The organism is Methanofollis formosanus (assembly GCF_019633745.1).
GTDB classification, from domain to species: domain Archaea; phylum Halobacteriota; class Methanomicrobia; order Methanomicrobiales; family Methanofollaceae; genus Methanofollis; species Methanofollis formosanus.
This window is the reverse complement of sequence record NZ_CP037968.1, coordinates 1,108,406-1,166,076: the sequence shown is the minus strand read 5'-3', so window position 1 is coordinate 1,166,076 and position 57,671 is coordinate 1,108,406. Positions and strand designations below refer to the sequence as shown.

Annotated in this window: 45 protein-coding genes (2 of these 45 running past the window's edge); 21 read left to right on the top strand and 24 right to left on the bottom strand. The window is 62.9% G+C overall.

The window, feature by feature from the left end; translation table 11 throughout:
- A protein-coding gene (gene tsaA / locus E2N92_RS05230; protein ID WP_343222865.1) for a tRNA (N6-threonylcarbamoyladenosine(37)-N6)-methyltransferase TrmO crosses the window boundary here: on the top strand, window positions 1-163 show its end. Its footprint begins 248 nt before the window's first position; 163 of the gene's 411 nt are visible here — the last part of the coding sequence; the start codon falls outside the window, past its left edge; the stop codon is at window positions 161-163.
- A gap of 55 nt (window positions 164-218) precedes the next feature.
- Window positions 219-1,346, top strand: a complete 1,128-nt coding sequence (locus E2N92_RS05225; RefSeq protein ID WP_220682635.1) for an MFS transporter — start codon at window positions 219-221, stop codon at window positions 1,344-1,346.
- Here the strand turns inward: E2N92_RS05225 and E2N92_RS05220 are convergent.
- On the bottom strand, window positions 1,315-3,117 hold the full coding sequence (locus tag E2N92_RS05220; protein WP_220682634.1) for an aldehyde ferredoxin oxidoreductase family protein: 1,803 nt from the start codon (window positions 3,115-3,117) through the stop codon (window positions 1,315-1,317). The genes E2N92_RS05225 and E2N92_RS05220 overlap by 32 nt on opposite strands.
- 194 nt (window positions 3,118-3,311) lie before the next feature.
- Here E2N92_RS05220 and E2N92_RS05215 point away from each other — a divergent pair, with 194 nt between their 5' ends.
- From E2N92_RS05215 to E2N92_RS05205, 3 genes are all read left to right on the top strand, one after another.
- Window positions 3,312-4,193 carry an Mrp/NBP35 family ATP-binding protein gene (locus tag E2N92_RS05215; protein ID WP_220682633.1) on the top strand — a complete coding sequence of 294 codons (882 nt, stop codon included), beginning with the start codon at window positions 3,312-3,314 and terminating at the stop codon, window positions 4,191-4,193.
- Window positions 4,194-4,505 (top strand): hypothetical protein, encoded by a 312-nt coding sequence (locus E2N92_RS05210; RefSeq protein WP_220682632.1) that lies wholly within the window; start codon window positions 4,194-4,196, stop codon window positions 4,503-4,505.
- 1,003 nt (window positions 4,506-5,508) lie between these two features.
- Window positions 5,509-6,753: a Glu/Leu/Phe/Val family dehydrogenase gene (locus E2N92_RS05205; protein ID WP_220682631.1), complete on the top strand. Its 1,245-nt coding sequence runs from the start codon at window positions 5,509-5,511 to the stop codon at window positions 6,751-6,753.
- Between the two features lie 395 nt (window positions 6,754-7,148).
- Here the strand turns inward: E2N92_RS05205 and E2N92_RS05200 are convergent, their stop codons facing one another.
- From E2N92_RS05200 to glnA, 6 genes are all read right to left on the bottom strand, one after another.
- Window positions 7,149-8,357 (bottom strand): glycosyltransferase, encoded by a 1,209-nt coding sequence (locus E2N92_RS05200; protein ID WP_220682630.1) that lies wholly within the window; start codon window positions 8,355-8,357, stop codon window positions 7,149-7,151.
- A gap of 53 nt (window positions 8,358-8,410) precedes the next feature.
- Window positions 8,411-10,594, bottom strand: a complete 2,184-nt coding sequence (locus tag E2N92_RS05195; RefSeq protein WP_281425803.1) for a bifunctional alpha,alpha-trehalose-phosphate synthase (UDP-forming)/trehalose-phosphatase — start codon at window positions 10,592-10,594, stop codon at window positions 8,411-8,413.
- A gap of 153 nt (window positions 10,595-10,747) precedes the next feature.
- Window positions 10,748-11,491 (bottom strand): hypothetical protein, encoded by a 744-nt coding sequence (locus E2N92_RS05190; RefSeq protein ID WP_220682629.1) that lies wholly within the window; start codon window positions 11,489-11,491, stop codon window positions 10,748-10,750.
- A 266-nt stretch (window positions 11,492-11,757) separates the two neighbouring features.
- Window positions 11,758-15,021, bottom strand: a complete 3,264-nt coding sequence (locus E2N92_RS05185) for a lectin like domain-containing protein (protein WP_220682628.1) — start codon at window positions 15,019-15,021, stop codon at window positions 11,758-11,760.
- 17 nt (window positions 15,022-15,038) lie between these two features.
- Window positions 15,039-20,408 carry a PKD domain-containing protein gene (locus tag E2N92_RS05180; RefSeq protein ID WP_220682627.1) on the bottom strand — a complete coding sequence of 1,790 codons (5,370 nt, stop codon included), beginning with the start codon at window positions 20,406-20,408 and terminating at the stop codon, window positions 15,039-15,041.
- Window positions 20,409-20,677: 269 nt separating this feature from the next.
- Window positions 20,678-22,006: a type I glutamate--ammonia ligase gene (gene glnA / locus E2N92_RS05175; RefSeq protein WP_220682626.1), complete on the bottom strand. Its 1,329-nt coding sequence runs from the start codon at window positions 22,004-22,006 to the stop codon at window positions 20,678-20,680.
- Between the two features lie 93 nt (window positions 22,007-22,099).
- Between glnA and E2N92_RS05170 the strand changes: the two genes are divergently transcribed.
- From E2N92_RS05170 to E2N92_RS05155, 4 genes are read left to right on the top strand one after another with little or no spacing between them, the layout of a single operon-like run.
- Window positions 22,100-23,149, top strand: coding sequence for a class II glutamine amidotransferase (locus E2N92_RS05170; protein WP_220682625.1), 1,050 nt, complete (start codon window positions 22,100-22,102; stop codon window positions 23,147-23,149).
- Window positions 23,149-24,660 carry a glutamate synthase-related protein gene (locus E2N92_RS05165; protein ID WP_220682624.1) on the top strand — a complete coding sequence of 504 codons (1,512 nt, stop codon included), beginning with the start codon at window positions 23,149-23,151 and terminating at the stop codon, window positions 24,658-24,660. Before E2N92_RS05170 ends, E2N92_RS05165 begins: the two co-directional genes overlap by 1 nt.
- A 2-nt stretch (window positions 24,661-24,662) precedes the next feature.
- Complete coding sequence (locus E2N92_RS05160; RefSeq protein ID WP_220682623.1) at window positions 24,663-25,400, top strand: GltB/FmdC/FwdC-like GXGXG domain-containing protein; 738 nt, start codon at window positions 24,663-24,665, stop codon at window positions 25,398-25,400.
- A gap of 5 nt (window positions 25,401-25,405) precedes the next feature.
- Window positions 25,406-26,419 carry a Coenzyme F420 hydrogenase/dehydrogenase, beta subunit C-terminal domain gene (locus E2N92_RS05155; protein ID WP_220682622.1) on the top strand — a complete coding sequence of 338 codons (1,014 nt, stop codon included), beginning with the start codon at window positions 25,406-25,408 and terminating at the stop codon, window positions 26,417-26,419.
- Window positions 26,420-26,992: 573 nt separating this feature from the next.
- Here the strand turns inward: E2N92_RS05155 and E2N92_RS05150 are convergent.
- On the bottom strand, window positions 26,993-27,262 hold the full coding sequence (locus E2N92_RS05150; RefSeq protein ID WP_220682621.1) for a zinc ribbon domain-containing protein: 270 nt from the start codon (window positions 27,260-27,262) through the stop codon (window positions 26,993-26,995).
- A 269-nt stretch (window positions 27,263-27,531) separates the two neighbouring features.
- Here E2N92_RS05150 and E2N92_RS05145 point away from each other — a divergent pair, with 269 nt between their 5' ends.
- Together E2N92_RS05145 and E2N92_RS05140 are read left to right on the top strand one after the other, a co-directional pair.
- Window positions 27,532-28,893 (top strand): ammonium transporter, encoded by a 1,362-nt coding sequence (locus E2N92_RS05145; protein WP_220682620.1) that lies wholly within the window; start codon window positions 27,532-27,534, stop codon window positions 28,891-28,893.
- Window positions 28,890-29,228 carry a P-II family nitrogen regulator gene (locus E2N92_RS05140; protein WP_220682619.1) on the top strand — a complete coding sequence of 113 codons (339 nt, stop codon included), beginning with the start codon at window positions 28,890-28,892 and terminating at the stop codon, window positions 29,226-29,228. Before E2N92_RS05145 ends, E2N92_RS05140 begins: the two co-directional genes overlap by 4 nt.
- Before the next feature lie 508 nt (window positions 29,229-29,736).
- Here E2N92_RS05140 and cca read toward each other — a convergent pair.
- Window positions 29,737-31,107: a CCA tRNA nucleotidyltransferase gene (gene cca / locus E2N92_RS05135; RefSeq protein WP_220682618.1), complete on the bottom strand. Its 1,371-nt coding sequence runs from the start codon at window positions 31,105-31,107 to the stop codon at window positions 29,737-29,739.
- Entirely contained in the window at window positions 31,097-31,666 is a 570-nt protein-coding gene (gene thpR / locus E2N92_RS05130; RefSeq protein WP_220682617.1) for an RNA 2',3'-cyclic phosphodiesterase, read from the bottom strand. The genes cca and thpR overlap by 11 nt, the downstream gene beginning before the upstream one ends.
- Before the next feature lie 149 nt (window positions 31,667-31,815).
- Between thpR and E2N92_RS05125 the strand changes: the two genes are divergently transcribed.
- The 4 genes from E2N92_RS05125 to E2N92_RS05110 all read left to right on the top strand — a co-directional run bounded on the left by E2N92_RS05125 (window position 31,816) and on the right by E2N92_RS05110 (window position 37,419).
- On the top strand, window positions 31,816-32,085 hold the full coding sequence (locus E2N92_RS05125) for a glutaredoxin family protein (RefSeq protein WP_220682616.1): 270 nt from the start codon (window positions 31,816-31,818) through the stop codon (window positions 32,083-32,085).
- Window positions 32,086-32,087: 2 nt separating this feature from the next.
- Window positions 32,088-34,247: an anaerobic ribonucleoside-triphosphate reductase gene (gene nrdD / locus E2N92_RS05120; RefSeq protein ID WP_220682615.1), complete on the top strand. Its 2,160-nt coding sequence runs from the start codon at window positions 32,088-32,090 to the stop codon at window positions 34,245-34,247.
- Between the two features lie 3 nt (window positions 34,248-34,250).
- Window positions 34,251-35,282 (top strand): DUF1786 domain-containing protein, encoded by a 1,032-nt coding sequence (locus E2N92_RS05115; protein WP_220682614.1) that lies wholly within the window; start codon window positions 34,251-34,253, stop codon window positions 35,280-35,282.
- Window positions 35,283-36,642: 1,360 nt separating this feature from the next.
- Window positions 36,643-37,419: a response regulator gene (locus E2N92_RS05110; protein ID WP_220682613.1), complete on the top strand. Its 777-nt coding sequence runs from the start codon at window positions 36,643-36,645 to the stop codon at window positions 37,417-37,419.
- Here the strand turns inward: E2N92_RS05110 and E2N92_RS05105 are convergent.
- From E2N92_RS05105 to E2N92_RS05085, 5 genes are all read right to left on the bottom strand, one after another.
- The gene (locus E2N92_RS05105) at window positions 37,385-37,933 is read right to left on the bottom strand and encodes a hypothetical protein (protein ID WP_220682612.1); all 549 of its coding nucleotides are present in this window, start codon (window positions 37,931-37,933) and stop codon (window positions 37,385-37,387) included. The genes E2N92_RS05110 and E2N92_RS05105 overlap by 35 nt on opposite strands.
- A gap of 31 nt (window positions 37,934-37,964) precedes the next feature.
- Window positions 37,965-39,377, bottom strand: coding sequence for a hypothetical protein (locus tag E2N92_RS05100; RefSeq protein ID WP_220682611.1), 1,413 nt, complete (start codon window positions 39,375-39,377; stop codon window positions 37,965-37,967).
- Complete coding sequence (locus E2N92_RS05095) at window positions 39,374-42,547, bottom strand: tubulin-like doman-containing protein (RefSeq protein ID WP_220682610.1); 3,174 nt, start codon at window positions 42,545-42,547, stop codon at window positions 39,374-39,376. The genes E2N92_RS05100 and E2N92_RS05095 overlap by 4 nt, the downstream gene beginning before the upstream one ends.
- Complete coding sequence (locus E2N92_RS05090; RefSeq protein ID WP_220682609.1) at window positions 42,544-43,305, bottom strand: hypothetical protein; 762 nt, start codon at window positions 43,303-43,305, stop codon at window positions 42,544-42,546. Before E2N92_RS05090 ends, E2N92_RS05095 begins: the two co-directional genes overlap by 4 nt.
- A 230-nt stretch (window positions 43,306-43,535) precedes the next feature.
- A complete protein-coding gene (locus E2N92_RS05085; protein WP_220682608.1) occupies window positions 43,536-44,546 on the bottom strand; it encodes a phosphatase PAP2 family protein in 1,011 nt (336 codons plus the stop codon).
- Between the two features lie 395 nt (window positions 44,547-44,941).
- On the opposite strand from E2N92_RS05085, the gene E2N92_RS05080 reads away from it, so the two are divergent.
- Genes E2N92_RS05080 through E2N92_RS05070 form a run of 3 tightly spaced genes read left to right on the top strand, consistent with a single transcriptional unit; the run spans window position 44,942 to window position 48,117 of the window.
- On the top strand, window positions 44,942-46,204 hold the full coding sequence (locus E2N92_RS05080) for a COG1361 S-layer family protein (protein WP_220682607.1): 1,263 nt from the start codon (window positions 44,942-44,944) through the stop codon (window positions 46,202-46,204).
- Between the two features lie 5 nt (window positions 46,205-46,209).
- Window positions 46,210-47,406 carry an ABC transporter permease gene (locus E2N92_RS05075; RefSeq protein WP_220682606.1) on the top strand — a complete coding sequence of 399 codons (1,197 nt, stop codon included), beginning with the start codon at window positions 46,210-46,212 and terminating at the stop codon, window positions 47,404-47,406.
- Window positions 47,407-47,409: 3 nt separating this feature from the next.
- Complete coding sequence (locus E2N92_RS05070; protein WP_220682605.1) at window positions 47,410-48,117, top strand: ABC transporter ATP-binding protein; 708 nt, start codon at window positions 47,410-47,412, stop codon at window positions 48,115-48,117.
- Window positions 48,118-48,237: 120 nt separating this feature from the next.
- On the opposite strand, the gene E2N92_RS05065 is transcribed toward E2N92_RS05070, so the two are convergent.
- On the bottom strand, window positions 48,238-48,603 hold the full coding sequence (locus E2N92_RS05065) for a protease inhibitor I42 family protein (protein ID WP_220682604.1): 366 nt from the start codon (window positions 48,601-48,603) through the stop codon (window positions 48,238-48,240).
- 174 nt (window positions 48,604-48,777) lie between these two features.
- On the opposite strand from E2N92_RS05065, the gene E2N92_RS05060 reads away from it, so the two are divergent.
- From E2N92_RS05060 to E2N92_RS05050, 3 genes are all read left to right on the top strand, one after another.
- Window positions 48,778-49,956 (top strand): aminotransferase-like domain-containing protein, encoded by a 1,179-nt coding sequence (locus E2N92_RS05060; protein WP_220682949.1) that lies wholly within the window; start codon window positions 48,778-48,780, stop codon window positions 49,954-49,956.
- 274 nt (window positions 49,957-50,230) lie between these two features.
- Entirely contained in the window at window positions 50,231-51,028 is a 798-nt protein-coding gene (locus tag E2N92_RS05055) for an ATP-binding protein (protein ID WP_220682603.1), read from the top strand.
- 65 nt (window positions 51,029-51,093) lie between these two features.
- Complete coding sequence (locus E2N92_RS05050; protein ID WP_220682602.1) at window positions 51,094-52,029, top strand: DUF475 domain-containing protein; 936 nt, start codon at window positions 51,094-51,096, stop codon at window positions 52,027-52,029.
- On the opposite strand, the gene E2N92_RS05045 is transcribed toward E2N92_RS05050, so the two are convergent.
- From E2N92_RS05045 to E2N92_RS05010, 8 genes are all read right to left on the bottom strand, one after another.
- Window positions 51,989-52,519 carry a DUF6141 family protein gene (locus E2N92_RS05045; RefSeq protein ID WP_220682601.1) on the bottom strand — a complete coding sequence of 177 codons (531 nt, stop codon included), beginning with the start codon at window positions 52,517-52,519 and terminating at the stop codon, window positions 51,989-51,991. The two genes, E2N92_RS05050 and E2N92_RS05045, sit on opposite strands and share 41 nt — an antisense overlap.
- On the bottom strand, window positions 52,512-52,997 hold the full coding sequence (locus E2N92_RS05040) for a VOC family protein (protein ID WP_220682600.1): 486 nt from the start codon (window positions 52,995-52,997) through the stop codon (window positions 52,512-52,514). The genes E2N92_RS05045 and E2N92_RS05040 overlap by 8 nt, the downstream gene beginning before the upstream one ends.
- A gap of 180 nt (window positions 52,998-53,177) precedes the next feature.
- Complete coding sequence (locus E2N92_RS05035; protein ID WP_220682599.1) at window positions 53,178-53,351, bottom strand: VOC family protein; 174 nt, start codon at window positions 53,349-53,351, stop codon at window positions 53,178-53,180.
- 937 nt (window positions 53,352-54,288) lie between these two features.
- Window positions 54,289-54,939, bottom strand: a complete 651-nt coding sequence (locus tag E2N92_RS05030; protein ID WP_220682598.1) for a flavodoxin family protein — start codon at window positions 54,937-54,939, stop codon at window positions 54,289-54,291.
- Between the two features lie 57 nt (window positions 54,940-54,996).
- The gene (locus tag E2N92_RS05025) at window positions 54,997-55,449 is read right to left on the bottom strand and encodes a NusA-like transcription termination signal-binding factor (RefSeq protein WP_220682597.1); all 453 of its coding nucleotides are present in this window, start codon (window positions 55,447-55,449) and stop codon (window positions 54,997-54,999) included.
- On the bottom strand, window positions 55,450-55,740 hold the full coding sequence (locus E2N92_RS05020) for a 50S ribosomal protein L30e (RefSeq protein ID WP_220682596.1): 291 nt from the start codon (window positions 55,738-55,740) through the stop codon (window positions 55,450-55,452).
- A gap of 2 nt (window positions 55,741-55,742) precedes the next feature.
- On the bottom strand, window positions 55,743-56,900 hold the full coding sequence (gene rpoA2, locus E2N92_RS05015) for a DNA-directed RNA polymerase subunit A'' (RefSeq protein WP_425515765.1): 1,158 nt from the start codon (window positions 56,898-56,900) through the stop codon (window positions 55,743-55,745).
- Window positions 56,901-56,914: 14 nt separating this feature from the next.
- A protein-coding gene (locus E2N92_RS05010) for a DNA-directed RNA polymerase subunit A' (RefSeq protein ID WP_220682594.1) crosses the window boundary here: on the bottom strand, window positions 56,915-57,671 show its final stretch. 1,901 nt of this gene lie beyond the right edge of the window; the window shows 757 of its 2,658 coding nt (coding positions 1,902-2,658); the start codon falls outside the window, past its right edge; the stop codon is at window positions 56,915-56,917.

Genomic DNA, 57,671 nt, shown 5'->3' with positions numbered 1-57,671 from the left:
CCCGCACCGCCCCAACCCCATCGCCCTCTCGGTCGTCGACCTCCTTGAGGTCAGGGGGCGGACCCTGCGGGTGCAGGGCCTTGAAGCCCTTGACGGCAGCCCGCTCCTCGACCTCAAGCCCGATCTGCCGCTGATCGAGATCCCGAAAAAATCCGACAGGTGAGGGACAGACGGCGTTTCGTATCGATCCTCATATCCGAGCCCTTGCGATCGCCTCGGTGGCGGTCTTTGCGTCCATGGCCGGGCTCGGCGTCATCAGCCCGCTCATGCCCTACTATGCCGGGATGCTCGACGCCTCCGGTCTGCTCCTCGGCCTCATCTTTGCGGCCTTCCCCCTCGCCCGCGGGATCTTCTCGCCCTATGCCGGGGCGCTCTCCGACCGCGAAGGGCGGCGGTGGTTTGTCGTCGCCGGGCTTCTCGGGTTTGCCGTTGTCTCGGCGCTGTACCCCTTTGCGGTGACCGCCCCCGAACTCTTCTTGGTGAGGTTTCTCCACGGTGCGGCGGCCGCGGTGGTGATCACCGTCGGCATGGCGAGCATAGCCGAGGCGGCGCCGCCAGGCCGGGAAGGGACGGCGATGGGGATCTTTCACACGGCGATCTACCTGGGCATGGCCACCGGGCCGTTCATCGGCGGAGTGATCAGCGAGCACGCCGGGGTCGAGGGGGTGTTCGCCGCGATGGCCCTGGTCGCCGGTGCGGCCGCTCTCCTCGCCGTCGCTCTCCCCCCGGGGACGGCCGCCCCCGCACCGGCCCGGGCCGCAACAAAGCACTCGTTCCGCGCGATCGCCGCCGATCCGGGCATGAAAGGGCTCCTGGTCTTCAGGGGGGTCCACGCCCTCGGGCGCGGCGGGATCCTTGCCTTTGTCCCGATCTTCGCTTCGACGCTTGCGATCGGACCGAAGGGTGTCGGGATCCTCCTCTTCGTCCACATCCTGGCCATCGCCGTTCTCCAGATCCCGTCTGGCGAACGTGCGGACCGCGGCGGGATGCGGAGCCTGGTCTTTGCCGGGTCGCTTGTCTCCTCGGTGGCCCTTCTCCTCATCCCGTTCACCGACGATTTCGTCACTCTCCTCCTCGCATGCTCGGCGACAAGCCTCGGCACCGCCCTCTCCATGCCCGCGGCCGCCTCCATGGCCGTGCGGCGGGGCAGGACCTGGGGGGTGGGGGCGTCGCTCGGCGTCTTCAACACCGCCTTCTCCATCGGAATGATCGCAAGTCCCCTCATCTCGGGCGTCGTCATGGACGTCGCCGGAGTCTTCGGGGTCTTCTGGACTGCCGGCCTCCTCGGCCTCCTCGGGAGTCTCTACTTCTGGGTCATGTCGCGGGAAGCGGCGCCGCCCAGCTGATCCCGAGTTCTCTCAACTTCTCCGGGTCCGGCACCCCGTGCCGGTCCCAGCCGCGGGCCCGGTAATATTCGGAGAGCAGGGGCTCCCTTCTCCAGACCCTCCCGGCCGGTGCACCGTCGGTGAGCGGTTCTGCAAGCAGACGGGCCGGCAGGGTGTCGTCTGCACGCGTGAACCCGGCCCTGAGATTGAAGAGCCGCTGCAGGTTCCAGATCCGCTCGCCGATCACCATCAGGTCGGCGGCGTTCGTCTCCATCCCGGTCACTCCCCTGACCAGCGCCGCATATTCGTCGGCGTCGAGGGCGAAGGAGGTGAAAAGACAGATCCCGATCGAGTCGATGACGGCGGTGAGGTCCTGGAAGGCCTTCGTCCACTCCGCCTTCCCCTCGCTGGTGAAGGGGTCGAGGGCCTCGGGGAGGCCGAGCACCTCGGGCGAGATGAGGTAGGCATAGACATGGTCGCCGCCCCGCACCGAGGTGGCGTAGGCCAGGCCGTGTCCCTGAAGACCGCGGGGATCGTAGGCCGGGAGGTCCTGGCCTTTCACGCTCATCGAGAGTTCTGGGTGACCGTGCCGCCGCGTAAAGGCGGCGCTCCCCTCGGCGAGTTCGTCGCCGATCCCCTGCCGATCGCCGATCGATTCGACGAGACCGAGGATCTTCTCGCACTCACCGAACCTGATCCCGGTGTCGAGGTGCCCACGCTCGTTCATCTCCATCGCCGCCGCGATCGCCCCGCCGACCGAAATCGTGTCCAGGCCCAGTTCGTTGCAGAGGTTGTTCGCCCTGATCACCATCCCCAGGTCGTGGCACCCGATGTTGGGCCCGAAGGCCCAGACGGTCTCGTACTCCGGGCCGTCCCCTTCGACACCGTCGATCTCGGTGAGTCTCCCGCAGCAGACCATGCACGAGTAACAGCACTTTTTGTTCTTGAGATAGGTTTCGGCGAGTTCCTCTCCCGAGACCGCCCCGGCCTCCGGGTCGTAGCCGCGCTGGAAGTTCCTGGTCGGGAGGATGTTGTGCTCGTTGATGATGTTGACCAGGACTGCCGTCCCGTAGGTCGGGAGACCGATGCCGGTCACCGGGTTCTCCCGCAGTTTTGCCCTGGTGGAGGCCTTCAGTTCTTTCAACCCTTCGGGGTCGGCGACCTCGGTCTTCTGTTCGCCCCGTGCGGCGACGGCCTTGAGGTTTTTCGCTCCCATCACCGCCCCCACGCCGCCCCGCCCCGACGACCTGAAGGTCTCGTTCATCACCGAGGAGATGGGGCTCAGACGCTCTCCGGCCGGCCCGATACAGAGCACCTCGGTCGAGGGCCCGAGGGTCTCGGCCTCGATCCCACGCACCGTCTCGCTCACCCGTTTCCCCCACAACCCGGAGGCATCCCTGATCTCGGCGGCCCCGTCGTTGACCCAGAGATAGACCGGCCGCTCGGCCCGGCCGGTGACGATGATCCCGTCGAACCCTGCTCTCTTCAGTTCTTTCCCGAAGAATCCTCCTGAATTCGCACTGGTGAGCGTCCTGGTCAGGGGCGACCTGGTGACGATGTCGAAGCGCGATCCCAGCGGGACACCGCTGCCGGTCAGCGGGCCGGTGGCGATGACCAGCGGATTTTCAGGGCTGAGCGGTTCGGTCGATGCGTCGATCATCTCGGTGAGGAGCCTCACCCCAAGGCCCCGGCCACCGAGGTAGTCGCGCTTCCACTCGTCCGGATACGGACGTGCCCTGCACTTCCCCGCGGTGAGGTCGACCGCAAGGAGACGGTCGGCATACCCTTTCATACTCCCTTCCCCGTCCCTCATGGGCGTCGTCAGCAAGATAAACTTAACCTGAAACCCCTGCAAGCAGGCGGGATCGGAGGAGCGCGGGGTTTCGGTCTCTTTCCCGGGTCTGTTGCCCGGATCTAAACTATTTAAGGCCCGCGCAAACAGATACTTATAGAAGTGTTGAGAGCACACAAATTGAGGAGATAGTCATGGCAGAGAATCAATCTCAACAGGGATCTGAGTGTGACGGCAACTGCAGCACCTGCCCGAGCGCCAAGAAGGACGAGAACGGGCAGGCCACCTGCGGCCTCCCGCAGAAGGTAAAGATGAACGTGAAGCATGTGGTCCTTGTCCTCTCAGGCAAGGGTGGTGTGGGCAAGACCACGGTCTCGGTCAACCTCGCCTTCGCCCTCTCGAACCACGGCAAGAACGTCGGTCTCCTCGACCTGGATATCCACGGCCCGAATGTCCCCAAGATGGTCGGTGTCGAGGGAGAGAAGCTGATGGTCGCCGGCAACAAGATCGAGCCCGTCCATGCCACCGGCAACCTTTCGGTGGTCTCGATGGAGTTCCTCCTCCCCAACGGCGAGACCCCGGTCATCTGGCGCGGTCCGATGAAGATGACGGCGATCAAGCAGTTCCTCGAGGACGTCAACTGGGGCGACCTCGACTACCTGGTCGTCGACCTTCCGCCCGGCACCGGCGACGAGGCCCTCTCCATCATCCAGCTCGCCCCGCAGATCGAGGGTGCGGTCATCGTCACCACCCCGCAGGCGGTCTCGACGCTCGACTCAAGCAAGGCGGTCCGCTTCATTGAGAAGCTCGACCTCAAGGTTCTCGGGATCGTCGAGAACATGAGCGGTCTCATCTGTCCCGACTGCGGCAAGGAGATCGACATCTTCGGCAAGGGCGGCGGCAAGATCGCGGCCGAGGAACTCGGTGTCCCGTACCTCGGTGCGATCCCCATCGACCCTGCGATGCGCGAGGCCGGCGACGAGGGCAGGCCGTTCATCAACAGGCACAACGATTCGCCGTCCTGGAAGGCGATCGACGCCGTGATGGAGAACCTCGTCAAAGTCGTCGAGGAGTAAATGGAAAAATTTCTCCGGGTGCTCCGGGGGGCCGGGGAGCCCATGGAGATCTATACCGAGATCGCCGCGGTCCTGGCCGACATTGCGACCTTCCCTGACCGCCTCGAACCGATCGTCGCTGCGGCCTCGGCCCTCCCCGACCCGGACCTCGAGCGTCTCCGCTTTGCGCTGGTGCGTCTCCAGGTCTATGCCGACATCCACCGCTACGAGAACATCGAGCAGACGCAGTGGATGAAGTATGTCGCCCAGGTGCTGGAGCGGCTCATCTTCGGCTCCCTGATGATGGAGGCGGAGTCGGCAGCGGGTGAATAGAGCCTCAGGGTTCTTTCGTCCTCTTTTTTGATCGGTTGAATCGTTCATGAGACGTTCGGTTCGGGCGGGTCCATAGAACTCTTCGTGGGCTTTGTGGAATTCACCATGAGGTCATCCCAGAACTCTCCGGCCTTGCTCTATGACGGGAAGAAGTTTCTGAAGTACGGCGTCGTTCAAGAGATTGCTGCCGCCCCGTCGCTATCTTCGTCCCCGGGGTCCGGGGGCAGCGCCCCCGGCATCGGGTTTCGGAAGGCGTGATGATCCGATGCGCCGCCTACAATCGCAGACTCTTCACCGCCGTCTCGCGCCGGGGGGCTTTACCCCCCGGAACCCCCCACGACGGGGGGCGGCCAGCCCCCCGTCGAAGAGAACCATCAAGATGATTTCTACATAGCCGAAAAGAGAGAGCAAGCGACGAAAAATGTTCATCGCGTATGCTTGAGCCGCGGGTTCATGGTGAATTCTACAAAGCCCTGGATGGTTATCTCTGTGGGGGGTTGGCCACCCCGGGTTTCCCAGCATCGGGATTGGGACGAGGGCGGCGCCCCCCTCTTCAGATTCATCAATGGTGCCTTCCCGGTTCAATCTTCGTGCCCGGGATCCGGGGCGGCGAATGTGTGATGTCCCCTTCCCCGCCATATCGTGAAGGGGAAAATGTCGAGAGAAGCATGACCGGAGTCTCTCCCCATCCGGAAGAGCTCCTCGAACGGTTTTCATATGGTCTGCCTGAGGTGTCTTCCCGCCTCATGGTTGATTCAACAGGGCCCTATTTTCATCACCTGCGTTTCCATCTCTGCTCTCTCGCTATTCTGCACCCCTTCGGGCAAGCGCAGGTAGGAAGTTTCCTTCCTTCGGTGCTGCGGGGGTTATAATGCCTGTATATCTCCCATGAATTCAGAATCGATGGCATTTTAAACTATATCTTCAAGAAATTATTCTTAGGGCCATTCGGCATCTATAAGCCTGATTACGGTTAATCATTAGAGGGAAACTGGTGAATCCAATGACCAATGAGAACCCCTTTGAAAACGTCAAGAAGCAGATCTGCTCGTGTACCGAATTCCTCGGTATCTCCCCGAACGTCGAGGAATTCCTCAAGACCCCGATGCGGGAGATTCATGTGGCCCTCCCGGTACGGATGGACGACGGCACGGTCCGTGTCTTCCAGGGTTTCCGTGTCCAGTACAACAGCGCCCTTGGCCCCACGAAGGGCGGGATCAGGTTCCACCCCCAGGAGACCATCGACACCATCCGCTCGCTTGCAGCCCTGATGACCTGGAAGTGCGCCCTCCTCGACCTCCCGCTCGGTGGCGGCAAGGGCGGTATCATCTGCAACCCCAAGGAACTCTCCGAGGGCGAACTCGAGCGGCTGAGCCGCGCCTATATCCGGGCGATCTACAAGGACATCGGCCCTGAGTGCGACGTCCCGGCCCCCGACGTCTACACCACCCCTCAGATCATGACCTGGATGATGGACGAGTACTCGACCCTCGTCGGTCACAATGCCTGCGGTGTCATCACCGGCAAGCCGATCCTGCTCGGCGGCTCGGTGGGCAGGGGCGACGCCACCGCCCGTGGCGGCTGGTATGTCCTCAAAGAGGCGGCAAAGGACCACGGGATCGACCTCGCCCAGGCGAAGGTTGCGGTCCAGGGCTACGGGAACGCCGGCTCCTTCGCGGCGTCCATCGGCGCAGAACTCGGCTGCACGATCGTTGCGGTCAGCGACAGCCGCGGTGCGATCTACAGCGAGGAAGGCCTCGACCTCAAGAAGCTCGACGCCCACAAGGCAAAGACCGGCTCGGTCAAGGACTTCGAGGGTGCTGAGAACATCACCAACGACGACCTCCTCGCCCTGAAGGTCGACATCCTCATCCCGGCGGCGCTCGAGAACGCAATTAACGAGACGAACGCCGACAAGGTCCAGGCGACCATCGTCGGAGAGCTTGCCAACGGTCCGATCTCCCCGGAGGGCGACGCGATCCTCTTCCAGCGGGGCATCACCGTTATCCCCGACTTCCTCTGCAACTCCGGCGGCGTGACGGTCTCGTACTTCGAGATGGTCCAGAACTTCTCCCTCGACCGCTGGGAAGAGAGCGACGTCCAGGCCCGTCTCGGTCGGAAGATGACCCGTGCCTACCACGAGGTCGCCGAGATCGCACAGGGACACAGCATCTCCATGCGTCAGGCCGCCTACACCCTGGCCATGAAGCGCGTCGTCGACGCCATGAAGCTGCGCGGCTGGGTCTGAGCCGATCTCCAGCATATACAATTCACGCACTCTTTTTTTCTCGGGCTTGTAGAATTCGGCATGAGGTGAGAGGACGCCTCAAGCATACCGAATGAAAATCTTTCATAGCAGATCTTCAGGGTGATTTTCATAGTAATTCGTCATGAACCCCGGGTTCAAGCATACGCTATTGAAAATTCTTGGTGGTCTCCGGTGCATGGATCCTTGTTCCCTCTTTGAGCAGGACACCGCATGGGACCACCACTTCATTGCCGCCCCCCGGACCCCCACGACGAAGATGGGGGCAGGGCGGCAGAATCTCATGAACGACGCCGGACTTCAGAAACTTCTTCCCGTCATAGAGCAAGGTCGGAGAGTTCTGGGATGACCTCATCGTAATTCTCCGGCGTCCCCCTTCACAGGATCACATCATTCAGCACATCGAGCCAGTCCCTGAGCAACCGCGTGATCAGGAACTTCTCCCTCACCGTCCTCTTCGCGTTCTTCCCCAGGCGCCGGGCCAGACCATCGTCCTGGAGGATCTGGACCACCCGGTCGGCACAGCCTTTGATGTCCTGCGGGTCGACCAGGAACCCGTTCTCGCCGTCGGTGATCTGGAGGCCGATGCCCCCCACCGCCGAGGCGACGACCGGCCGTCCCTTCCAGAGTGCCTCGGTGACCGTGAGCCCGAAACCCTCGCGCAGCGACTTCTGCACCACGACGTCGGAGGCCCGCTGGAGGGCATTGACCAGGATGTTGTTCTCGCTGTTGATGACGATGACGTCGCCGTTGGTGCTAAGCTGCGCCGCCTTGCGTTCCACCCGCTCGAAGATCTCCTGCCCCTCCGGATCGTCGGTCGCCATGCTCCCGCAGAGGACGAGCCGGCAGTCCATCTCTTTCTCGACCTCCTGGTAGACATCGAGGACACCCTCCGGATCTTTCCAGGTGTCGAACCGCGATATCTGGGTGATCAGTGGCTTGTCGGTCGGGATGCCGAACTTCTCCAGGTACCGCTCGGCCAGATCTTCAGGAATCTCGATATTCTTGGGGGAGAGCGGGTCGAGGGCCGGGTGGACCACCTGCTGCTCCACCGGCAGGTCCTCCCTGAGGTACCTCGTGTTGGAGACGAGCATCAGGTCGTATCTCAGCAGATACTGTTTGAGATAGTCCCAGAGCTCTTTGTTCGGATCGGTGAGGTCGATATGGCAGCGCCAGATCCAGGGTTGCTGTTTGCGGCAGCACCTGACAAGAGGAAGGGGTTGAGGATCATGGATGACGACGCAGTCGTGATCGATGTGGGTGTAGACCTTGAAGTCCTGGCTCGCCCTCACGTACAGGCTCTTCTTCATCTCGGTGAGATTTACTTCGGCGCCCTGCAGGGCGTTGTGGAACTTCTTGGTGATGGTGAAGAAGTCGGGGTTGCCGTGCAGGATCCGCCAGCCCATGTCGACGCCGAGGTCGTTCATGAGCGGAACCACCGAGGAGAGGAGTTCGGCCACCCCTCCCCCCTGGTAGGTCGAGTTGATGCAGAGGACATGTTTGCCGGTCAGGCCCCGCGCCTTCTGGTAGATCTCGTAGATCTGCCGGTCGCTCACGATCCCGTGGTAGTCGTCCAGGCTTCGCATACGTCTCCCCCCGGCGCGGATCCTCGCGCCCACCTCCGGGAGGGCCCGCGCCCTTATATCTCTTGCCCGCCGTCGGGCAGGAGGCAGTCTTCAAGGAGGGCCCGCACTTCCCTGAGCGACCTCACATGGACTCTGGCCTTGGAGAGGCCCATCCCGACCTTGACCGAGCACGCCCCCTCGGGGAGAGCCTCGAAGAGATACTCGTCGGTCCAGTCGTCCCCCACACCGAGGACAAAATCCCATGGCCCTTCATCCAGCCACTCGGCCGCCGCCCGTCCCTTGTTGTAGCCGGCACTCTTCACCTCGAGCACCCGGCTCCCTTCCAGGATGTCCAGGTCGCGGTGAGCGGTGAGGTCAAAGAGCATGCTTCTGAGTTCCTTCACCCTGGCAGAAGCGAGGTCGGGGTCGGCCATCCGGTAATGCCAGACCAGGGAGAAGTCCTTCTCCTCGATGAAAGAACCCGGCGTCCGGTCGACATAGCGTTCAAGCACCGGTCTGATCTCCTCCTTCCACTCCCGTTGGAGGGGACCGGTCAGCCGCCACTCGCCACCCGGTCGGCAGGCCCATACCCCGTGCTCGGCGATGAGTCCGACGTCCAGGCCACCGAACCACTCGGCAAGGGTCCGGCGGTCCCGGCCGCTGATCATCACCACCTCGGTCCCCTCCTCCGCCGTCAGGGCACCGAGCAGAGAGAGGAGAGCGGGGTCGGGGACGGCATGCTCGGGCCTGGAAGCAAAGGGGGTGAGGGTACCGTCATAGTCGAGGAGGAGGAGACGCCGTCCGGCCACCCGGTATGCCTCAATCAACCTCTCCCTCTGCTCGGTCGAGAGGAGCGAGGCCTCCAGTTCTCTCTGCCTCGTTTTCGTGGCCTCAAGACGTTGCATGAAGTCCCTGGCCCAGTGGAGGAGATGATACCGCCTGAGCCGCTCCTGCATCCAGCGGTTTCGCCGCACCTGCTCGTTCTCCGGCATGGTGAGGGCCTCCTTGAGGGCGCCGACCATCTCCTCGATGTTGAAGGGGTTGACGATGATCGCCTCGCCGAGTTCGGCGGCCGCGCCGGCCATCTCGCTCAGGACCAGCACCCCGAGGCCGTCGTGTTTGGTGGCCACGAACTCCTTGGCCATCAGGTTCATCCCGTCCCGCAGGGAGGTGACGACGGCGACGTCCGCGATCTGGTACAGGGCCACGAGCGTCTCGAAGGGGAGGGTGTCGTAGAGGTACCTCACCGGCGCCCAGTCGATGGTACCGTGCCTCCCGGTGATCTCGCCGACCAGACGGTCCACCTGCCGTTTGAGGCTCTGGTATTCGCGTACCGCCGTGCGGGACGGGACGGCGACGACGATGAGGACGATCCCATCCCTGTACTCGGGATGGCGCTGGAGGAAGAGGTCGAAGGTGCGCAATCGCTGCGGGATACCCTTGGTGTAGTCGAGACGGTCGAAGGAGAGGACGACCCGTCTGCCGCCGTACTTCCGGCGCAGCCGCGCCGCCTCCTCCCTGACCGCCGGGTCCTCGACCGCTCTGGAATACCGCGCATAATCGATGCCCATCGGGAAGGTATCCACCTTCACCAGACGGTTCCCGGTCAGGATCTCGCCCGAAGTATGCTGGTATCCCAGGATCCGCCGGACGCTGTCGGTGAAGTGGCGGACATAGTCGTAGGTATGGAAGCCGATGAGGTCGGCGCCCAGGAGGCCCTCCAGGATCTCCCGACGCCAGGGGAGGATCCTGAATATCTCGTAGGACGGGAAGGGGATATGGTTGAAGAACCCGATGGTGGCCTTCGGGATCTTCGTGCGGAGCATGGCCGGGAGGAGGAGGAGGTGGTAGTCATGCACCCAGATGATGTCGCCGGACCGGTATTCCCGGACGACCGCCTCGCAGAAGGCCCGGTTCACCTGCAGATAGGCCTCCCAGGACGGGAGGTCCCAGGTACTGCTGGTATGGAAATAGTGGAAGAGCGGCCAGAGGGTGGAGTTGCAGAAGCCGTCATAGTAGGCATCGACCGCCCCGGCGTCGAGGAAGACCGGGATGCAGGCGCGGTCCTCCATGAGGGCGCCGACCTTTTTCATCCCCTCCTCACCGAGTGCCCCCGAGTCGGCGCCCGGCCACCCGACCCAGACGCAGTTGTGGTCGCGGTAATAGGATGCAAGTCCGGTTGCAAGTCCGCCGATGCTCGGCTCCACGCTGAAATTCTCGCCGTCCTGCCGGATGCTGTACGGGAGCCTGTTCGAGATGATGAGCGTCCGCCGCCCTTCTGTGCCGGTATCGATCGTTCCGTCCCCCGGCCCTGGATCTGTGTTCTTTACAGATAATCTTTCTCTGACGGCCGGGGCGGGATCCGGTCGGCACCCACGGACCCTGCGGGGAGGGGGTGGGGGCGGTTCCCCCTACTCGCGCACCACCGGCGAGGCGCGCTCGTCGAAGGGGTTGGTCCGCATCGCGAGGGAGAAGAGGTACGGATAGTTTTCCTTGAGATATGCCATGTAGTCAAGCCACTGGACGATCAGCAGGCGGTAGGCCCGGTTGACGTCGTTGTTCAGGTGGGCAAGGTCGGTCGCCGGGGCATGCGCGAGGTCGTCGCGGCGTTCGAGTTCGTCGGCAAGGTGGAAGACCGCCCGCAGCACCTCGGTGAAGTGCTCGTGTTCGAGAAGCACCGGGTTCTCCAGAAGACGCAGAAGGAAGGGGCGTTTCTGGATCAAAAACGACCGGATCTCACCGAGTTCCCCGGCGTCCACCGTCACCTGATAGGTGTGGTCGGTGATGCAGGCCCTGACCTCGTCGAACTCCTTCTCAGACCAGTCGTCCCGCACCACCAGGTCGCACCGGATCGCGTTCAGGCCGGCGTCGCGGTCCGAGAGTCTGACCAGCAGACTGGTCCCGACTTCAGAGAAGAAGGTTCCGATGACCATATTCAGTTTCTGGAGTTTGTCCCGCTTCGCCCGCACCGTGAGGAGCTGGTTCAAGATGAGCGTGACGAGCAGGACGTTGATCGGGAGAAAACCCAGGGCATTGAAGATATAGTAATAGGTGTTCTCCGGGGTTCCGAGGATGAGGAACTTCACTGTATAGATCGCAACACTTGCCAGGACCAGAAAAATTCCGAGCCTGGTCTCCCATGTAAGCCGTACCATGGACTGATTCACCTGGAATATGATAATGCGCCCCGACAAAAAATATCTGCGATTGACTTTGTAGAATCGGGCATGAACCTCTGGCTCAAACATACGCGATGAACATTTTTCGCCGCTTGCTCTCTCTTTTTCAAGACAGGAGGACTGGTGGAGGCCTTGTTCCATCGCCGCCCCCCGCTGAGAGACCAACCCGGATGATTTCAACATTCATCCCATATGCTTGGGCCAGGGGTTCATGCCCGATTCTCCAGGGCAAAAAAAAAGATTTAGTGTCTCCGTGCCAGGAGAGCGGCACTGCCGATCGCCAGGGCCGCGGCCCAGAGGGGCAGAGGCGACTTCTGCGTCGTCGTCGCCGGGACCGTATCGGTCTCTGCCGGGGTCACCGCACCTGATTCGGCGCTTGCCGAGGTCACGGTCGGTGCCGGTGTCTCGGGCGTCCCCGCGGTTGCGGCGATGGCGAAGGTGGAGAAACCGTCGCTTTCCGCAGCAAAGTATGCAATGCCGCCGTTCTCACCGGTGAATACCGTCTCGAGAGGCTTCCATGCACCGTCGACGTACCTGAAGAGCCCGATGTCGTCGGCCGTGCAGGAGTGCGCTTTCATCCATGCCGTGGGCACGGCGAAGGCGATGGTCTCGCCGGAGAGGCGGTCTTCGGTCGTGCGATACAGGGTTGCCTCCACGTAGGCGTAGACCGCATCTTCAGGGGCGTCGGCCGCCGACGGGAGCGTGGCCTTCTTCACCGAGAGCATGAGGCCGTCGATGTCTTCTTTCGTCCTGAGCGTGACCGCCGTGACCGGCGTGGTGCGCATCGTCAGGGTGACGTTTTCTCCCGCACGGAGGGAATCTGCCGCGCCGACCGCAGTGTCCGACTGACTGCTGCCGCCGCTGCTCTGTGAGGAGACATGGGCGGGTTCGGTGGTTGTAGGTGCCGGTGTTGGCTCGGTAGTCGTCGGCACTGGCGTCGGTTCGGTGGTCGGTACCGGTGTCGGTTCGACCGGTGCCGCCGAGACGGCGACCAGCCCGAACTCACAGAATCCGTCAGGCGACGTGGCGGCAAAGGTGGTCATACCGCCTTCGGTCACCTGGACACGAGTCTGGAGAAGTGTTGCCTTTCCGTCGTTGCAGCGGATGACCGTGACGTTCTCTGCGCCGCCGTGCGCCTCCACCCACGCGGTCGGGGCGCTCATCAGCACCGTGGCGCCGGTGATCTCCTCGCCGTCGTTGAGGTTGGCGGTCCGGACCTCAAGGGACGCCGCAAAGGCGTCGATCGTCAGTCCCTCTTCTCCGGCCGCACGCTCGAAGATGTCCATTGTCCCGGCCCCGGCCTCGTTCCTCAGGGCCGTGGTGACGGCCGCACCCTGGGGCACGCCGGTAAGATCTGCCATCACCGAGCCGCGGACCTCGCCGGCCCCTTCTGACCTGACCGCGAGCGCTCTGGTCTGGAGGACGACGCGCTCGACCGTGCCGTTGAAGATGCCGTCCTCCTCGGTCACTTCTCCGGTGGTCCTGATCGTCAGGTCGAAGGAGTTCCCGGAGACTTTGATGCTCTTCCTGTCCCCGGATACCTGGACATCTCCGGAGTTCTTCACCGAGACGTTCCTGCCGGCGAAGGTGCATCCGGGCACGTCAAGCTTCGCCTTCTCGGCCTGCTCTCTGTCGCCGGCGGGGGCGACCGTAACGCTGCTCGTGTTCGCCGTGGTGGTGACCAGGTCGCCGCCGTCGGCGTCGATCTGCCGCACGGCGATCTCCAGGTCCGATGCTCCGCCGATGAGGCCTTTCACCCTGACCGTGCCGAGGGCGACGTTCTCGTCGCCTGCATGGACGGCGTCGTCGAGGTCGACCGCCCGCATCATGAGACCGTCGTCGGTCTCGCGCGAGAGGTTGAGCGTCGCCCAGGCCGGGTAGGAGGCGCCGGTGATCGTGGCGACCTCTGGGTCGGCGACCGAGACGTCGATCTCGTAACCGGCAAGACCCCAGGGGGCGCGGCTCATGGTGATGGGGACTTCGGTCTCGTCACCTGCATTCACAGATGAATGGGCGGTACTGAACGAGAGTTTCGGCTCCTCGTAGACGGAGTAGGCCTTCAGACAGACGTTGGTGTTGGGCATTCTGGTCGTGAGGTCGTCCCACTCGACGCCGTCGGCGCTGACATAACTCTCGCCGGCCGACGCCTTTGCGCCGGTCGAGAACCCGGCGATCGGTTTCTCAACCGCCAGCGGCTGGTAGTAGCCGGGCGTCGTGAGCTTGACGACCACCGAGAACTTCTGACCCGGTTTCAGGGGCACCGGCGTTGCGAGTGGGTGGGTGTGGTAGCCGGGCAGGACCTGCGTGCCGGAGATGGTCGTCACCGGCCCGTCCGCCGAGAGGGGGCCGTCGGTCGGGTCGACGTAGACCGAGACCTCGTAGGCGGCGTTCGGGGCCGGGGTGAAGAACCCGACCGCACCCAGGCTGTTGCCCGAGGTGGCGGTGAAGACGTTGGCGGCGTACGCCGTCTCGCTCCCCAGCCCGACCGCCGAGGTCCAGCCCAGCGGGTCGTGGAAGTAGACGTCGCGGTAGTTGTCGGTATCTTCTGCGGTGAAGACCGCCTTGCAGCCGCGGTCGGCGTCATAGTACGACTGGTAGAAGTAGCCGTCGTCGCCCCAGTCGGTGTTCCAGGAGTTCCTCACGATGAACGCACCGTCGCCCGGCGGGGTGAAGGTGAAGTTCTCTTTGCTGTAGGTGTCGTCCCAGCCCACGATCAGGACGGCGTGGCCGCCGCCGACGAGCCAGGGGTCATAGTAACTCGCATGCCCCTCGTCGTAGAAACCGTTCGACCAGTACATCGAGGAGTAGACCCCGCCGTACTCCTTGACCGCCTGCTTGATCAGGGTGACATTGGAACGGTCTTTCCGCACCGGGAGGAAGTCCACGTCCTGGACATGCTTCCGGACGGTGAGGCCGGTGGGGGAGACGCCCGAGACCTCGCTGTAGGGATCGTCGGACTCGTTCACCGGGCCCGACCAGCGGGAGAAGTAGGCGGTGGCCATATAGGCGTTCCCACCCTCGACGTGGGTATAGTCCAGGCCGTGGGTGTTTTTCAGGTTGTTCTCGGAGAAGTCCCAGACCTCTCCAGGGAGGAGGGTGGACTCCAGGGAACCGATGGCCGCAAACGACCAGCAGCTCCCGCAGTGTCCCTGGTCCTTCACCGACCCGACCCGGCCCTCGTCGCGAAGGTCATAACGGCTCTCAGAGGGGGCGGGCTTGAAGGCCGAGGTGGTCTGCACCTCGCTGCCCTCGGGCCAGGCGACGGTCACCGGCGAGGGGATCTCGCCGCAGATCTCGTCTGTGCTTTCGCCTTCTTCGATTGAAGCGGCCGCGGCCGTCATCATGCGGTCGGCCGGTGCCTCTTGCTCCTCAAGATATTTCACAAACTCCGGGTTGAGCGGCGCCTCGGTCACCTCCAGTGCGGAGGCTGCCGGGGCCGCGGCCCAGAGGAGCAGGCAGGCGCAGAGGAGTGCGCCTGCCAGACCTTTCAGTATGCTGGTATTCATAACTCAAGCCACCTGTCTCATGCTCGGTCGGTCTCCATGGAGCGGTGGACCGTCACGACATCGTCGAAGTCGATCCGGCCGTTGCCGTTGTAGTCGAAGACCCGCGGGTTCTTTTGCGAGAAGATGCTCTCGAAGTGTTCGAAGTAGGCCCCGACATCGTCGGTGTCCAGGGTGCCGTCGCCGTTCACGTCCTCGAAGAGGCCGTCGCCGTCATCGTCGCCGGGTATGTTGACACATCCGGGGAGGGGCGAGAGCCCGACGACGTCGATGGTGCCCGGCGTGCAGATCACACTGGTTTCTTCGCCGCTGTCTGTGTAGACCACGACGTCGCCGACCGTGATCCCGGCCGTGCCGTCGGTGAGGCCCCTGACCTTCAGGGTGGCGAGGAGGACGTTCTCCGCACCTGCCTCGACGGTGTTGCCGTCGTCGCTCGCGGAGAACGTGACGGTGGTGCCGGGCAGGCCGGACGGTGAGGATGCGCCGGTCATGGAGGCGACGTCGACGCCGGTGATCCGGGCACGGTCGTTCTCGAGGGTGACGGTAATCGAATAGTTCTTCAGGCCGTCAGGGAAGTGGTCGGCGACGATGGCGACCTCGCGCTCGGTCCCGGCGGCGACCGTCGCCGTGGCCGGGGCAAACGAGATCACCGGGGCGATGTCGGTGAGAACGACATTGTCGAGCCGCCCGCAGTCTTCCCCGGCGGTGCTGCTGTATGAACGCTTCTCGTACATCCACCGCAGGGTGTGTTCGCCCTTCGCCAGGGTGTACTCAGCGGTTTGCCACCCCTCATCGGTACCGGCGATCTCTTTCTGCATCTCGCCGTCGATGGAGAACGCGAGGACGTCCGAGGACTTCATCGAGTAGCCCTCATAGGAGGAGACCTGCCAGTCGAAGGTGAGGTTCTTGGGGCCGGTGACCGTGGTCTCGATCCAGGTCTGCTGGTTGCGCTCGTCGATCGCACCGCTCTGCCCGCAGCTCCCGCCGACGAAGGTCTCGTTCAACTGGACAAACCAGGGTGCGTCCCCGCCGGTCGTCCAGACGAGGTCGGCGGCGTCGAGCGCATCCTCGAAGGTCGGGGTGACGGTGATGTAGCCGTTCTTGACCTCCATCTGCCCTTCAGGGGCGGTGTCCTTCTGCACGATGAGGGTGACGTTGTAGACGCCGGGCGTGGTGTAGGTGTGCGTCTGGTTCCTGCCGACCGCCGACTCCTTGTCGCCGAAGTCCCAGGCCCAGTGGATCGGGTTTCCGGTCGAATACCCGGTGAAGTCCACGGTGAGCGGGACCTCGCCCCAGGTGACGTTGCCGACAAAGTCGGTGTCGTCGATCGTGGTGAAGGTGACGTTGTCGAGCCAGCCGCAGTCCTCCATCATGTCCGAGTTGTAGTCCTTCTCGTACACCCACCTGACGGCGTGCGTGCCGAACCCGAGCCTGTACTCTTCCTCGGTCCAGTTCTCAGGGAAGCCGAAGATGTTCTTCTCCTCCTCGCCGTCGATGAAGAGCCTCAGGTAGTCGTGCCTGGGTTCAGAGGAGACGTTCCAGGCAAAGGTGAGGTAGCCCGGACCGGTGATGTTTGCCTGGAGCCAGGACTCCTTGCCGCCCTCGATGGCGCCGCTCCGTGCCGAGGTGGTGCCGGTGTGGACGCAGTCGACGTCGACGAACCAGTCAGCAGCGCCGCCGGTGGACCACTCCAGGTCAGGGGCCTCGACGGCTTCTGGAAGAGTGGCGAAAGGAACGGCCGCGATGGTCTGCGTCGTGCTGCTGGTGCCGGCGTCGTTGGTGACCGTCAGGGTGACCTGATACTCGCCGACCTTCTCGTAGGTGTGGGTCGGGTGCTGCTCGTCAGAGGTCGCACCGTCGCCGAAGTCCCAGGACCATGCGGTCGGGCACCCGGCCGAGGTGTCGTTGAACTGCACCGTCGCCGGGGCCATCGCCCGCGTCACGTTGGCCTCGAAGGCGGCCGTCGGGAGGATGGCGCCGAAGGTGTAGGTGACGTTGTCGAGGTGACCGCAGTCGCCCTCTTTGTACCGGTATTCGTTGGAGTAGGTCCACCTGAGGGCGTGCTCGCCGGGCGGGACCTCATAGTACACGCCAGGCCAGTATTTGCCCTGCTGAGTCCCCTTGATCTCTGAGACCTTCGTCCCGTCGGCCAAGAACTCCAGCAATCCGCAGTACGTGAAGGCCGTGGCGTTGATGTTCCAGTTGAAGGTGAGCACGCCGGGGCCGGTGACCGTCGCCTCGATCCAGGAGGTGTTCTCCCTGGATGAGATGACGCCGCTCCTCGCGGAACTCCCGCCTGTCAGGGCACAGTAGATGTCGGTGAACCAGCCGGCGTCGCCGCCGGTCGTCCAGGTGAGTTCAGGAGCGTCGACCGCGGTGCCGAGCGGGATGGCCTCGACGACGGTCACCGTCTTCGTCACGGTGTCGGTGCCGAGGACCACCTTCCCGTCGGCGTCCTTCCCGACGATGTTGGTGACCGTCAGGGTGACCGGGTACTCGCCCGGCCTGGTATAGACATGGGCGGCGCTCTCGGTGGTGACCGGTGCCGAACCGTCGCCGAAGTCCCAGTTCCATGCGGTCGGGAAACCGGTGGAGTTGTCGGCAAACTCGACGGCCAGGGGTGCCATGCCGCGGTTCTCGGTCACGTTGGTGACGAAGTCCACGACCGGTTCGCCGCCGCCGTAGGTGTAGGTGACATTGTCGAGCCAGCCGCCGTTCTCTTCCTTCTCGGTCATGGAGGTGGAGTAGGTCCAGGTGATGGTGTGGGTGCCGTGGCCGATGTGGTAGGTCTCATGGGACCAGTCAGAGGCCCACTGGATCTTCTTGTAGAGATCGTCGTACTGGTCGGCGTCGTCGACCGCGAACTCCATCTTGCCCAGAGGCATCCCGGAGTACTTGCCGGGGTTCACCTTCCAGTCGAAGGAGAGGATGCAGGGGCCGGCGACCGTGGTCCGGACCCAGGAGTTCTGGCTACAGGCCAGTGCCCCGGCGCTCTTGCCGGCACTGTACCCGACATACTCGGGGCCCTTCACGACCGACCAGGTGGCGTTGCCGCCGGTGGTCCACGCGAGGTCAGGGGCGTCGAAGGCCTCGGCAAGGGTGACCTCGCCGATCGAGTGGATGTACCCGGTCTTCGCCCCGGTCTCCTCCACGCCGTCTCTGGTGACGGTCAGGGAGACGTCGTAGGTGCCGGCCTCGAAGATGTGGGCCGGGTGCTGCTCGTCGGAGGTGGTGCCGTCGCCGAAGTCCCAGTGCCAGGCGGTCGGGTTGCCGGTGCTCTGGTCGGTGAACTGCACGGCGAGGGGGGCGTCGCCGGCGGTGGTGTTGGCGGTGAAGGCGGTGACGATCTCCTGGGTGTAGGAGACGTTGTCAAGCCACCCACAGTCCTCGCCTTCGGGCTCATCATAGTTCATCCTGATGAAGGACCAGGTGAGCTGATGAGTGCCGGGTGCGATCTCGACGGTCCGCTCCTCCCAGGTGCGGTCGGTGCCGGCGATGTCGACGGTGTCTTCCCCGTCGATCGCGAGGTAGAAACTGTCCCACTCACTGCAGGAGACATTCCACCAGAAGGTGAGGGTGCCCGGACCGGTGACCGAGGTCATGAGGTCGGATTGGTCGTAGAAATAAGTGAGAGGGCCGCTCCGTGCACAACCGCCGCCCTTCACGCCGTTCGCCGTGTCGATGGTCCACTCTGATGCTCCGGATGTGGCCCACTCAAGGTTCGGGGCGTCCAGGGCCGCTTTGAGGGTGGTTGGCGCGGGCGCCTTCGGGGTGAAGGCGACGTGGTCGAGCCAGCCGCGGTCTTCGCCGGCATAGTTCCCGCCGGCTTCGAGATAGTGCCATCTGAGAGTGTGTTCGCCCTCGCCGATCGTAAAGGACTCGGTCGTCCAGGCGAAGTCTTCGCCGGCGATGTTCTTCTGAGTCTCGCCGTCGATGGTGAACCTGAGCAGGTCGGAAGACCAGGGGTCGTTGAGGTCTTCGCTCTCGTCGTAGCCTGACGAGACATTCCAGGCAAAACTCAGGGTGCCCGGCCCGGTGACGGTGGTCTCGATCCAGGAACCGTCACAACCGTAAAAGGCCTCGCCGCTCCTGGCGCAACTGCCGCCGAAGCCGTTGCCGTCCTCGACGACCCAATCGTCGTCGCCGCCGGTGGTCCAGGTGAGGTCAGCGGCGTCCAGGGCCTCGCCCAGGGTGGGAAGAGGCGGTTTGGGCGTTGCGGACTCAACCGTCACGTTGTCGATCCATCCGCCGTTCTCGGGTTTGTCCGAGGATGTGGTGGAGTAGGTCCATTTGACGGTGTGCTCCCCGTCGCCGAGGTCGAAGGTCTCGTGGTGCCAGCCGTCGTCCGACCGGATCTTCTTATAGAGGTCGTCGGAGGAGGTCGCGCCGTCGACCGCGAACTCGAGTTCGCCGTACGTGGACCACATGACTTTCTGGGGCTTGACCTTCCAGTCGAAGGAGAGGGTCGCAGGCCCGGTGACGGTGGTCTCCACCTGGGTGGACTGAGAACTCGCGAGCAGACCGCTCCTGATGCTGGTCTCGCCGGCGACACTCTCGGTGGTATCGACAGACCATTCCGCGTCGCCGCCGGTGGTCAGGGTGAGGTCGGGTGCGTCCACGGCCTCGGCAAGGGTCTGGCTCTTGAGCACGGTGATGTACCCGCTCTTCGTCTCGGTCTCAGAGGCTCCTGCTCTCTGGACGGTGAGGGTGACCTCGTACGTGCCGGCCTTCTCGTAGACGTGGGTCGCGTCCTGGGTGGTGACGTGCGCTGAGCCGTCGCCGAAGTCCCACTCCCATTCGCTCACGTCGCCGGTGGAGAGGTCGGTGAACTGCACGGCCAGGGGCGTCATACCCGAAGTGACATTGGCGGAGAAGTCGGTGTAGTCGCCCGCGGTGAAGGTGACCGCGTCGAGCCATCCGCCATTCTCGTTCTTGACACCGAAACCCCCCTTGTGATAGGTCCAGGTGAGCGTGTGTTCGCCAGAAGCGATCCTGAAGGACTCCTCTGTCCAGACAGACTCGGTGCCTCCGATCTGCTTCTGATCGGTGCCGTCAATGGAGAACTTGTAATAGTCGCTTGAAGGAGAGTGGACATCCCAGGAGAAGGAGAGCGTGCCGGGGCCGATGACCGTGGTCTCGATCTTCGAGTCGCCAAAGCTTAAATCCGGCCCGCTCCTGACGGAGCTCCCGCCTTTCACAGCGTGTTCGGTATCGACCGTCCACGCCTTCGTGGAGGTGTCGGTCGTCCATACAAGACCCGGAGCGTCGACCGCCGCCCCGAGGCCCGTGTCCTCTGCGGCCGCGGGCATGACCAGCACGCAACAGAGAAGCGTGACGGCCACGGCCAGGGCGGCCGCGTGGGTATAGAAATCTTGTTTACTTCGGTACATAGTTCAACCAGTCTGTGAATTATTTATGTGATAGATATGGGTGATTGGGTGAAAAATGCTCTTAAATTGGCCAGATCTTTATTTTAAGTACATTATTGACGCAATATTAAAATATGGGCCCATATTGGGGTTATTTAACTCGTTGAACTCTGGGGAGGTTGCATAAATAGGTTTCTGCCGCTCAGGCAGCCGGTCCCCTCCTGAAACGGGCCGGTGTGGTGGCCCGGAGCGGAGCCGGAGCGCGACTGAAAAAAGAGGAGAGATCTCTCTCAGTGCTGGTAGAAGTACTGGTCCACTTCCCAGGGATGGACCATCGACCGGTAACTGTCCCACTCCATCTCGGCAAGCCTGGTGAGGTTCTCGACGACGTGGGGCCCGAGGACCGAGCAGAGGAGTTCGTCCTTCAGCAGGTACTCGTTCGCCTCGAGGAGGTTGTCGGGCAGGGTGTCGATCCCGGCGGCCAGTCTCTCCTCCTTCGAGAGCTCGAAGATGTTCTGGTCGGCGCTTACCGGCGGTTCGATCCGGTTGCGCACGCCGTCCATCCCCGCGGCGAGGATGACCGCAAAGGTGAGATAGGCATTGCAGGTCGGGTCCGGGCTGCGCAGTTCCATCCTGGTGGACTTGCCGCGGGGCGAGGGAACGCGGCAGAGGGCCGTCCGGTTCGAGGCGCTCCACGAGATGTAGACCGGGGCCTCGTAGCCCGGCACCAGGCGCTTGTACGAGTTGATGGTCGGGTTGGCGATCCTGGTGATCCCCCTGACATGCTTCAGGACGCCACCGATGAAGTGCAGGGCGGTCTCCGAGAGCTGGCGCGGTGCGTCGGGGTCATAGAAGGCGTTCTCGCCGTCTTTGAAGAGCGAACAGTTGGTGTGCATCCCGCTCCCGTTGATCCCGTAGATCGGCTTGGCCATGAAGGTGGCATGGAGTTCGTTCATGAGGGCGATCGTCTTGGTGGCGAACTTGAAGGAGACCACGTTATCCGCGGTCTGGAGTGCGGGTCCGTACTTGAAGTCGATCTCGTGCTGGCTCTTGGCTACCTCGTGGTGCGAGGCCTCGACCACGAAGCCCATTTCGGTGAGCGCGAGGACGATGGCCCGCCTCACGTTCTCGGCGAGGTCGGTGGGGGCGAGGTCGAAGTAGCCGCCATGGTCCTGGAACTCGAGGGACGGCCTGCCGTTGATCATCTTGAAGAGGAAGAACTCCAGTTCGGGTCCGGTGTTGAACTCGTATCCGTCCTTTGCGGCGTCGGCCACGACCTTCTTGAGGATCTGCCGCGGGTCCCCCTCGAACGGCCTCCCGTCCGGGAGATGGACGTCGCAGATGAAACGGGCGACCCGTCCTTCTTCCTTCCTCCAGGGGAGGAGGGTGTAGGTCGCCATGTCGGGCTTCAGCACCATGTCGGACTCTTCGATCCTGGCGAAACCCTCGATCGATGAACCGTCGAATGAGATGCCATCGGTCAGTGCCTTCTCTGCCTGGATGGGGGGGATCGCCACGTTTTTCGGTTGTCCCTGGAGGTCGGAAAACTGCAGACGGATGAATTTGACGCCGTCTGCTTCGATTCTCTCCAGCAGTGCTGTAACCTCGTCGGCTGGCATAATGGAAACATGGTTCCACCCAATACTATATATGGTTACTGGAGCTATGGGTAACGAGCACCGCCACCCTGTCGGGTGGTGCTGGAGCGGATTATGTGTGGAATCATCAGCGTCGTCGACCGTTCGGGGGCGGCGATGGACGGCGCCAGAATCAAAGATGCTCTCTCGATGATGAATGAACGGGGCAGCGGGGAAGGTGCCGGGTATGCAGTGTACGGTGCCTATCCTGAGTATGCCGATTGCTACGCCCTCCATGTCTTCTTCGACAACATCATCGAGACCAAGGCTTCGCTGGACACCCTCCTCGAGACCTGGGGAGCAATCGTCCATGAAGAAGAGATCCCGACCTACGAGCAGCCGCGCCTGAAGAAGGTTCACACCCCGTGGCGTTATTTCTTCAGGCCCGACGCCTCGCTGATGACCGGTACCCCCTCGCCCGAGGAGGACATCGTCACCTATCTGGTGATGAAGGTGAACACCACAATACCCGGGACCCTGATCTATTCCTCTGGCAAGAACATCGGGGTCTTCAAGGCGGCCGGATGGCCCGAAGAGGTCGCCGACTTCTATCGTATCCAGGACTATAAGGGCTATATCTGGCTTGCCCACAACCGCTACCCGACCAACACCCGGGGCTGGTGGGGCGGGGCCCACCCCTTCAACCTCCTGGACTGGAGCGTCGTCCACAACGGCGAGATCACCAGTTATGGTACCAACCGCCGGTACATCGAGAGTTTCGGGTACAAGTGCACGATGTTCACCGACACCGAGGTGGTGGCCTACCTGGTCGACCTGCTGGCCCGGCGGCACGGCCTCGACGATGAACTCGCCGTCCGTGCGCTTGCCCCGCCGTTCTGGGACGAGATCGACGAGATGCCCGAGCGTGAGAAAGACCTGTACCGGGCCATCCGTCTCACCTACGGTTCTGCGATGATGAACGGCCCGTTTGCGATCGTGGTCGCCAACCGCGACGGGATCGTCGGGTTCACCGACCGGATCAAACTCAGGCCCCTGGTCGCCGCCGAGGAGGGGGACCGCCTCTACATCTCCAGCGAAGAAGCGGCGATCCGCAGAATGGCCCCCGAACTGGACCGTGTCTGGATGCCTGGCGCCGGCGAACCGGTGATCGGGAGGGTGCGCTGATGGTGCTCGGGAGTGTCCCTGTGAAGTACCGGGTCACCATCGACCGCGACCGGTGCATGGAGTGCGGGCGGTGCATCGAGAACTGCCCGTATGGGACGTTCCGATGGGAAGGGGACCGGATCACCGCGGTCTCCAGGAACTGCACGGCATGCCATCGCTGCATCGCCATGTGCCCGCGCGATGCGATCAGCCTGGAGGAGCGGCCGGTGGACTACCGCTCCCACCCGGTCTGGACCGCCGAGGCGCGGGAGGCGATCTTCAACCAGGCGCGGACCGGAAAGATCATCCTGGCCGGGATGGGCAATGCCCAACCTCTCCCTTCGATCTTCGACCGCCTCCTCCTGGATGCCTGCCAGGTCACCAACCCCTCCATCGACCCGCTCAGGGAACCGATGGAGTTGCGGACCTATCTGGGCAAGAAGCCGAGGAAGCTGGAGTTCTCCCGGACCGGGGCCGGCGATGTGGAACTGGAGACGAAGCTCACTCCCAACCTCATGCTCGAGACCCCGATTATGATCGGGCACATGAGTTACGGGGCGATCTCGCTCAACGCCCAGCTCGCCCTGGCCAGGGCCGTGCATAAGACCGGGACGTTTATGGGGACCGGCGAGGGCGGGATGCACCCTGACCTCTACCCGTACCAGGACCGCCTCATCGTGCAGGTGGCCTCGGGACGGTTCGGGGTCGGGATCGACTATCTCGAACGCGGAGCGGCCGTCGAGATCAAGATCGGACAGGGCGCCAAGCCCGGGATCGGCGGGCACCTCCCCGGCGAGAAGGTCTGCGCCGACGTCTCCTGCACCAGGATGATCCCGCTCGGGAGCGACGCGATCAGTCCGGCGCCCCACCACGATATCTACTCCATCGAGGATCTGGCGCAGCTGGTGCGCTCGCTCAAGGAGGCGACCGAGTGGAAAAAGCCGGTCTTCGTCAAGATCGCCGCCGTCCACAACGCCGCGGCGATCGCGGCCGGGATCGCCAGGTCGGGTGCCGACGCCGTGGTGGTCGACGGCTTCCGCGGCGGGACCGGGGCGGCGCCGAAGGTCTTCCGCGACCACGTGGGCATCCCGATCGAGGCGGCGGTCTCGGCGGTGGACGCCAAACTCCGCGATCAGGGGGTGCGAAACGAGATCTCGGTCATCGCGAGCGGCGGGATCAGGAACGCCGCCGATGTGACCAAGGCGATCGCCCTCGGTGCCGACGCGATCTATATCGGGACCGCGGCCCTGGTGGCGATGGGGTGCCGGGTCTGCGGCAACTGCTACCGCGGGCTCTGCCCGTGGGGGATCGCCACCCAGCGCCCCGACCTGGTCGCCCGTCTCGACCCGGAGAAGGAGGCGGTGCATGTCGCCAACCTCATCGAGGCGTGGACCATGGAGGTCTCCGAGTTGATGGGCGCAGCCGGGATCAACGCGATCGAGAGTCTGCGGGGCAACCGCGACCGGTTGCGCGGCTATATGCTCGACGAGGGGATGTTGCAGGTGCTGGATGTCGTGCCGGCGGGGGCGTGAAGATGGTTATGAGAATCGATGCGACGGATCTTCACTACACCCCCCTCAACCGGCAGGTGCGCGAGGCGGTGGCCGCCGGCGAGGACGAGATCGTCCTCGAGCATGTGCTGGGCCAGCGGTTCATCGCCGACGGTCTGGTGGGCGAGGTGACGCTCACGGTGAACGGTGTGCCGGGCGGCGACATCGGGATGTTTATGCGGGGGCCGACGGTGTTCGTCCACGGCAATGCCGACCATGCGCCCGGGAACACGATGGAGGCGGGACGGTTGGTCATCCACGGGAGCGCGGGGGACGCCGTCGCCCATTCGATGCGGGGCGGGATGGTCTTTGTCAGGGACGATATCGGGTACCGCGGCGGGATCCACATGAAGGCCTACAATGCCCGCCACCCGTACCTGGTCGTCGGCGGGGAGGCGCGGGCTTTCCTCGGCGAATATATGGCCGGCGGGACGATCCTCCTCCTGAGACGGGGCTCAAAAGAGCCCTTTGCCGAACGGGGGCTTGCCAGCGGGATCCATGGCGGCGAGATCTATGTCAGGGGCGAGGTCGACGACCGGTGTCTGGCCGTGGGTGCGGTGAAGAAGCCCTTCGGCGAGGAGGAGCGCACCCGGATCAGGCCGCTCGTCGAGGAGTACTGCCGGCACTTCGGGTGCGATGCGGCGTCCCTCCTGGCGGACGAGTACACCAGGATCGGACCGGCGAGCGCCAGGCCGTTTGCCGGGAAATATACGTGGGAGTGAAGACGATGGCTGAGAAGAATTACAAAGATCTGGAACGCGAAGTCTGGGAAAAGGGGCTCTGCACCCGGTGCGGGGCCTGCACGGCGGTCTGCCCGGTCGACGCCTTCACTTTCCCGCCCGGTTCGCCCGCCCACCCTGAGCCCCCGAGGTACTGCAAGATGGAGGCGGACGATGTGCCGTGCGGTTCCTGTTATCTCGCGTGCCCGCGGGTGGAGGGCCTGAGTCGGCCCGCCGATCCGCTCGGGGACTATCGCTCGGCGGTGACGGCGCGGGCGACCTTCCCGATCCCTGGCCGGCAGAGCGGAGGGGCGGTGACGGCCCTCCTGGTCAACGCCCTCGATAAAGGTCTGGTCGACGCCGTGGTCACGGTTGCAGAGGACCCCTGGACCAGGAAGCCGCAGTCGGTGGTGATCACCGGGAAGGAGGCGCTCGTCGCCCAGGCCGGAAGCAGGTACAACTGGTGGGTGCCGCTCCTTGCGGCGCTCAAGGAGGCGGTGGTCGTCCGCAAGTACCGGCGGGTCGCCGTCGTCGCCCTGCCGTGTGCAGCAGCGGCCCTTGCACGGATCCGTTCGAGCGGACTCGACCTCCATGCCCCCTATGCCAGGGCGGTCCGCCTGGTGGTCGGGCTCTTCTGCACCGAGACCTTCGACTACGAGCGGTTGATGGAAGGAAAGGTCAGAGGCGAACTCGGGATCGAACCCTGGGAGATCGAAAGGATGGATGTGCGGGGGAGTCTCAGGGTGACGGCCGGCGAGCGGACCTTCGAGCTCCCGCTCGACGAACTTGAGACATGCATACCGGAGGGGTGCCGGCACTGCACCGATTTTGCGGCGTGGGGGGCCGATATCTCGGCGGGGGCGGTGGGAAGTCCTGCGGGCTACACCACCCTGCTCATCAGGACTTCGACTGGCCGGGGCTTCTTTGAGGAGGCGGTGAACGCCGGGCTCCTCGAGGTGGGCGAACCGGTCGATCTTGCACGGGTGGAGGCCCTGGCACGAAAGAAGATGGGCCGGCAGTGAGGGGAGTGGCGGGGCTCTGGCCTGCCACATTGTCTCTCTTTTTTTGCGGGGGGGATTTTAGTGGTGAACCGGGGAGCAAATTCCAGAACTCTCTGGGACTTGAATACTCTCTCGAACCGAAACACTACCTTCCAGAAATTCAGCATGCCTCTCTTCCGGTTCTCCTTGCAGAATATGGGGGAGAGGACGGTATTCCTCTTTTTCAGGATCAGCAAAGGCGCCTTCCCGTCCCTGTCGTCATCCCGGGGGTCAGGGGGCAGCTCCCCCGGCGCGATTGACGGAGGGCAGTGTGATGATCAGAATGCCGCCCTCATCGCAGAATTTTCACCGCCATCTCGCGCCGGGGGAAACCCCCCGGACCCCCCACGACGAAGATAGGTGGGGGCGGCGATGAAACACGATCCCCACCGATTCTCCTCTCTTGAAAAAGAACGATCAAGCAACGAGAAATTTTCATCCCGTATGCTTGAGCCCGGGTTCATGGGCAATTCTACAAGGTCATATTTCTGTTTTATTCCCGGGCATTGCCGGAAATCATCTCGCCGATCCAATATGTGGGGTCCGAACGGGCTTTCAGGTCTTCCAGCGTTTGAGGGTGGGCAAAAGGGCGTACATCAGGTCTCTTGCTCCATCGTGGGGCATAATGTTCATGTCTGCCATCGTCTTTGCACAGAACTCGGCCATCTCCTCCATCGTGATGTCCGGGTCGACAAACGATCCTTGCTGGTAGCAGTGGACACAGTAGTCTTCGGAGGGGGATCCGTCCTCTTCTGTGCCGTGATCGCCGGGATTTCTCATTGGCATTCCGCAGCTCTGGCAGAATGGGTCTTCGTACTCTTCCATGGTTCAACCTCCGGGGTGTTGACCCCGCGACGGTGCTCATGGGGTCTATGGAATCGTGAATGCCTCACGTTTTATATCTCTGTCGATATGGGTTGGGGGTGGGGGTCCTGCCGGGGGTTGCGCCCGGGCCGGAGGATATCTCTGGGGGAGATCATGGGGTGCATTGGTATGCTGGGTTAGATATATTGTATCCGACGCTGTGCATATATTTTTATACGTGGGATGGAAACTTCTTTCCATCTCCTCGCAGAGGAGGGAGCGACACATCCATGCATACAGGACACAGACTCTTGCCATTGCTGGTCTTCGCCTGCCTGGGCTTCTTTGCCGCGCCCGTCGCGGCGGCAGACCCGGGCGGTGCGGCGACCCTTGAAGAAAACCCTGGTGCGGTACTGGACTTCATCTGGATCCTGATCTGCGGCTTCATGGTGATGTTCATGCAGGCCGGGTTCTCCATGGTCGAGACCGGGTTTACCCGGGCAAAGAACGCGGCCAACATCATGATGAAGAACCTGATGGACTTCTCGGTCGGCGCCCTCTCGTACTGGGCGGTCGGGTTCGCCATCATGTACGGCACGATGGAGGGTCTGAACTGGCTCTTCGGCTGGTCGGGTTTCTTCCTGACTGGAGACGCCTATGATGTCACGACCATCCAGTCCTGGTTCTTCCAGATGGTCTTTGCGGCGACCGCCGCCACCATCGTCTCGGGCTCGGTCTCGGAGAGGTGCAAGTTCTCGACCTACGTCGTCGCCAGCGCCGCGATCACTGCGGTGATCTATCCCATCTACGGCCACTGGCTCTGGGGCGGCGGGTGGCTTGCCGACCTCGGCGCCCTCGACTTCGCGGGTTCCGGCGTGGTCCACGCTCTGGGCGGATGGCTTGCCCTGGCCGCGGCCTTCCTGCTCGGCCCACGCATCGGGAAGTATGCGAAAGACGGCACGCCCCGGGCGATCCCCGGCCACTCGGTGACCCTGGGAATCCTCGGGGTCTTCGTGCTCTGGTTCGGGTGGTACGGCTTCAACTGCGGCTCGACGCTTGCTGCGGACACTCTCAGGATCTCGGTCATTGCAGCAAACACCACGCTGGCCGCGGCGGCGTCCCTCGTGACCGCGATGCTGATCACCTGGGCCTGGCACGGCAAACCCGATGTCTCGATGTCGGGCAACGCGGCGATCGCCGGACTTGTCGCCATCACCGCCGGGTGCGCCTGGGTCAGTCCTCCGGTCTCGGTGCTCATCGGCATCGTCGCCGGTGCCCTTGTCATCCTGGGCGTCTGGTTCCTGGACTGGAAACTTCACATCGACGATCCCGTCGGTGCGATCTCGGTCCACGGCATCAACGGCGCCTGGGGTCTCCTGGCTCTCGGCCTCTTTGCCGACGGCACCTACGGTGGCGTGACCGGTCTCCTGTACGGCAACATGGGGTTCTTCGTTGTGCAGGCGATATCGGTCGCGGTCAACTTCGTCTGGGCCTTCGGCACCGGCCTGCTCCTCTTCGGCCTCCTGAAGATGGTCGTGGGGATACGGGTCTCCGCCGCCGAGGAACTCCAGGGGCTCGACATCGGTGAGCACGGGATGTCGGCCTACCCGAACTTCGTGCCTACCGAACCTGCAACAGAGGTGGAGCGATGAAAAAGATCGAGGCAATCATCAGGCCGACAAAGTTCGAGGACGTGAAAGTCGCCCTTGAAGAGATCGGGATGGTCTCCATGACCGTCTCTGAGGTGAAGGGTCGAGGACAGCAGAAAGGTGTCAGGCAGCAGTGGCGCGGCGCCGAGTACCTCGTCGACTTCTTCCCCAAGACCAGGATCGAACTGGTCGTCCCTGACGAACGGGTCGATGTGGTCGTCGACGTCATTGCGAAGGCGGCCAGGACCGGGCAGATCGGCGACGGCAAGATCTTTGTCCTGCCTGTGGAGCGTGTCATCCGCGTCCGGACCGGCGAGGAGGGAGAGGAGGCGGTCTAAGCCTTCTCTCCACCAATTGTTCTCTCACCAGTTTCTGGGGGTCCAGGAATGGGCCCCGAAAATTGTCCCTGAACAGATCTCAGAAGTGGCCAGGGCGCGAACATTTTTCGGCTTTTGTAGAATTTTGCATGAACCTGCGGTTCAAGCATATGCGATGAACATTTCTCGTCGCTTGATCGCTCTTTTTTCAAGACAGGAGAATCGATGGGCACCTTACGCAATCGCCGCCCCCCGGCTATCTTCGTCGTGGGGGGTCCGGGGGGTTCCCCCCCGGCGCAAGATGGCAGGGAAATCTCGACGATTCGGGGTGGCACCTCTGATCATCACACCTTCTCTCATCATACGCGCCGGGGGTCCGGCCCCTGGGCCCCTGAGAAGGCGTCATTGATACACCTGAAGAGGGGGGGTGTCGTCCCCTGCCTCTACCCTGATGCGTAAGGCCCGGAGGGGGGGCCAGCACCCCACAGGGACGACCGTCCTGAGGAATTTTACACGCCCGAAAGAACACTCACTCTGTCCGCGCCCGCAACACCCTTGTCAGGGGCGTCTCCTTCTGCAGAAACGTTGTAAGGAACCCGGCGAACTCAGGGCTCCAGCACTCCAGGCCCTCGAGCACCACCCACTCCTTCTCCATCGCCTTCTTCACATGCTTGCCCAGGCCCACGCCGAGCACCTCGGGCGAGGCCAGGAGGTCGGCGGCATGCGTGTACTTCCGTTCCACCTCGACGATGTATCGGCCGTCCTCGATGTACGGCCCCGCGAACCGCTCGCACTCGCGCCACTTGCCCGCGAACTTTTCGGCATTCGACCGGCTCCAGACCGGCGGGCCGATATGCCGGACGACCGCCGGCATCTCCCGGCTGAAGAGTTCGAAGAGGAGCAGACACCGCTCCTCCCCCATCGCCTCCTCGGCACGGTTCACCACGAACCCCGAACGTTCGAGGAGGGCCCGCATCCCTTCCAGGCTCCGGCGGAGCTGCGGGACGACGACGTCGGGGATGAACGGCGGCGTCTCGAACGAGACCGCAAAGAGGTGCGTCCCGCGGCGGGCGACCTCGACCCCGAACTCCTCCAGGGTGAAGGGCGCCACCGGCGGCGGGAAAAAGAAGTTCTCGGACGGCGCCGCCAGGTACCCCCGGCAGAGTTCGACGAAGGCGAACATCTTGGAGATGGAGACCGAGGCCGCCACATTCCGCTTCGGGTCCACGGGATCGATGACCACCATCGGGTCGTCGAAGGACTTGGCCGCATGCCCTTCGAGGTCGATGAAAAGGCCGGGCCGCCATCGGGCCGCGGCCTCGACCAGCGGCGTGAACCCCCGGTAGTGGAGGACCAGCAGTTCGCAGAGATACCCGGCAAACCCCTCGGTCATCTGGTCGGAACCGTACACCCCGCCGGCCTTCGTAAACTGTTTCAGGAGCAGAACGTCCTCGACGAAGGGTGCGATCCGCTCCCTGATATACCGGGTGTGAAACGGCGTTCTATCGACCGCGCTCCTGATCTCGGCCCCGCTCGCCACCCGGTAGCAGGGGACCAGGTCGACGTCCATCCCGCGGATCGTCGCATTGATGTACGGGTGCTCGGCGTACTTCTCCCGCCAGTCGGTCCCGAACCGCTTGGCAACGTCCCTGGCAAGCCCGAGCCCCTCCTCCTCCAGCGCCTCGCGCGGGAGCGCCGGGTCGTAGAGCATGAAGATGTCCAGGTCGCGGTCGCCCCGCACCCAGGTGCCGCGTGCCACCGACCCGACGAGCATCGCCTCGGCCCGGCCGGAGAGATTCACCGCCCCGATGATCTCCTCGGCCACCCCGAGGACTTCCTGTTGTTCGGGCGGACGGGGCCTGATCCGCCCGAGCACCGCCTCCTCGACCTCACTCTTCACTCAGGGGCACCTCCATCAGGGTCTCGTAAATGGGGCCGGTCCTGGTCAGGGTGCTCTTCTTGAGGGCGACCGCCCGCACCTTGCACGATCCCGGTTGGGCCCCGGCAAGGTCTTCGATCGCCTCAAGGAGCGAGGGATCGAACTCACGCACCCGCGCCAGCGTGATATGCGGGGTGAACCGCCGTTTCTCCCGCTCGAAGCCGAGCGGTTCAAGGGCGTTCTCCACCGCCCCGGCCAGACGGGCCGTTTCGCCGCCGTCCGACACCGTGCACCAGACGACCCGCGGGCGGCGCCGGTTGCTCCCCTCGACCCCGCCGACCGTGAGGGTGTAGGACGCGCCCCGCACCCCGCGCAGCGCCTCCTCCACCTGCTCGATCCGCTCAGATTCGACCTCACCGAGGAATTTGAGAGTGATATGCGCCAGCGCCGGGTCCACCATCTTCAGCCGCGCGCTGCAGCCTTCGAGGTGCTCCTGTGCGTCCCGCAGCCCCTCTTTCACCTCTTCAGAGAGTTCTATTGCGACAAAGGCCCGGACCATACCAGCATGATATGCCACCATTCTACAAAGCACCATCGCACGAGATCACAACCTTCATTCACTCTCCCACTGAAGGTCTTCCATTCTGATGGGATCAATCCATATGGGATCATCCCGATACTATACGGGCTGAACTGATCACCCCAGAGGATCGTGGGAGAGTATTTTCCATGGCTGAATGTCCGCAATTTACTGTTTATACCCTTGAATTCTGTCCGAACTGCGACCTCCTCAAGGCATATCTCACCGAGAAGGGCTATCCCTATGAGGAGCAGGACCTTTCATCTGCCGAGTCACTGACCGAAATGCGAGTGAACGGCGTCTTTGTCAACGAAGCCCCGGTACTCCGGATCGGGGACGACTTTTACACCTCCTCAGACCTCTTCGAGGACGGACATGTGCGCGGCGAACTCGTCGACGGTCTTGCCTCGGGTGAGTGAAGGTGGACCGGCAGAGCAAACAGGCGACGCTTGACGGTGTCTTCGTCCCGCCCCTCCCGAAGGTCCGCTCCACCGAGGGGCACATCTTCGAGTGGGACCGCGCCAAGATCGTCGCCCAGATCGAGAACGAGACCAGGCTTGTCGAACATTTCTACGGCTATGCACCGGCGACGAAAGAGCAGGCCGATGAGATCGCCAAGGCGGTCGAGGAGCGGATCCGCAAACTGGGCCTGCGTTTCCTTTCAGGTGCCTTGATCCGCGAGATCGTCAATATGGTCTTCCTGGAGAGGGGGATGGTGGAGTACAGGAACGTCTGCACCAGGGTCGGCACCCCGGTCTACGACGCCCACCTCATCGACGTCGGCCGGGGCTTCGAGGCCCACGACAACGCCAACCTCCAGGAGAACGCCGAGACCTCGCATAAGAAGAAGGCCGACAAGATCTCCAAGGAGCAGTACCTCCTCCAGCTCCCACCCGACCTCGCCGACCGCCACCTGGCCGGCGACCTCCATATCCATGACCTGGAATACTTTGGTACGCGCCCGTTCTGCCAGGACTGGGATCTCCGCTACTTCTTCTACTACGGGCTGATGCCCGACGGCAACGGCACCAAGGCCTCGGTCGCCGGGCCGGCCAGACGCGCCGAGGTCGCGGTCCTCCATGCGGTCAAGGCCCTCGGGAGCGCCCAGACCAACTTCGCCGGCGGGCAGGGCTACTACAACTTCCTCACCTTCATGGCCCCGTACTTCGAGGGAATGGAATACGGTGAGATGAGGCAGTTGATGCAGATGTTCGTCTACGAGATGACCCAGATGATGGTCGCCCGCGGCGGACAGCTCGTCTTCTCCTCGGTCCAGCTCTCGCCTGGCGTCCCGACGCTCTGGCGGGAGAAGCCCTGCGTCTTCAAGGGCAAGGTCTGGGACGGTCGACAGGCGCCTCTCCGGACCTACGGCGAGTTCGAGCGCGAGGTCCGTCTCCTCTTCAAGGCGATGATGGAGGTGATGCTGGAGGGCGACTACTGGGGGAAACCCTTCTCCTTCCCGAAGCCCGAGATCTCCATCGAACCCGACTTCATGGAGGAGGACGAGGCGTTCAACCGTACGCACCCCGACCTTCCGTCCTACCAGGACCTCTATCTCCTCACCTTCGAACTGGCCTCCAAGTTCGGGACACCCTACTACGACAACCAGCTCCCGCCGTACCGCGGCGCGGGGAAAGGGATCTCGTGCTACCAGTGCTGCGCCTACCAGTTCTCCTCCACCTACGAGAAGGACGACCACTTCGAGGAGAAACTCTACTTCAAGGACGGTTCGCACTTCTCGATGGGCTCCTGGGAGGTCGTCTCGGTCAACTGCCCGCGTGCCGCCTTCAAGGCCGAAGGCGAGGACGAACGGCTCTTCGCCGAACTCCGCGCCCTGATGGACGTGGCCGTCGAGGTCTTCAAGGTCAAACGCCGGTGGATGGAGACGATCAGGACGAACGGCCGGATGCCCTTTGCGATGCAGCGGCCGAAAGACCCGCAGACCGGCGAGCGCGGCGCGGTGGCTGTCGACCTCGAAAGCCTGGTCTACACCATCGGGGTCGTGGGGGTGAACGAGATGGTCCAGTACCACACCGGTCACCAGATCCACGAGTCGAAGGCGGCCTTCAAGATGGCGGTGCGGGCGATGACCGAAATGGAACTCTATGCCCGGACGCTCTCCGAGAAGAACGGGATGACCATCGCCCTGGCGCGGACGCCGGCCGAGACGACCGGGCAGCGCTTTGCGGTCGCGGACATGCTCGACGACCAGTTCAGGGAGGCGGCGCTCGGCGTGATGCAGGGCGACGCGGAGACGGCGGTCGCCGACTGCGGGACGACGCGGGACCTCCCGGTCTACTACACCAACGGCACCCATGTCTCGCCCGGGGCCGATGTCCCGCTCACCAAACGGATGGAGGTGGAGCACGTCTTCTTCCCGATCGTCGACGGCGGCAACATCTTCCATATCTGGCTCGGCGAGGCGCGGCCCGACCCGCGGGGGCTGTACGACATGGCGATGAACCTCTGCAAAAAGACGCAGATCGGCTACTTTGCCTTTACCCGCGACCTGACCGTCTCCCTGAAACGGTTCAAGGAATACCACGGCGATCCGCAGGTCAGGGGAAAGCTGGAGGCGTGATCGATGGTTGACAGGAGGGTCCTTGCCATCGATGTCGGGCGGGGGACACAGGACGTCCTTCTGTACGATCCCGACGAACCGGTCGAGAACTCGGTCAAACTGGTCCTCCCATCACCGACGGTCGTCGTCGGCAAAGCCGTCCGTGCGGCCGCCAAGTCCGGCCGCCCCATCCATCTGGAGGGTGCGTGCATGGGCGGGGGCGGGAGCGTGCTCGCGGTGCGGGAGGCCCTGGCCGCAGGCGTCAGGGTGACGGCCACGCCCGAGGCCGCCCTGACGGTCCACGACGACCCGGCACGGGTGGCGGCCTTCGGAGTCGAAGTCGCCGACGAGGCGCCGGAAGGCGCGGTCACGGTGCGGACCGGGGACTATATGGCGCACGAACTCCAGACCGCCCTCTCGCTCTTCGGCGTCTCCTATCCCGAACGGGTGGCGATCGCCGTCCAGGACCACGGGTTCTCCCCGAAGATCTCGAACCGGGTCTTCCGTTTCTCGGTCTTCCGGAGACTCCTGGAAGAAGGGAACTGGGACCTCTTCGCCCTGGCCCCCGACCCGCCGTACCCGGCGATGAGCAGGATGCAGGCCGTCCTCTCGGCGGCGCCCGGCGCCCTGGTCACCGACACTGGGGCGGTGGCGGCGATCGGCGCTCTCCTCGACCCCTGGGTCAGGGAGCAGGCCGACGGCGACGGCGTGACTCTGGTCAATGTCGGCAACGGTCACACGCTCGCCTTCACCCTGCAGGGCACCGAGGTGCTGGGGCTCTTCGAGCACCACACCTCCTCCCTCGGCCCCGCACGGCTCGCCCATTTCCTCGGGAAACTGCAGGGCGGCACCCTCACCAACGAGGAGGTCTTCGAGGACGGCGGGCACGGCGCCGCCGTGAGGGAAGCGATTGGCGAGACGCCGATCGCGGTCACCGGCCCGAACCGCGCCCGTCTCCTGCCCGACGCCTATCAGGCGGCGCCCTTCGGGGACATGATGCTTACCGGGTGCTTCGGCCTGCTCGAGGTATGGCGGCGACGCCGGGGCGGGATCTGAGGTCTTCTCTTTTTTTGGCCCTGTAGAATCGGGGATGAACCTGAGGTTCAAGCATACGCGATGAAGATTTCTCGTCGCTTGATCTCCCATATTAAGACAGGAGAACTGGTTGATACCTCGCTCCATCGCCGCCCCTCCATCATCGAGTCTGTTTCGTCATCTCACGTGAGGATAGGGGGGACGGCGATGAAGTGGTGTACTCCTGCTGATGAATGATCGCTCCTCTCCTGTCCGGGGTCTATCTTCGGGGTCATGACGGGGGGGAAGGCGTGATGATCCAAACGTGTCGCCCCCTCTCGTACGATCGTTCCTGCCATCTCGCGAGGAGATAGGGTGAGGGTGGCATCACGCGTGTTCCCTCCGAAAATGGATTGGCCCTCTCATGTCCCGGTTCTATCTTCGGGATCATGACGGGGAGGCCGGCGTGATGATCCAAACGTGCCGCCCCCTGTCACAGCGTCTGTTCTGCCATCTCGCGAGAAGATAGACGGGGGGCGGCGAAGATTGTGTGCTCCCGCTGCAAATGGATCGGCCCTCTCATGTCCAGGTTCTATCTCCGGGGTCACGGGGACAGGGCGGCATGACGATCAGAAAGGCCGTCCCCGATCATTGAATCTTTTCTGTTATCTCGCGAGAAGATAGGACGGGGGACGGCAAGGGTCGGTGTGCTCCGCTGAAAAAAAGAGCAACTATCTCTCGTCCCGGTTCTATCTTCGGGGTCATGACGAAGAGGCCGGGGTGATGATCCAAACGTGCCGCCCCCTCTCGCATGATCGTTCCTGCCGTCTCGCGAGGAGATGGGGCGGGTGCGGCGAAGGATTGAGGTCTCCGCCGATTCTCCTGTCTCAATATGAGAGAACAAGCGACGAGAAATTTTCATTCCGTATGCTTGAGGCTTCCTCTCATCTCATGCCAAATTTTACAGGGGCCTTTTTTAGTTTTGTAGAATCGGACATGAACCAGGGGTGCAAGCATACGCGATTGATCATTGTTCTGAGCTGGGCTTCAGCGTGTGGGCGGGTCCCCGTCCTCGAGAGGGCATCTGGAAGATCCGGTTTCATCGCCGCCCCCCGGTGCGAGGCCGCGATTGAGCGGTGTTCTTGCCCATCGTTCCGTCATGATGAGCGTGATCAAGGACATCTACAGTCCAGACATCTGGGTGCCGACCTGCCGTTTCACACAACCAGAGAAGATCCAGCCCGTTCATCAATCCATCCGCCGCCTTCTTCGTCGTCACCGCCCGGGGACGATCCCAACAAAATCTGTATGGTTCTTTATTGCACGCCTGAATTGCGCAATCCATATATATTATTTTCAGAATATAGTCGCATGTCCTTTTCATGAGGGATCGTGTGATATAGTGTCTGAAATAAAGCCCGCTGTCCTGATCGTCGACGATACCGGTCTTGCTAAACAGATCGGTGAGATGCTTCTCAGCCTCGGCTACCGCGTGACCGGGACGGCCGCCACTCCGGCTGGGGCCTTCAGGCAGGTGGTGGAAGGGGCTCCCGACCTGGTGTTGATGAACATCGACCTCAGGACGACCTTCGACGGGATCGATACTGCAGATTTTATCTTTCACTGCCTGCACACCCCGGTGGTCTTCCTGGCGACACACGCCGGTCTCGACCCCCTGGGACGGGCCAGGAAAGCGGAGCCCATCGGGTATGTCGTCTGGCCCTCCACGGAAGCGTCCTTCGGCGCTGCGATCGAAGACGCGTACCACACCTTCCTGCTGGACAACCCTGATCACGAGGAGAAGCGCACCGCCTTCCTCTCGATGATGGCCCGCGACGACGCCTATCTCCTCACCGGCAAGGACGGCGGGATCATCTTCATGAACTGGTTTGCCTGCCGCCTCACCGGGTGGGGATATGAGGAGGCCTTTCTCAGACCCCTGCCTGCCGTGCTGGTGATGAAAGGGCGGTCGTCCCCGCCGGTCAGGTTCGGCAGGATGACGCTTCTCAACGATATCCATGCCGCTGCCCTCCTCGACCGGCCCTCGGTGGTCCGGGTCAACGCACGGGACGGGAGGAACAGGACCGCGAGACTCTGGGTGGACCTCATCGCCGACCGGGACGGGAACGAGGTCGGGCACCTGGTCAGGCTGAAGGAGATCCTTGGGATGGCAACATGAGAGGAGGCCCCGCGGTCCCGACGACGACCTCGGCGATCATCTCGTTGAACCTCACCTCGACGGTGTAGGTTCCTGTGGCAAAGACCTCGAGCGTTCCTTTCTCGTTCCGGCTATACCCTCCTTTTTCACCGGCGGGTGTGCCGTATCCGTCTTCCCTGACGACGGTGCCCTCCTCGTCGACGATCCTGACCACGAACCAGGATTCAGGGGAGGGGACACGGTCCGGGCCCTCCGTGATCAACCGTGGGGTGACCGTGTACCTGACCGTCAGCGGCGGTGCCGTCACGTTCACCGGCACGGTGAAGGTCTGGTTCTCGTACTCCGCAGAGGCGTAGCGAAAGATCTCTCTGGTCGTGTCCGGCGTATCGGTGCTCTCGGGGGTGGGCGCCGGGGTCGTCACCTCTCCGTTCTCCCCGGGGGTGAAGGGAGGGAAGGGCTGTGTCGTTGCAAGGGCGCCGATGAGAAGGATCACCCCGACGAGGAGGACGACAACATTCTCGACCCTCTCTCCCATCTTCTTTCTCCCCCCTTCCCAGACGAACGCTTCAGAACCCGAACCTCGCCAGTTCGCCGATCCTCCAGGGATAGAGTTGCCTGAGCACCTCTTCCCGACCGTTGCCTTCTCCGGCCCCGGCCGGCCTGAGCGTTGCATCAGTGCTGACCGCAAGGAAATAGACCGGGACCGAGAGGGCGCGGTTATGGATCTCGTTGAAAGTGCTGATCTGGATAAGCTGCTGGTAGATCTCGCGTTCGATCCGCTCGGCCCCTTCGGATGCGTCGTCGACCTCTGCAAGGTCCCGGATCCTGTCGGTCTTGGTGACGACAAAACCGTAGACCCGATCGTCACCCAGGGCCTCCATCACCCGCGAGTACTGCCCGAAGAGATGGGTCAGCGCCCTCCGCCCGTCCTGATGAAAACCCACGATATGATCGCCGTCGATGAGGAAGAGCACCTTCCCGGCCGTTTCAAGGTGCCGGTGGACGCAAACCGGGACGAGGGCGTCCATCTCCCCGGCGACCACAGCAGCGTGGTCTTCTTTGAGGTGTTGCAGGTACTCGAACCTCCTGATCTTCGCCTCGACCCGGCGCGGTTCGGCCCCGACTGCGGCGGCGATCCTCTTCAGGGCGTCGGCATATGCCGCCCTGGAGAGCGGGGCCGCGTACTTCCCGGCATAGTCGATGAAGGCGGTCCTGACCGGCGCGACCTGGAACCTCCGCCCTGAAAGTCGATAGACCGCAAGGCCGGTCTCCTCTGTCGGAGGTGGGAGGGTTCCGTCCTCCAGGTCGGAGAGGAGGTGTTCGATCCGCATCTGCTCCTCGTCCCCCGCGAAGATCACCTCCTCTCTCTGCCCTGAGAACTCCCTGACGAGATGACTGTACATCGCGAGGAGCAGGAGAGTCTTTCCAGACCCTTTAGGGCCCAGGATGAATGTCTCTGTCCTCCGAACCCGGCGGACGCTCCAGAGGACAAGGAGCGTGAGGGCGAGGAGAACGGCCAACCCGCCCCCCAGGGAGAGGACGGGTGCGGAGACGAGCAGGAGGATGATGACGACCGCCAGGGTGACCGAGAAGAGTTTGACGACGAAACGGGCGGTCCATGAAAGGATGTCGGCACGGTTCTTCCAGAAGGTACCGATGGCCACGGCTGCTCCGGTGCCCAGGCCGGCGAGGAGGGCGACGGACGCCGGTGCGGGTGAGTGAAGAAAAGAGAAAGAGAAGAGAGGTACGGTGAGGGCGAGCAGCGTCGCCCCGCCCGGCCTCGTCCGCTCTTCCAGCAGCAGAGCCAGTGCGCCGGGGACCAGAAAGCCCAGACAGAACGCGGCCGGCACCCCTGACCACGAAGGTATCGGCCCGGTAATCACCTCCGGTGCGGTCCGGAGCAGCAGCACCGAGAGGGCGAGGACCAGCACCACGACACCCCCCTCCCTCATCAGCCATTCCCGGTTGTGCACTCTCATCTGGGCAGTGCCTCCCGGATCCCCTTGATCGTGTAGAGATCCAGGACCGCATCAGAGATATTGTTCCCTTTTTTCTCCAGGTTCGAGAGTTTTCCGGCATCTTTCAGGTCGAGAAGACGTTCTCTGGTGATATATTTGCCTTCGTGCATCAGGAGGACATGGTGAAGGATGTTGTCCCGGTTCTTCTCGTAGATCTCCCAGTATCCGCCTCCGGCGATGAGTGGCGAGACATTGTCCAGGAACGAGGCGGAGGCGACGAAGGTGAGGGCGATCTCCCAGGGCCGGGTGTGGTGGTGCGTGACCAGACGGGAGTCGTTGATGTTCCTGAGGGCAAGGGTCTCGTTGACCTCGCGGGTCATCAGGTCCCCCACCCGGGCGCTCGCGATGGTCCGTGCGATGTAGTCCGAGGGCGAAGCGACGATCAGACCGACCTTCCCGAAGTTCCACCGTTCGGTCGCGCTGATCGGGACCATCAGGTTGTGGATGCCGAGTTTGTAGTTGTCGATGAGATGTTTGTAGGTCCCGGTGATCTCGGCCACCAGTTTGTCCAGTTCTTTGCGGCCGTTGTCTTCCCAGTCCAGGTCCCACAATGAGGAGTCTTCATGGATGAGCGAGAGGATCCTGGGGTTGATGTCCCCGAAGTTTGTCATATAGAGACCTTTCCGGGTGTGTTTCCCGTAGGCCTTCTCCTCGTTGATCCTGACGATGGTATCCGAGAAGGTCCGGTAATGCCGGTTGATCTCCCGCCTATGCGGGAAGGTGCGGTCGGCCACCTCTTCGGTCTCCTCGAGGGCGCGGACCATCTCCTGCTTCTCCCGGGTCTGTCTGCTGAGTTCCGAGTACTCCGCTTCGTATGCGGCGTACCGCTCGGTGAACCCCTCCTGTCTGAGGGCCGCTGCGGTGAGGCGGTCCCTGAGGGCCGCCCTGATCGTCCCGCGCTCGCCGGCCTCGAAGAGGGCCGCAACCCCCTCCGGGTCGTCGAGCGGGAGTTGGGCGAAGAGGGTCTCGGTGATCTTTCTCCGCAGTTCCTCGGCCCGCCGCTGCAGACCGGCGACGATGAAGTCATGAGGGAACCTGAGTTCAAAGGAAGGATCGATCTCGAGGTTCCAGTATTTCGCATTCGCCTTGATGAACTCCTCCTTCTCTCGTCTCAGCGCCTCGAATTTTTTCCGTTCTCGTGCCGGTTTTTTGTTGATGAACCCGACGATTCTGGTGCCGATGCCGCCGGCGTCGATCTGTGCCACCCGCATCGCGTAATAGTGGTAGAGGGCGATCGCCTCGACGAGGTCGGCCAGGTCGTCGAGCCGTTCGCCGCTCTCATGGGACAACGCCGCGATCTCCCGCTGGACCTCGGCGACCCCCGCGGCCCTGAGCCATCCCTCTTTGTCCACGGCCCTGACCTTCTTCTTCTGGAGGGCCTCGACGCTCCTGTTGATCGACTCCTGCAACCCCTTCTCCGGCCCCTCGATCACCCTGATCTTCTCTTTCAGGGTGACGAACTGGTCGAGCATGATGTCGACGTCAGAGAGGGTGTGCTCGACGGTACGGTCGATCTCCTCTCTCCGCGCCTCCATCCGGTCGAGGTCGCCCTTCTTCTCCGCCAGGGCCGTTTCGAGGAGATGGGCCTCGTCCAGGACATCTTTTCGTCTGCCGTCCACCTCCCTCACGAACGGCGCCATCTCCTCGCGCCCTTTCAGGGTCTCCATCAGGGCGGCGTGCATCGCCTCGTCGTCGATGGCGGCGACCCGCCTGAAAAGTCTGGCCGTGGTCTCAAGGGCATGGAACGACTCAGGGAGACTCCGGAAGATTTTTCGGTCGAGGTCGTCCTTGAGTTCGTCCTCTTTCACCGCCTGGGCGAAGGTCCTGACCCTGGCGAGAAAGGCGACGAGGTCGTCGTAGGTCCTGACCATGTCGGGACGGAGTTCAGGCGGCACATTGTTCTCGATGAAGAACTCGACGGCGCTGCCGGTCTGGTAGTCGAGCAACCTGCCGATCTCGTTCCTCCAGACCTTCTCGATGGTCCCGAACTCCTTTTTGATATAGTCGAAGTCGCTTCTGGTCGGCGGGAGCACCGCGGTCAGGCCGGCCTCGTCCAGGAGGTCGCCGACCGCCTGGTTGAGGTGTTTCCTGCTGGCGGTGATCTCCTCCAGTTCTTCGACGACCACCTCGTACTCCTCCTTGAAGCGCCGCAACTCCTCGACCGGATAGGAGATGACATGGGCGTCGGCGATGATGAACGAGGCGTACGGCTTCTTGGCGTCTCCGATGTTGATGTCGCCCTTCTCGAGGTGGAGGAAGTTGGTGAAGATGTACGGGAAGACGGCGTCGAACTCGTGCACCTCCTCCCGTGCCTCCTCGCCCTTCTTGTAGCCGGTCGGGCCGAGTGGCGTGAGGACGATGTAGTTGAAGAGGCGTTCGTTCTGGTTGAGATATTCCAGTTCGGTCAGGGCGACGGCGGCGTTGAGCTGTTCCTTCTCGCCTTCCATGGTGGTCGGGAGGACGATATACAGCCATATCTGGGCGGTCTCGCCCCGTTGTCCCCTGATATACCGGGCGAGGTCGATGAACATCCCCGAACCGGTTCCCCCGCCGAGTCCGACGACAAGCACTGTCGTGCCCATCGTCGAGAACATGGGAAACCCGCCCGCCTGTCCCTCGTTGATCACCTTATACAGGATCGCCTTGGAGATCGCCCGCCGCCGGTGCACCCCGCCGCCGAAGTCGTCGGTGACGAAGGGGTCGATGGTCCTGAGTTCGTCGAAGTGCAGGCCGTCTTCCGAAGGATCGTTCAGCCACCAGACCGCGGTGCCGGGTTCGGACTTGCTCCCTTTGATCTTCTCGGCGATGTCCAGGCCGGCGAGGTCGGAGACCTGGCTGATGTTTGCGAGGTTCGGGAGGTACAGGGTGTCGTACTCGATGTTGCCCCGGCCGCCCAGCGAGTCGACGATCCCAAGCACCCTCTCCCGCATGGCTTCGTCCTGGAACCGCTCGTTGGCGTCGGTGTCCATCGTATAGATGCTCAGGTGCCGGCCTGTCCTGGAGTAATAGTCCAGGAACCATTCCTGTCTGCAGATCTCGCCGACCAGTTTTTTCCCGCACCCGCCAAGACCGCAGAGGGTCAGGTCGATCGGGAGCTGGAGGGCGGTCCCCGTCTCTCTCTCACGCTTCATTCTTCGCTCACCTCATATTCTCGTCCGCCGATCCTGATCCCGATGACCAGGGCCAGGACTGCGGCGAGGACGATGCCCGCGACCGCCCAGAGGGTCGGGACCGTCGATTCTTTCGCGAGTTCGTGATCGGCAAGGGCGTTCGCCTCCCCGACAAGCCCTTTGTCGAAGAGGTCTTGGAGGTAGGCGTCCATGAAGGGGTCCGAGATCCCTCCCAGTTTCTCGTTGAACTCCTCGATGGCCTCGACCTTCAGAGCAAAGACTCGTGTGTCGCTCTCGGCCAGGCGGTTGCCTTCGTCGTCGGTGAACCTTACCCGGTAGTAGGCATAGCCGCTCAGCCTGGGGTCATAGGTGGTGAGGGTGACCGCCCCGCACTGCCGCACATCCGCGGCCCTGGGGGCCTGGCCGGTGACGGCGATCTTCAGCGGCCCGTTCCCCGCGGGGAGGGGGACGATGAAGGGGGTGCTGTTGGAGACGGTCTCTGTTCCTTCAACCGAGAAGAGCGGCGTGCCGTCCTCAGGGACGAGATCGGTCTCGAGGACCAGGTCGTCGGCCGCAGGCGGGAGGCCGGCGAGGGTGAGCGTGAAGTTTACTTCTTCCCCTTCGGCGACTTCGCCGGGCAGATCCCCCTCCACGCCGACCTGCAGCCCGACCGCTCCTGCCGGGACGAGGGCAAGAAAAATGAGCATCCACCAGCAGATGAGGCGGGTGCCGCGCTGAGTGAGAGGGGTCGTCGGGCCGACCCCATGGATCCTGAACATACCCCTGGGATGGCGCTACAAAATTAAATAATTTCTATATATCTGGATCTATTGTGCCTGGTGAAATTTAAGTTCTCATCCGGTGCGGAGGAGAGATCCGATAGATCTGAACGCTTCTTGTGAGATAATTCCCGGAGAGTGTCCTGGAGTTTCTTTTTCCGTGAGGTCCGGGAAGAGAAGAGAGGACATGGCACCGTCAGGGGAAGATTCTGGATAGTATTTTGTTCTCCTCATCTCCGCCCCCTGTCCTCTTCCGTGCCGAGGAGCCCGAACCCGGCAAAGAGCCGCGGGGCACCTCCGGCCATCCAGAACCCGAGGGCCGCCGGGCGCAGGAGGTCGAGGAGCCAGGCCGACACACCGCCCACCCATCCGAAGGGGAGGGGGAGGGTGAGGGCCGCCCAGATGAGGGCGGCAAGGGCCATCCCGAGGAGATAGCGGGCGGCCCGCACCCTGAGCCTCCCGCCCACCCCAAAGTCGGTCCCGGTCCAGATCGCTCCGCTCCCGATCCCGAAGAGCGTGCCGGCGGCAAAGAGGGCCGGGGTCATCGAGTAGGGATCGATGGCGAGCGCCGCCGGAAGACCCGAGGTCGCCGTCGCCGTATCGATCCACGCCGCCGGGAGGGGTTCCCGGAGGCAGAGGACGGCCACCGCCGCAGGGACCACCAGGGCGGCCGCCCCGATGAGGAGGGCCGCGATCTTCGCGGGCCAGGGGGCGCCCGTCGTCCATGCCGAGACCGGCCTCTCCAGCATGAGGAACCCGACGAGGAGCACGGCCCCTACCGCCCAGCCGGCCAGGACATCTCCGGGATAATGGACGCCGAGGACGATCCTTGAGAGCCCGGTGAGGAGGACGAGCGCCGTCGCCCCGGCCACCGCCCACCGCTTCCACCCGGTCCAGGCAGCGAGGAGCCCCCAGAAGGGGACGGCGTTCTGGGCATGCCCGGAGGGCATCGAGAAGGAAGGATGGGCAGCAAGGGGGTGCACCGCGGTGCTCACCCAGTACGGACGCGGGGTGGCGAGGAGGAGTTTCGCGCTCGTGTTGATCCCCACCGAGATCGCAAGCAGGAGACCGAGCCGCAGCCCCAGGCGAGGGCTGACACACCAGTAGATGAGGGGGAGAAGGAGGAGAAAGAACGCCGCCGCCCCGGTGAAGGAGACCGCTGTCCAGAACGGTCCGGCCCATCCGAGATATGCCTGGGTGTCGAGGACGATCCCGGTTCCGTCAGGCGGAGCGCCAATCATCGTTCCGGGTTTCGCGGTGAGATGTGATATGGGTTGTCCTCTCTTCCCCACGGCAAGGACAGGGGAAGAGGCGAGATCGAAGAGTGCGAAGATCAAGGTCGGCGTGAGATCAGGGGGCAGTGCCCCCGACGTGAGTGACGAAGGAAGGCAGACCGATCAGAGGTGCCGCCCACAGAAAGCATAAAGAATGGTTCCTTGCTCTCTCCTGCCGGGGGGTTTGCACCCCCCGGACCCCCCACGACGAAGATAGCCGAGGGGCGGCGAAAGAATGATCTCTCCCGGTCATGAGAAAAGGGATCCCTCAAAATCTCGAAACGCTGATCAAAGCAATTTTCATCCCGTATGCTTGAACCCGGGGTTCATGCCCGATTCTACAGAACCAACAAAACCATAATATGTCGTCCTCCCGATCCCGGTGTGGGGGGAGTTCCACGGATCACCGCATACCGCTGCTGATCATACTTGCCGTCCTCTGCCTGGTCTTCCATGCGGCCGCCGACGAACCGACGGTGATCGTCACGAATGCCACGCTCACTCCCCGGGTGCTGATGCCCGGCGACGAGGGGACGATCACCGTCACCCTGACCAACACCGCAAAAGAGGCGGTCAGGACCAGTTCGGACTCTTCGGCCGGTCCGGGGACCGAGACCAGGACCGAGACGACGAGCACGGCCATCAACGCCTATGTCGAGAGCGTCACCCTCAAGGGCGAGGGGCTTCAGGTGTTGAACGGGGCCTACGGCCAGGTCGGCGAGGTCGGTCCCGGTCAGTCGGTCACTCTCACCTTCCTGGTCAGGGCCCCGGCCGAGGAGGGGATCTATTTTCCCGAGGCCTGGGTGCGGGTCCAGGGGGCGCGGAGCGTGAAGTTCCCGGTTCCCGTGAATGTGAACTCGGCCTATGCCGTCATCAAGAGACCGGCGATCACGGTGGCCAGGACCGTTCCCGACGAGGTGGTTCCCGGGGAGTCCTTCTCCCTCGGTCTTGTCCTCACGAATGTCGGCGGGGCCAGGGCCCGCGACCTCTCGGTCCGGGTCTCGCCCAACGACTCTCTCGTCTCCCTCACTCCTGAAAACTATTACTTCGAGTCGCTCGAACCCGACGAGAAAATCGGGCTCAACCTCTCCTTCTCGACCGACCGGAAGACCCCGACCGGCATCCAGCAGGTCCCGCTCGCCGTCACCTACCGCGCCCCCGACACCACGGAGACGAAGATGAACGAGAGCGTCGGGGTGCAGGTGAAGGGGCGGGCCGAGATGGGGATCGCCTCCCTCTCCACCGACCCGCCCCGCCTTGCCGCCGGCGACCCCTTCACCCTCATCATCAGGATCGAGAACACCGGCACCGACGACGCCAACTCGGTGCGGGCGACGGTCGATCTCCCCTATGAGGGGAACAAAGAGGCCTTCGTCGGGACGATCGAGCCCGACAACGACGCTCCGGCGGTCTTCCTTCTCAGGGCCGGCGAGGCCGGCGACCGGCCCTACCGGTTGACCATTACCTACCAGGACGACCGGGGAGAGCATCTCGCCGAAGAGAACCTCAGTCTTACCGTCGAGGCCACCGACCGGTCAGGACTTTTCGTCGCCGTCGTCGTCCTCGTCGTGGCGGCGGTCGGAGTCTTTCTCTGGATGAGACGGCGCACGCGTGAGGAGGAGTGAAGACGATGAGTCTCTCGGTCTCGCTCTTCCTGGCGATGCGGGCGGTGCAGCGCGGGAACCGGTGGACCTTCTTCCTGACCGTGGCGATCATCGCCCTCGTCTTTGTCAACCTGGTCTTCCTCCCCTCCATCATTCTCGGGGTCATCGATATCTTCGATCGCCAGTCGGTCGACTACACCTACGGCGATCTGGTCATCGAGCCGCGGGAGGACGACCTCTACATCGACGAGGTATCCTGCCTCACGCACCGGGTCGACCGGGTGCCGGGCGTCGCCGGCACCTCGCCGCGGATCCTGGTCGGGGCGACCATCGCGTACAGGGGCACCTCGCTCGCCACCTCGGTCGTCGGGTTTCGGCCGAGCGAAGAACGGGAGGTGACGCAGATCGCCTCCAGGGTCGTGGACGGTGAGTTCCTCTCCGACGGCGACAAGGACCAGGTCCTCCTCGGCACCCTCCTTGCAGGCAACGAGGACGAGACCAAGGACAAGATCGACTCGCTGGGCGGGGTGCAGGTCGGCGACACGGTCACGGTCACCTTCGGGAACGGGGTGACCAGGGACCTGCGGGTGAAGGGGATCATCGAGACCCAGGCAGTCGGGGTGGACGCCCAGGCCTATGTCACGACGCAGGAGATCGAGGAGGTCTACGGCCTCTCGGACCAGGCCTCCCAGGTGCTGGTCAGGCTGACCGAGCCCGGTACCGAGGCCGAGATGAAGGTCACCCTCCTGAGTTACGGCGTCCAGGAGGAGGTCAAGACCTTCAGGGAGAAGGCGCAGGGGTTTGTGAAGGACGCCATCGGGAGTTTCGACATCATCAACGCCATCTCGACCCTGGTCTCCCTGATCATCGCCATCGTCGTCATCTTCATCATCATCTTCATCAACACCGTCAACAAGCGCAAGCAGATCGGGATCCTCAAGGCGATCGGGATCGAGCGGCAGGTGATCATCACCTCGTACGTCGCCCAGGTCGCCTTCATCGCTCTCCTGGGTACGGCGGTCGGGTGTGCCCTCACCGCCGCCCTCTTCCTGTACCTCACCGCCAACCCCCTGGTCTTTCCGGGCGGCGAGGTGCGGCCGGTGGTCGGTGCCTGGATCATCGCCCGGAGTATCCTCGGGCTCTTTGCCGTCTCGCTCGTCGCCGGGTATGTCCCGGCATGGCTGACCACCAGGGAGGAGATCCTGGATGCGATCCGGGGGTAGGAGATGATCGTCGTCACCGACCTTGCCAGAACCTACATGATGGGGAAAGTCGCGGTCCATGCATTGCGCGGGGTCTCCTTCACCATCGGGAGCGGCGAGTTCGTCGGGATCATGGGGCCGTCGGGCTCTGGCAAGTCGACCCTCCTCCATGCCCTCGGCCTCCTCGACCGCCCGACCGCCGGCACCATCGCGATCGACGGGACCGATGTCCTCGCCCTCTCTGAGCGGCAGAAGACGAGGTTCCGGCTGCACCGTCTGGGCTATGTCTTCCAGGACTATGCCCTCATGCCCGAACTGACCGTGGAGGAGAACGTTTTTCTCCCGGCCCTCGTCGCCGGGATGCACAAGGAGGAGGCGGTCAAGGTGAGCGCGGAGATCCTGGCCGAAGTGGGGCTGTGGGAGCGGCGGGGTCACCTCCAGAGCGAACTCTCGGGCGGCGAGCAGCAGCGGGTGGCCATCGCCCGCGCCCTGGTGAACAACCCCTCCATCCTCTTTGCCGACGAACCGTGCGCCAACCTCGACACCACCACCTCGAGGACGATCCTCGACCTCTTCGAGCGCCTCAACGAGGAACGCGGCCAGACGATCGTGATGGTCACCCACGAGGACTGGCATATCGATTATCTCTGCCGGGTGATCTACCTGAAGGACGGGCTGATCGAGCGGACCGAGGAGTGCGTGCCGAGAAGAAGACGGAAGGATTTGTTGTGAGAGGGGTGAGGCAGCGTCGGCGGGGGCGATTACTCTTCCTGAGGTCGTCTCCCTTCAACCATGCCTATCCGGATCCCATCTTCTTTTCTAAGATCTGTCTCTCACCTTCCGGCGCCCTCCTCAGACCGCCCTGATGGTCAGCACGAACTGTTTTTCCGCCTTCGTCTCGGGATCCCATGCCCCGACCAGGAAGGCCCTGAAGGTGAAGGTGCCGGAGGAGAGAGGCTCGACCGTCCACTCCTGTGTCCCCGGCATGGTCTGTTCGTCGGTGATGACGAGGCCGTCGCTGAGGTCGGTCCGCCACTGGTTCCCTGAGATGGTGTCGTACGGGAGGGTGATGACCACCCGCCCGCCCGAGGCGACCGTGACCGTGCTCCCGTTCTCTTCTTCGCCGACCCTGACCATGTCCGGTGCCCCCATGCACCCGGCGGCGCCGAGGGCGAGGGCAAGGATCAGGAGAGCGACGGTCATGACCGGATACTTCATCGACCGGCATCGGCCTCCGGAAGGGATAAACGTTGTGACGACTCCCATAGCGGGATATGTTTTTGGTCTCTCTCCTCGAATCTGTGAAATACGTCCTGCCACGGCGCCCTGACCTGAGAATATGGAGAGTTCAGGTGTGTCCGGGGAGAATATGGACTGGAGATAAGGATCATGATGAGCTATCGTTTTGCAGACCGGATGTACAAGGCGCCTGAATCATTTATCGAAGAACTCTTCAGGGTCTCGGGAGAACCCGGCGTCATCTCCTTTGCCGGTGGCCTCCCGGACGGTTCGCTCATCGACGTGGACGGGATCGCCCGCGTCACCCGCGAGGTGCTGGACGAGGAGGGGCAGTGCGCCCTCCAGTATTCGACGACCGACGGTTACCTGCCGCTGCGGGAGTTCATCGCAGAACGATACCGGCAACGCCTCGGCCTTCCGGCCACCGCCTCGGAGATTCAGATCGTCAACGGTTCCCAGCAGTGCCTCGACCTGGTGGCCAAGATCTTCCTCGACCCCGGCGACGTCGTGGGGGTGGAGCGGCCCGGATACCTCGGGGCCATCGAGGCCTTCTCGATGTACGGGCCCGAGTTCCATGCCGTGCCTCTCGAAGAGGACGGGCCTGATCTGGATGCCTTCGAGGCGATGGTCACGGAGAAGGCTCCCAAGTTCTTCTACGGGATCCCCAACTCCCAGAACCCCTCGGGCCTCACGTACTCGCAGGAGAAGCGCCGTGCCGTCGCCGGGATCCTCGAAGATTCGGGGACGGTCTTCTACGAGGACGACGCCTTCGGAGAACTCTTCTTCGACGGCCAACCCCGTCTTCCGGTGAAGAAGTATCTCCCCGACGGTGCGCTCATCTCAGGCTCATTCTCCAAGATCGTCGCGCCGGGGATGCGGATCGGATGGATCTACGCCCCTGCCCCCATCCTGAAGCAGTTCAATGTCGCCAAACAGGCGGCCGACCTCCACTCGAACTTCTTCTGCCAGATGATCCTCCACCGCTACCTCACCCGGACCGACCTCGACGCCCATGTCAGGAGGGTCTCTGCGATCTATGGCGAACGTTGCCGGCTGATGTGCGACCTTCTCGACGACCGCTTCCCCGCCGGCGTCACCCACACCACCCCGCAGGGGGGGATGTTCATGCTGGTCACGCTGCCCGAGGGCGTCTCCTCGATGGACGTCTTCTATGCCGGGGTGAAGGAGGGTGTCGCCGTCCTGCCGGGTGTCCCCTTCTACGCAAACGGCGGCGGGGAGAATACTATCCGCCTGAACTTCTCCAATGCCGACGAGGCGAGCATCAAAGAAGGGATGGAAAGGCTCGCTCGCGTCATCAGGGCCTTTTTATAGCCCTGAAGCATTTTTTTAATCCTCTCCCGAGACCCGATCCCGGCCCCAAGAGTTATTGCCGAGGAGCGGTATGGAATACCCGGAGTTACAGAGGGGGAATGGACGATGGGGATAAAAATGGAGATTTTTGTTGCCGGCTGATCCCGGTTTCACAAGATGAAGGGTTGTGTCTCTCCCTGATGAAGGCAGCGTCTGCCCGGTCTGAAGAGGGGAGCGTCCATGTTTGTCGAGACGGATCCGGGAAGACGAATGAGCGGAATCCGGGGCCGGGACCATGATCGAGAAGGACGGGATCCAGCGGGCGTTCGATGTCATGAGGAACGTGGTCAGGGAAGAGGAGAAGGGGCTCAGGCTCCTCGTCACCGGCAGGGTGGGCACGGGCAGGACCGCCCTTGTCGCCCTCCTTGCCCATCTCTTTGTCATGCAGGGCCTGGAGGTGCTCGCCGTGGACGCCGATCCGGAGCGGCGTCTTGCCGCGTCCCTGGGGCATCCTCCCGGGGCCGGGATCGTGCCGCCGCTCCTGCATGGAGGTGCAGTGGAGGAGGATGCGGGCGGGACCGGTACGCTCCTGCACCTCCGACCCGGCCTCCCGGATACCCCGGAGCACTCTGCAGTACGGCTCGGCGAGCGTCTCACCCTGTTTGAGGCGGGGAGCACCTGTCCCGGAGGAATGATCGGTGAGTTCGTCCGCCGGACACAGGGGGTGGTCCTCCTCGACACCCTTGCCGGGGTGGAGCACCTCGGGCGGGCGGTGGCGGAGGGGTTTTCCAGGGCGCTTGTGATGGCGGATCCTTCGCAGAGCGCTCTCTCCGTCGCTCTCCGGGCGGCCGTCTTCGCCCGCGCCCTCGGGATCGGAGACATTCACCTGGTCGTGAACCGGGTCTGCGGTGAGACCGACCTGGAGGAGGTGGGGCGTGCCGTCGGCCCCTGCCATCTCTTTACCACGATCACGTACCTGCCGTACGACGAGGCGGTGTGCCGGGCCGGCCCGGCCGTCACCTCCCTCCTCGGAGAGGAGACGCCCTTCATGGCCGGGGTGCGGGGGATATGCCGGGTTCTGACGATCCGATGACCCGGCGTACCATCTCCCGTCGTCCCCCTTTATCGTCTCAGAGATCCATCTCCCCGTGATCGCCCATGCTCGACCTCCTCGGGATCGTCCTCACGGTGGCGGGCCTCTGTCTTTTCGAGACCATCTCCTCCATCGACAACGCCATCATCAACGCCGAGGTACTCGGGACGATGGGGGAGCGGGCCAGGCGCTGGTTCCTTCTCTGGGGTCTGCTTCTTGCGGTATTTGTGGTGCGGGGCGTCCTGCCCTGGCTCATCGTCTGGGCGACGACCCCGGCCCTCGGCCCGGTCGGGGCGCTCACCGCCACCTTCTCCGACGACCCGGCGGTGGCCGGGGCGATCGAGGAGTCGGCACCCATCCTTCTTGCCTTCGGCGGGACATTCCTGGTCTTTCTCTTTCTCCACTGGATCTTTCTCGAACCCAAGGAGTTCGGGCTGCGGGGCGAACGCTACTTTGCCGAGAAGGGCGTCTGGTTCTATGCCGCTGTCTCGGTGGCCCTTGCCGTCATCGTCTGGTTTGCGATCAACCGCCAACCACTCATGGCCTTCGGCGCGGTCATGGGCTCGACGGCATTTTTTATCGTGCAGGGGTTCCGGAACAACGCCGAACTCAAAGAACAGCAACTGAAAGAGGCACAACTCTCTGACATCTCGAAGATCTTCTACCTCGAGGTGATCGACGCTACCTTCTCCATCGACGGCGTCCTCGGCGCCTTTGCCTTCACCTTCTCGGTTCCCCTGATCATTCTCGGCAACGGGATCGGGGCCGTGGTGGTGCGGCAGGTGACCGTCGGGAACATCGAAAGGATCAGGCGCTATGTCTTCCTCAAGAACGGAGCGATGTACTCCATACTCTGTCTGGGCCTGGTGATGCTCCTCGACGCCTTCGGGCTGCATATCCCTTCGTACGTCTCGCCGGTCGTCACCTTTGCCGTCGTCGGTTACTTCATGTATAAGTCGGTCAGGCTTGTGAGGTACATGGACATGCGGGAGCACCCCTGACTGTCCGCCCCGCGGCAACGAGCACCTCCGGCTCCCGGCTCCCGAGGAGGATCATACGCCCGTCTCTCAGATGTACTCGCACCCCGCGGTTGCCCCCGGTGGTGTAGGCCCTCCGGTTCCGGCCGCCCCACCTGATCCCCCACCCTCCGAACTCGGCCAGGGGGCGGTAGGTGCAGGCCTCCATGTCCCTGATCTCCACCCAGGGGATCACCCTGAAGGTGAGGTGAAGCGGGAAGAGTCGGTAATAGATCCCATCCTCCCGCATCTCGACCGTGAGGGTCATGACGAGAGCGAAGAGAGGGAAGAGCAGGCCGAAGATGACGAAGATGAGGACGACCACTTCGTCGGGAGCAGGATTGGTCCCGAAGGGCACGCCAAGGAAGAGTTGCTGCACCGCCGACCACCAGGCCAGCGCAGTGATCCCGATGACGATCAGCCAGATCAGGGGATGGGAGAGGTGTTGCACCTCCCTGAACCTCACCTCAGTCACAGCACTCTCCGCGGAGGAACGCCGCGACCACCGGTCCGGGGAGGAAGGTCCGCTCTGCGATCTCCGCCTCGGAGAGCCCCTCGTTGGCGAGGCGGAGGACCACCGCGTCCATCGGTTCGGCCACCTCGATCAGGTGGCCGTCAGGGTCGTAGAACCGCACCGCCAACTGGGCCCAGGGCTGTTCGGTGAGAGGGTGGAGGAACCTGACCCCGGCCGCCCCGGCGCGGCGTGCCACCTCCCTGATCTCTCTCGTCTCGAAGTACACCTCCATTCGTGGAGCCCCCTCGTCTGCCGCCATCTTCCCCTCAAAGAGGAGGTCGTTCACGTACCCTCGCTCCCAGAGGGCAAGTCCCCCGACAAACCCGACATTCACCCCCAGGTCCAGGCTCACCTCCTGTTCCAGGACGTTGATATAGAATTCCTTTGCACGCTCAATGTCCCTGACAAAGAGGACCGGGCCCCTGAATGCGATCTCCATGAATGTCCCTCTTCGCCGGGCGAGATAAAACGATCGAATTTGCAGAATCAGGCATGAACCAGGAACATGCCTCAGTCACACCACTCTCCACACAGGAACGCCGTGACCACCGGGTCGGGAAGAGTGGGCCGCTCTGCAATCTCTGCCTCTGAGAGTCCTTCGTCTACCGGAAGTTTTCCCTCAAAAGAGGAGGTTATTCATGTATCTCCACTCCCAGAGAGCAAGACCTCCGACGAATTCGACATTCGCCCCCATATCTATTTTGATCTCCTGTCCCAGGACTTCGATGTAGAATTCGGCATGAACCCCCGGCTCAAGCATACGGGATGAAAATTTCATAGTGCAGGTCTCCATGGTGTGAGATGATCCTTGATCCTTCTCCTCGTGACAGGGGAAAGGGCAGAGATCTCTTGACCTGCCGCCCCTCGGCTATCTTCGTCGTGGGGGGTCCGGGGGGTTTCCCCCCGGCGTGAGATGGCGGGGAAGATTCTACGATGGGGGGCGGCCCATCAGATCATCGTGGGGCCGGCGATGGAACACGATCCCCCCGATTCTCCTTTCTTGAAAAGAGAGAGAGCAAGTGACGAGAAATTTTCATCACGTATGCTTGAACCCGACGTTCATGCCCGATTCTACAAAACCCAGGGAACATTATGTCTCGTTCGATCACCAGGTCCACCGCGAGGAGACAACGAAGACAGACGCCCCGACCAACGACGACGGACCCGACCTTTCTATCCTCGCGCCCGGTTTGCACCCGCGGGTGCAAACGTGGTGGTCGATGAAAAAAACCCTATCCTCACCTGGATCTGTGTACAGAGTACATAGAGAGAAGTGTGTACAGCTACCCCCGATAATTTGCACACGATCCGGAGAACACCCGGCACCGGCGATCATGAGGCAGGTCTCTCCGGCCGTGATCCGGGCGCGAGTGCAAACGACCGGGAGTAAGGCGCATGCATGCTCCGATCATCGAACGAAGGCTTTCGGCGAGATATCGCCTGATGCAAACCGGGTGCAAACCGGGCGCGAAGAAAAAAATGACTCTCTGGACCGGTAGAATTTTTCATGAGGGGAAAGCACGCCTCATCCTTACGAACGAGGAGCGAATCGAAGTCGAGCATCATGCCACCACTCGGCTATCTTCGTCGTGGGGGGTCCGGAGATTTTCCCCCAGCGCGAGATGGCAGGAAATATTCTACGATTGGGGGCGGCCGTTCTCATCAAAGTGCCTTCCCACATCTCATCGAAGACCGACACCCCCCTTCCGTCCGGCATTCCAGGGAAGACCTCACCGGCTGACCGCCCTCGCCTCCTCGTCGAGCGCCTTCAGGTTCGTCGGGATCGGGTGCTCCTTCAGGAGTCCGGCCATGAACGCGAGGTTGTGGACCATGTAGCGGACCGTCCGGTTGGTGTACAGGTGGCGGTCGCCCCCGGCCTCGATATAACTCGGCCCTGGCCCCGCGTCTCCCACCCAGTAGCAGTCGGCATTCGGCGGGACGGTGCAACCCAGATGGGTGAGGTTGAAGAGCGTGTGGGCCGCCACCGTGTGGGCCCCGTCCTCGTTGCCGGTGACGATCACCCCGGCCACCTTCCCGTACAGGGGGTACTGCCCGCTCCCGGGGTCGCCCTCGGCATAGGTTCCGTCCAGACGCTCGATGACCAGCTGAGCCACCGATGACCTGACCCCGAACCAGATCGGCGACCCGATCACCAGGATATCACAGTCTTTGATCTTTTGGAGGATCCGCGCCCACTCGTCACCATCCCCCTCGTCCGACGACGTCCCGAACCTGACGGCATAGTCGGTGACCCGCACCACCTCGCTCTCCACCTCCAGGTCATGGAAGATCGCCGCGGCCTTGCGGATCAACGCCTCGGTGTTCGAGACCTCAGGGGAGTATTTCAGGGTGCAGTTGAGAAAGAGCGCCTTCAGTACCATGACGGCACAGGTGCCGCTCCGCTATATAGACGATCCGGTCGTCAGAAAAAAAGAAGCTTAGAAGCCCTCGTCGTCCTGCACGAGCTGCACATCTCCGATGCTGTGCTGCCGTGCTGCGAGCTTCTTTGCCTTGAAAATGTTCTTGCCCTCCTTCCCGATGGCAAGACCGCGTTCTTCGGCCTTTACGTCCACATACGCAACCGTCCCGACCTCTTCATCCTCTTCGAAAGCGACAGAAGTGACCTGGGCGGGCAGGAAACAGTTCTTGATGAACTGTTCGGGCTCGTCCGAGTACTCGACGACCTCGATCCTCTTGCCGAAGACCTCGGACGCCTTCTTGATCGTCGAACCCCGCTTCCCGATTGCAAGCCCCATATCGCCAGGATTGATGACAAATATGATCCGGTCGTTCCGCTCGTCGACGATACAGTCGCGGCTCCCGGCGCCGGTCATGTTCTCGAACTGGGAGATCAACCGCATGCAGTCTTCGGTAATTTTAATTTCCGCCATTTAGGCCCTCTTGATGCTGAGGATGTCGGACTCACCCGCGTCTACAATGGCGAGTGCGCTGACAACAAACGGCTTTCCGCATGCTTTCCCGAGCTGGACACCTGAATCATTGTAGACATATGTCTCGACGTCCTCGCGGCCCAGCATGGCCTCTTTGAACGCTGCAGGGCAGTTCTTTGCGACGACTACGAGTTTGGCCTTCCCTGCCTTGACACACTCTTCGGTCGAGTTCTGCCCAAGGAAGACCTCTCCGGTTTTTATAGCTCTTCTTAAAGACTCGTTAAAGTCCATTTTTAATTCTCCTGGTGTAAGGGTTTTGCAATCAACTTGACGTCCCCGGTCCCGAGCTGGATCGGCTGGCCGACGATGACGTTCTCGGTCACGCCGTTGAGGATATCGGTCTCATGGGCGACCGCCGCATCGAGGAGGTGGTTGACCGTCACCTCGAAGGCTGCACGCGAAAGGACGCTCTCCTTCTCGCCTGCGATCCCGTGCCTCCCGATCTGCTTGACCTCGCCGTCCATGCACATCATATCTGCAATGAGCATGATGTGGCGCACATCGACCGAGATACCCTGTTCGCCCAGGGTGTTCTTCATCTCGTCGATGATCGCGTTTCGTGCCGCTTCGATCCCGAGAATCTGGGAGATCTCGTTGATATTGTTTGTGCGGGTACGGGTGGTGTCGACACCCACGACCTCGAACACGTCTTTTAGGTTGGAGCCTTCAGTATAAAGTATATACTCTCCCTTCTCTTTCCGAACGACGACCCGCTCGATGTCGTCGATCCCCTGCACGATCACGCCTCTGACATGCTCGGCAAGCTGGAAGAGATTCTGGTAACTCTCGTTTTTGGGGTAGAAGGTGATCCTCGCCTCGGCGACGTCCGAGTCGGACTCGAAGTCCCGGTAGTGGCGGCGGTCCTTGATCTTCTGCGGAGCCCGCTCCATGATCTCCTCCACCGAGATCTTGCGCTTGTCGCAGACCGCGGGGTTCAGCCGCATCTCCACCTTCATGTTGGCCATGTCGGTGACGATGTCGCCGAATTCGTGGAGCGGCGCCGCCTCGATCTGCCAGGAGACCTCACGGGCCCTGTCACGGTCCGAGGCATACTCCGGCTGGAGATAGATGGTCATCGTCGGGGTGGACGGTTCCTTGCGGGCGTCCATGATCTCGATGAGACGCGGGAGACCGAGGGTAACGTTGATCTCGGCCACACCCGCGTAGTGGAACGTACGCATCGTCATCTGCGTACCGGGCTCGCCCAGGGACTGGGCTGCGATGATCCCGCAGGCCTCGCAGGGCTCGATCCTGGTCCGTGTGTATTCTTTGGTGATCCCGTTCATGATCGTCTCGAACTGTTCAGGGGTCAACTCCTTGTCTTCGAGGTACTTGATCATGTCGTTTTTGGTACTGTCGGGGACATCGGCCGCTTCGATGGTGGCCCGCATCGCTTCGTCCATCATCAGATCTCCTCCTTGAGTACGTTCTCGATTACGCCTTTCACGTCCACCGGTTCACCATAGTTGCTCTTTGTCGGGTCGGTCCCGTCCTCGCCGAACTTGAACTGGAGGATCCGCCCGCCGGTCGTCCGCACCGACCGGTCATACTCGACCTTGAGGTCCTGGAGAGCGTTGATCATCCGCCGCTGCAGGTACCCGCTCTGCGACGTCCTGACCGCCGTATCGACCAGACCTTCACGCCCACCGATGGCATGGAAGAAGAACTCGGTCGGGTTGAGCCCGGTCTTGTACGAAGACCTGACAAACCCGTGGGCCCCGGCACCCCGGTCGCCGCGCTTGAAGTGCGGCAGGGTCCGCTGGTCGTACCCACGCACGATACGCTCACCACGGACAGACTGCTGCCCGACACAACCGGCCATCTGGGTCAGGTTCAGGATCGAACCACGAGCACCGGAGACCGCCATCACCACAGCACTGTTTGAGAGACCCAGGTGTCTGGACGCGATCTCACCGGTGCGGTCACGAGCCTTGCCGAGCACCTGCATGATCTGCATCTCCAGGGTCTCCTCCTCGGTACGGCCCGGCATCGGTTCGAGTTGCCCTTCCTCGTAGATCTGGATCCGCCGACGGACGTCGTCCTCGGCCTTGTCGAGCATCTCGTAGATGAGCCCGTACTCGGTCTTGGACAGATCTTCGTCGTCGATACCGAACGAGAACCCGTCGTGCATGATACCGCGGATGGAGAGCCGGGTCACGTCG

Bases quoted from the DNA above. Each gene is read 5' to 3' on its own strand.
- E2N92_RS05050 (WP_220682602.1), top strand. From the start codon at position 51,094: ATGCTCGACCTCCTCGGGATCGTCCTCACGGTGGCGGGCCTCTGTCTT.
- E2N92_RS05205 (WP_220682631.1), top strand. From the start codon at position 5,509: ATGACCAATGAGAACCCCTTTGAAAACGTCAAGAAGCAGATCTGCTCG.
- E2N92_RS05070 (WP_220682605.1), top strand. From the start codon at position 47,410: ATGATCGTCGTCACCGACCTTGCCAGAACCTACATGATGGGGAAAGTC.
- E2N92_RS05055 (WP_220682603.1), top strand. From the start codon at position 50,231: ATGATCGAGAAGGACGGGATCCAGCGGGCGTTCGATGTCATGAGGAAC.
- E2N92_RS05085 (WP_220682608.1), bottom strand. From the start codon at position 44,546: ATGATTGGCGCTCCGCCTGACGGAACCGGGATCGTCCTCGACACCCAG.
- E2N92_RS05200 (WP_220682630.1), bottom strand. From the start codon at position 8,357: ATGCGAAGCCTGGACGACTACCACGGGATCGTGAGCGACCGGCAGATC.
- E2N92_RS05160 (WP_220682623.1), top strand. From the start codon at position 24,663: ATGGTTATGAGAATCGATGCGACGGATCTTCACTACACCCCCCTCAAC.
- E2N92_RS05090 (WP_220682609.1), bottom strand. From the start codon at position 43,305: ATGTTCAGGATCCATGGGGTCGGCCCGACGACCCCTCTCACTCAGCGC.
- E2N92_RS05145 (WP_220682620.1), top strand. From the start codon at position 27,532: ATGCATACAGGACACAGACTCTTGCCATTGCTGGTCTTCGCCTGCCTG.
- E2N92_RS05030 (WP_220682598.1), bottom strand. From the start codon at position 54,939: ATGGTACTGAAGGCGCTCTTTCTCAACTGCACCCTGAAATACTCCCCT.
- E2N92_RS05125 (WP_220682616.1), top strand. From the start codon at position 31,816: ATGGCTGAATGTCCGCAATTTACTGTTTATACCCTTGAATTCTGTCCG.
- E2N92_RS05095 (WP_220682610.1), bottom strand. From the start codon at position 42,547: ATGAAGCGTGAGAGAGAGACGGGGACCGCCCTCCAGCTCCCGATCGAC.
- E2N92_RS05150 (WP_220682621.1), bottom strand. From the start codon at position 27,262: ATGGAAGAGTACGAAGACCCATTCTGCCAGAGCTGCGGAATGCCAATG.
- rpoA2 (WP_425515765.1), bottom strand. From the start codon at position 56,900: ATGCGGGCCACCATCGAAGCGGCCGATGTCCCCGACAGTACCAAAAAC.
- E2N92_RS05025 (WP_220682597.1), bottom strand. From the start codon at position 55,449: ATGGCGGAAATTAAAATTACCGAAGACTGCATGCGGTTGATCTCCCAG.
- E2N92_RS05155 (WP_220682622.1), top strand. From the start codon at position 25,406: ATGGCTGAGAAGAATTACAAAGATCTGGAACGCGAAGTCTGGGAAAAG.
- E2N92_RS05105 (WP_220682612.1), bottom strand. From the start codon at position 37,933: ATGGGAGAGAGGGTCGAGAATGTTGTCGTCCTCCTCGTCGGGGTGATC.
- E2N92_RS05020 (WP_220682596.1), bottom strand. From the start codon at position 55,740: ATGGACTTTAACGAGTCTTTAAGAAGAGCTATAAAAACCGGAGAGGTC.
- E2N92_RS05040 (WP_220682600.1), bottom strand. From the start codon at position 52,997: ATGGAGATCGCATTCAGGGGCCCGGTCCTCTTTGTCAGGGACATTGAG.
- E2N92_RS05190 (WP_220682629.1), bottom strand. From the start codon at position 11,491: ATGGTACGGCTTACATGGGAGACCAGGCTCGGAATTTTTCTGGTCCTG.
- E2N92_RS05170 (WP_220682625.1), top strand. From the start codon at position 22,100: ATGTGTGGAATCATCAGCGTCGTCGACCGTTCGGGGGCGGCGATGGAC.
- E2N92_RS05180 (WP_220682627.1), bottom strand. From the start codon at position 20,408: ATGTACCGAAGTAAACAAGATTTCTATACCCACGCGGCCGCCCTGGCC.
- E2N92_RS05035 (WP_220682599.1), bottom strand. From the start codon at position 53,351: ATGGAGACCTGCACTATGAAATTTTCATCCCGTATGCTTGAGCCGGGG.
- E2N92_RS05060 (WP_220682949.1), top strand. From the start codon at position 48,778: ATGAGCTATCGTTTTGCAGACCGGATGTACAAGGCGCCTGAATCATTT.
- glnA (WP_220682626.1), bottom strand. From the start codon at position 22,006: ATGCCAGCCGACGAGGTTACAGCACTGCTGGAGAGAATCGAAGCAGAC.
- E2N92_RS05080 (WP_220682607.1), top strand. From the start codon at position 44,942: ATGTCGTCCTCCCGATCCCGGTGTGGGGGGAGTTCCACGGATCACCGC.
- thpR (WP_220682617.1), bottom strand. From the start codon at position 31,666: ATGGTGGCATATCATGCTGGTATGGTCCGGGCCTTTGTCGCAATAGAA.
- E2N92_RS05115 (WP_220682614.1), top strand. From the start codon at position 34,251: ATGGTTGACAGGAGGGTCCTTGCCATCGATGTCGGGCGGGGGACACAG.
- E2N92_RS05100 (WP_220682611.1), bottom strand. From the start codon at position 39,377: ATGAGAGTGCACAACCGGGAATGGCTGATGAGGGAGGGGGGTGTCGTG.
- E2N92_RS05140 (WP_220682619.1), top strand. From the start codon at position 28,890: ATGAAAAAGATCGAGGCAATCATCAGGCCGACAAAGTTCGAGGACGTG.
- E2N92_RS05210 (WP_220682632.1), top strand. From the start codon at position 4,194: ATGGAAAAATTTCTCCGGGTGCTCCGGGGGGCCGGGGAGCCCATGGAG.
- E2N92_RS05075 (WP_220682606.1), top strand. From the start codon at position 46,210: ATGAGTCTCTCGGTCTCGCTCTTCCTGGCGATGCGGGCGGTGCAGCGC.
- E2N92_RS05215 (WP_220682633.1), top strand. From the start codon at position 3,312: ATGGCAGAGAATCAATCTCAACAGGGATCTGAGTGTGACGGCAACTGC.
- E2N92_RS05165 (WP_220682624.1), top strand. From the start codon at position 23,149: ATGGTGCTCGGGAGTGTCCCTGTGAAGTACCGGGTCACCATCGACCGC.
- E2N92_RS05185 (WP_220682628.1), bottom strand. From the start codon at position 15,021: ATGAATACCAGCATACTGAAAGGTCTGGCAGGCGCACTCCTCTGCGCC.
- E2N92_RS05065 (WP_220682604.1), bottom strand. From the start codon at position 48,603: ATGAAGTATCCGGTCATGACCGTCGCTCTCCTGATCCTTGCCCTCGCC.
- E2N92_RS05220 (WP_220682634.1), bottom strand. From the start codon at position 3,117: ATGAAAGGGTATGCCGACCGTCTCCTTGCGGTCGACCTCACCGCGGGG.